General features: G+C 65.9%; 54 protein-coding genes (1 of these 54 cut by a window edge). 31 read left to right on the forward strand and 23 right to left on the reverse strand.

Translation table 11 applies throughout. From position 1 onward, the window contains the following. Positions 1-2,010 precede the first annotated feature (2,010 nt). The 3 genes from F4Y72_08630 to F4Y72_08640 are packed head-to-tail and all read left to right on the forward strand — an operon-like array spanning position 2,011 to position 4,249. Positions 2,011-2,628 carry a TlpA family protein disulfide reductase gene (locus tag F4Y72_08630; GenBank protein ID MXZ28353.1) on the forward strand — a complete coding sequence of 206 codons (618 nt, stop codon included), beginning with the start codon at positions 2,011-2,013 and terminating at the stop codon, positions 2,626-2,628. Next, complete coding sequence (locus tag F4Y72_08635) at positions 2,625-3,353, forward strand: ABC transporter ATP-binding protein (GenBank protein ID MXZ28354.1); 729 nt, start codon at positions 2,625-2,627, stop codon at positions 3,351-3,353. The genes F4Y72_08630 and F4Y72_08635 overlap by 4 nt, the downstream gene beginning before the upstream one ends. Continuing rightward, positions 3,350-4,249: an ABC transporter permease subunit gene (locus F4Y72_08640; protein MXZ28355.1), complete on the forward strand. Its 900-nt coding sequence runs from the start codon at positions 3,350-3,352 to the stop codon at positions 4,247-4,249. Before F4Y72_08635 ends, F4Y72_08640 begins: the two co-directional genes overlap by 4 nt. Positions 4,250-4,252: 3 nt before the next feature. Here F4Y72_08640 and F4Y72_08645 read toward each other — a convergent pair whose 3' ends face one another. The 7 genes from F4Y72_08645 to F4Y72_08675 are packed head-to-tail and all read right to left on the reverse strand — an operon-like array spanning position 4,253 to position 12,574. Next, on the reverse strand, positions 4,253-5,632 hold the full coding sequence (locus tag F4Y72_08645) for a TRAP transporter large permease subunit (protein MXZ28356.1): 1,380 nt from the start codon (positions 5,630-5,632) through the stop codon (positions 4,253-4,255). 3 nt (positions 5,633-5,635) lie between these two features. Beyond that, on the reverse strand, positions 5,636-6,217 hold the full coding sequence (locus F4Y72_08650) for a TRAP transporter small permease subunit (GenBank protein ID MXZ28357.1): 582 nt from the start codon (positions 6,215-6,217) through the stop codon (positions 5,636-5,638). Next, positions 6,214-7,665: a potassium transporter gene (locus tag F4Y72_08655; GenBank protein ID MXZ28358.1), complete on the reverse strand. Its 1,452-nt coding sequence runs from the start codon at positions 7,663-7,665 to the stop codon at positions 6,214-6,216. Before F4Y72_08655 ends, F4Y72_08650 begins: the two co-directional genes overlap by 4 nt. Before the next feature lie 25 nt (positions 7,666-7,690). Beyond that, on the reverse strand, positions 7,691-9,073 hold the full coding sequence (trkA, locus tag F4Y72_08660) for a Trk system potassium transporter TrkA (GenBank protein ID MXZ28359.1): 1,383 nt from the start codon (positions 9,071-9,073) through the stop codon (positions 7,691-7,693). Positions 9,074-9,115: 42 nt separating this feature from the next. Then, positions 9,116-11,269, reverse strand: a complete 2,154-nt coding sequence (gene uvrD / locus F4Y72_08665; protein ID MXZ28360.1) for a DNA helicase II — start codon at positions 11,267-11,269, stop codon at positions 9,116-9,118. A gap of 17 nt (positions 11,270-11,286) precedes the next feature. Continuing rightward, positions 11,287-11,862, reverse strand: coding sequence for a hypothetical protein (locus F4Y72_08670; protein MXZ28361.1), 576 nt, complete (start codon positions 11,860-11,862; stop codon positions 11,287-11,289). Beyond that, a complete protein-coding gene (locus F4Y72_08675; protein MXZ28362.1) occupies positions 11,852-12,574 on the reverse strand; it encodes an SURF1 family protein in 723 nt (240 codons plus the stop codon). Before F4Y72_08675 ends, F4Y72_08670 begins: the two co-directional genes overlap by 11 nt. Before the next feature lie 24 nt (positions 12,575-12,598). On the opposite strand from F4Y72_08675, the gene F4Y72_08680 reads away from it, so the two are divergent. Beyond that, positions 12,599-12,808, forward strand: coding sequence for a twin transmembrane helix small protein (locus F4Y72_08680; GenBank protein ID MXZ28363.1), 210 nt, complete (start codon positions 12,599-12,601; stop codon positions 12,806-12,808). Here the strand turns inward: F4Y72_08680 and F4Y72_08685 are convergent. From F4Y72_08685 to F4Y72_08700, 4 genes are all read right to left on the reverse strand, one after another. Beyond that, positions 12,805-13,185: a type II toxin-antitoxin system VapC family toxin gene (locus tag F4Y72_08685; GenBank protein ID MXZ28364.1), complete on the reverse strand. Its 381-nt coding sequence runs from the start codon at positions 13,183-13,185 to the stop codon at positions 12,805-12,807. The genes F4Y72_08680 and F4Y72_08685 overlap by 4 nt on opposite strands. Next, a complete protein-coding gene (locus F4Y72_08690) occupies positions 13,182-13,457 on the reverse strand; it encodes a hypothetical protein (protein MXZ28365.1) in 276 nt (91 codons plus the stop codon). Before F4Y72_08690 ends, F4Y72_08685 begins: the two co-directional genes overlap by 4 nt. An 84-nt stretch (positions 13,458-13,541) precedes the next feature. After that, entirely contained in the window at positions 13,542-15,047 is a 1,506-nt protein-coding gene (locus F4Y72_08695) for a YifB family Mg chelatase-like AAA ATPase (protein ID MXZ28366.1), read from the reverse strand. A 25-nt stretch (positions 15,048-15,072) separates the two neighbouring features. Continuing rightward, positions 15,073-15,315, reverse strand: a complete 243-nt coding sequence (locus F4Y72_08700) for an accessory factor UbiK family protein (GenBank protein MXZ28367.1) — start codon at positions 15,313-15,315, stop codon at positions 15,073-15,075. Positions 15,316-15,428: 113 nt separating this feature from the next. On the opposite strand from F4Y72_08700, the gene F4Y72_08705 reads away from it, so the two are divergent. From F4Y72_08705 to F4Y72_08725, 5 genes are all read left to right on the forward strand, one after another. Beyond that, positions 15,429-16,544 carry a hypothetical protein gene (locus F4Y72_08705; protein ID MXZ28368.1) on the forward strand — a complete coding sequence of 372 codons (1,116 nt, stop codon included), beginning with the start codon at positions 15,429-15,431 and terminating at the stop codon, positions 16,542-16,544. Next, a complete protein-coding gene (locus F4Y72_08710; protein ID MXZ28369.1) occupies positions 16,414-17,700 on the forward strand; it encodes a hypothetical protein in 1,287 nt (428 codons plus the stop codon). Before F4Y72_08705 ends, F4Y72_08710 begins: the two co-directional genes overlap by 131 nt. 7 nt (positions 17,701-17,707) lie before the next feature. Further along, entirely contained in the window at positions 17,708-20,593 is a 2,886-nt protein-coding gene (locus tag F4Y72_08715; GenBank protein ID MXZ28370.1) for a TonB-dependent receptor, read from the forward strand. A 70-nt stretch (positions 20,594-20,663) separates the two neighbouring features. Then, positions 20,664-20,981, forward strand: a complete 318-nt coding sequence (locus F4Y72_08720; GenBank protein MXZ28371.1) for a hypothetical protein — start codon at positions 20,664-20,666, stop codon at positions 20,979-20,981. Between the two features lie 2 nt (positions 20,982-20,983). After that, positions 20,984-21,247, forward strand: a complete 264-nt coding sequence (locus F4Y72_08725) for a TM2 domain-containing protein (GenBank protein MXZ28372.1) — start codon at positions 20,984-20,986, stop codon at positions 21,245-21,247. On the opposite strand, the gene F4Y72_08730 is transcribed toward F4Y72_08725, so the two are convergent. After that, complete coding sequence (locus tag F4Y72_08730; protein ID MXZ28373.1) at positions 21,231-22,160, reverse strand: M48 family metalloprotease; 930 nt, start codon at positions 22,158-22,160, stop codon at positions 21,231-21,233. The genes F4Y72_08725 and F4Y72_08730 overlap by 17 nt on opposite strands. A gap of 98 nt (positions 22,161-22,258) precedes the next feature. Between F4Y72_08730 and F4Y72_08735 the strand changes: the two genes are divergently transcribed. The 12 genes from F4Y72_08735 to glmS all read left to right on the forward strand — a co-directional run bounded on the left by F4Y72_08735 (position 22,259) and on the right by glmS (position 33,921). Further along, a complete protein-coding gene (locus F4Y72_08735; GenBank protein ID MXZ28374.1) occupies positions 22,259-22,663 on the forward strand; it encodes a hypothetical protein in 405 nt (134 codons plus the stop codon). A gap of 12 nt (positions 22,664-22,675) precedes the next feature. Beyond that, on the forward strand, positions 22,676-23,506 hold the full coding sequence (atpB, locus tag F4Y72_08740; protein MXZ28375.1) for a F0F1 ATP synthase subunit A: 831 nt from the start codon (positions 22,676-22,678) through the stop codon (positions 23,504-23,506). A 54-nt stretch (positions 23,507-23,560) separates the two neighbouring features. Next, on the forward strand, positions 23,561-23,851 hold the full coding sequence (gene atpE, locus F4Y72_08745; protein ID MXZ28376.1) for a F0F1 ATP synthase subunit C: 291 nt from the start codon (positions 23,561-23,563) through the stop codon (positions 23,849-23,851). A gap of 9 nt (positions 23,852-23,860) precedes the next feature. Next, positions 23,861-24,331, forward strand: coding sequence for a F0F1 ATP synthase subunit B (locus tag F4Y72_08750; GenBank protein MXZ28377.1), 471 nt, complete (start codon positions 23,861-23,863; stop codon positions 24,329-24,331). Beyond that, a complete protein-coding gene (locus F4Y72_08755) occupies positions 24,331-24,882 on the forward strand; it encodes a F0F1 ATP synthase subunit delta (protein MXZ28378.1) in 552 nt (183 codons plus the stop codon). Before F4Y72_08750 ends, F4Y72_08755 begins: the two co-directional genes overlap by 1 nt. A 27-nt stretch (positions 24,883-24,909) precedes the next feature. Next, positions 24,910-26,451: a F0F1 ATP synthase subunit alpha gene (locus F4Y72_08760; GenBank protein ID MXZ28379.1), complete on the forward strand. Its 1,542-nt coding sequence runs from the start codon at positions 24,910-24,912 to the stop codon at positions 26,449-26,451. Between the two features lie 36 nt (positions 26,452-26,487). Continuing rightward, complete coding sequence (gene atpG / locus F4Y72_08765; GenBank protein MXZ28380.1) at positions 26,488-27,348, forward strand: F0F1 ATP synthase subunit gamma; 861 nt, start codon at positions 26,488-26,490, stop codon at positions 27,346-27,348. A 22-nt stretch (positions 27,349-27,370) separates the two neighbouring features. Continuing rightward, positions 27,371-28,759 carry a F0F1 ATP synthase subunit beta gene (gene atpD, locus F4Y72_08770; GenBank protein ID MXZ28381.1) on the forward strand — a complete coding sequence of 463 codons (1,389 nt, stop codon included), beginning with the start codon at positions 27,371-27,373 and terminating at the stop codon, positions 28,757-28,759. Between the two features lie 2 nt (positions 28,760-28,761). Continuing rightward, positions 28,762-29,178 (forward strand): F0F1 ATP synthase subunit epsilon, encoded by a 417-nt coding sequence (locus tag F4Y72_08775; protein ID MXZ28382.1) that lies wholly within the window; start codon positions 28,762-28,764, stop codon positions 29,176-29,178. 88 nt (positions 29,179-29,266) lie between these two features. After that, on the forward strand, positions 29,267-30,727 hold the full coding sequence (locus F4Y72_08780; protein MXZ28383.1) for an amidase: 1,461 nt from the start codon (positions 29,267-29,269) through the stop codon (positions 30,725-30,727). Further along, complete coding sequence (gene glmU, locus F4Y72_08785) at positions 30,727-32,076, forward strand: UDP-N-acetylglucosamine diphosphorylase/glucosamine-1-phosphate N-acetyltransferase (GenBank protein ID MXZ28384.1); 1,350 nt, start codon at positions 30,727-30,729, stop codon at positions 32,074-32,076. Before F4Y72_08780 ends, glmU begins: the two co-directional genes overlap by 1 nt. A gap of 12 nt (positions 32,077-32,088) precedes the next feature. After that, a complete protein-coding gene (gene glmS / locus F4Y72_08790; protein ID MXZ28385.1) occupies positions 32,089-33,921 on the forward strand; it encodes a glutamine--fructose-6-phosphate transaminase (isomerizing) in 1,833 nt (610 codons plus the stop codon). On the opposite strand, the gene xth is transcribed toward glmS, so the two are convergent. Both xth and F4Y72_08800 read right to left on the reverse strand, forming a co-directional pair. Continuing rightward, on the reverse strand, positions 33,908-34,678 hold the full coding sequence (gene xth, locus F4Y72_08795; protein MXZ28386.1) for an exodeoxyribonuclease III: 771 nt from the start codon (positions 34,676-34,678) through the stop codon (positions 33,908-33,910). The two genes, glmS and xth, sit on opposite strands and share 14 nt — an antisense overlap. Positions 34,679-34,703: 25 nt before the next feature. After that, positions 34,704-35,396, reverse strand: coding sequence for a fumarylacetoacetate hydrolase family protein (locus tag F4Y72_08800; GenBank protein MXZ28387.1), 693 nt, complete (start codon positions 35,394-35,396; stop codon positions 34,704-34,706). A 110-nt stretch (positions 35,397-35,506) separates the two neighbouring features. Here F4Y72_08800 and gorA point away from each other — a divergent pair, with 110 nt between their 5' ends. Then, a complete protein-coding gene (gorA, locus tag F4Y72_08805) occupies positions 35,507-36,850 on the forward strand; it encodes a glutathione-disulfide reductase (GenBank protein MXZ28388.1) in 1,344 nt (447 codons plus the stop codon). A 32-nt stretch (positions 36,851-36,882) separates the two neighbouring features. On the opposite strand, the gene aroE is transcribed toward gorA, so the two are convergent. Continuing rightward, positions 36,883-37,686 (reverse strand): shikimate dehydrogenase, encoded by an 804-nt coding sequence (gene aroE / locus F4Y72_08810; protein MXZ28389.1) that lies wholly within the window; start codon positions 37,684-37,686, stop codon positions 36,883-36,885. A gap of 201 nt (positions 37,687-37,887) precedes the next feature. Between aroE and F4Y72_08815 the strand changes: the two genes are divergently transcribed. Together F4Y72_08815 and F4Y72_08820 are read left to right on the forward strand one after the other, a co-directional pair. Then, complete coding sequence (locus F4Y72_08815; GenBank protein ID MXZ28390.1) at positions 37,888-38,115, forward strand: hypothetical protein; 228 nt, start codon at positions 37,888-37,890, stop codon at positions 38,113-38,115. A 197-nt stretch (positions 38,116-38,312) separates the two neighbouring features. After that, positions 38,313-38,906, forward strand: a complete 594-nt coding sequence (locus F4Y72_08820) for a DNA-3-methyladenine glycosylase I (GenBank protein ID MXZ28391.1) — start codon at positions 38,313-38,315, stop codon at positions 38,904-38,906. A 7-nt stretch (positions 38,907-38,913) separates the two neighbouring features. Here the strand turns inward: F4Y72_08820 and F4Y72_08825 are convergent, their stop codons facing one another. The 4 genes from F4Y72_08825 to dprA form a co-directional block, all read right to left on the reverse strand. Next, positions 38,914-39,558 carry a GPP34 family phosphoprotein gene (locus F4Y72_08825; protein ID MXZ28392.1) on the reverse strand — a complete coding sequence of 215 codons (645 nt, stop codon included), beginning with the start codon at positions 39,556-39,558 and terminating at the stop codon, positions 38,914-38,916. Positions 39,559-39,604: 46 nt separating this feature from the next. Further along, complete coding sequence (locus tag F4Y72_08830) at positions 39,605-40,195, reverse strand: tRNA threonylcarbamoyladenosine biosynthesis protein RimN (GenBank protein MXZ28393.1); 591 nt, start codon at positions 40,193-40,195, stop codon at positions 39,605-39,607. Next, positions 40,152-42,863, reverse strand: a complete 2,712-nt coding sequence (topA, locus tag F4Y72_08835) for a type I DNA topoisomerase (protein MXZ28394.1) — start codon at positions 42,861-42,863, stop codon at positions 40,152-40,154. The genes F4Y72_08830 and topA overlap by 44 nt, the downstream gene beginning before the upstream one ends. A gap of 146 nt (positions 42,864-43,009) precedes the next feature. Continuing rightward, a complete protein-coding gene (gene dprA, locus F4Y72_08840) occupies positions 43,010-44,104 on the reverse strand; it encodes a DNA-protecting protein DprA (GenBank protein MXZ28395.1) in 1,095 nt (364 codons plus the stop codon). A 62-nt stretch (positions 44,105-44,166) separates the two neighbouring features. Here dprA and def point away from each other — a divergent pair, with 62 nt between their 5' ends. From def to F4Y72_08860, 4 genes are read left to right on the forward strand one after another with little or no spacing between them, the layout of a single operon-like run. Next, positions 44,167-44,688, forward strand: a complete 522-nt coding sequence (gene def / locus F4Y72_08845; protein ID MXZ28396.1) for a peptide deformylase — start codon at positions 44,167-44,169, stop codon at positions 44,686-44,688. Between the two features lie 24 nt (positions 44,689-44,712). Continuing rightward, positions 44,713-45,648, forward strand: a complete 936-nt coding sequence (locus F4Y72_08850) for a methionyl-tRNA formyltransferase (protein ID MXZ28397.1) — start codon at positions 44,713-44,715, stop codon at positions 45,646-45,648. Continuing rightward, positions 45,645-46,982 carry a 16S rRNA (cytosine(967)-C(5))-methyltransferase RsmB gene (gene rsmB / locus F4Y72_08855; protein ID MXZ28398.1) on the forward strand — a complete coding sequence of 446 codons (1,338 nt, stop codon included), beginning with the start codon at positions 45,645-45,647 and terminating at the stop codon, positions 46,980-46,982. Before F4Y72_08850 ends, rsmB begins: the two co-directional genes overlap by 4 nt. After that, entirely contained in the window at positions 46,948-47,541 is a 594-nt protein-coding gene (locus F4Y72_08860; GenBank protein ID MXZ28399.1) for a DUF4390 domain-containing protein, read from the forward strand. The genes rsmB and F4Y72_08860 overlap by 35 nt, the downstream gene beginning before the upstream one ends. Here F4Y72_08860 and F4Y72_08865 read toward each other — a convergent pair. The 4 genes from F4Y72_08865 to F4Y72_08880 all read right to left on the reverse strand — a co-directional run bounded on the left by F4Y72_08865 (position 47,538) and on the right by F4Y72_08880 (position 51,763). Beyond that, complete coding sequence (locus F4Y72_08865; protein MXZ28400.1) at positions 47,538-48,218, reverse strand: sulfite exporter TauE/SafE family protein; 681 nt, start codon at positions 48,216-48,218, stop codon at positions 47,538-47,540. The two genes, F4Y72_08860 and F4Y72_08865, sit on opposite strands and share 4 nt — an antisense overlap. 100 nt (positions 48,219-48,318) lie before the next feature. After that, positions 48,319-49,419 (reverse strand): pyridoxal-phosphate dependent enzyme, encoded by a 1,101-nt coding sequence (locus tag F4Y72_08870; GenBank protein MXZ28401.1) that lies wholly within the window; start codon positions 49,417-49,419, stop codon positions 48,319-48,321. Continuing rightward, a complete protein-coding gene (locus F4Y72_08875; GenBank protein ID MXZ28402.1) occupies positions 49,386-50,006 on the reverse strand; it encodes a hypothetical protein in 621 nt (206 codons plus the stop codon). The genes F4Y72_08870 and F4Y72_08875 overlap by 34 nt, the downstream gene beginning before the upstream one ends. A 2-nt stretch (positions 50,007-50,008) precedes the next feature. Further along, positions 50,009-51,763 (reverse strand): arginine--tRNA ligase, encoded by a 1,755-nt coding sequence (locus F4Y72_08880; protein MXZ28403.1) that lies wholly within the window; start codon positions 51,761-51,763, stop codon positions 50,009-50,011. On the opposite strand from F4Y72_08880, the gene F4Y72_08885 reads away from it, so the two are divergent. The 3 genes in view from F4Y72_08885 to F4Y72_08895 are tightly spaced (at most 29 nt apart) and all read left to right on the forward strand, a layout consistent with a single transcriptional unit that may run on beyond the window. After that, positions 51,763-52,467 (forward strand): sigma-70 family RNA polymerase sigma factor, encoded by a 705-nt coding sequence (locus tag F4Y72_08885; protein MXZ28404.1) that lies wholly within the window; start codon positions 51,763-51,765, stop codon positions 52,465-52,467. The two genes, F4Y72_08880 and F4Y72_08885, sit on opposite strands and share 1 nt — an antisense overlap. Then, positions 52,461-53,510, forward strand: coding sequence for a DUF4974 domain-containing protein (locus F4Y72_08890; protein MXZ28405.1), 1,050 nt, complete (start codon positions 52,461-52,463; stop codon positions 53,508-53,510). The genes F4Y72_08885 and F4Y72_08890 overlap by 7 nt, the downstream gene beginning before the upstream one ends. Positions 53,511-53,539: 29 nt before the next feature. Further along, positions 53,540-56,485: the 5' portion of a TonB-dependent receptor plug domain-containing protein gene (locus F4Y72_08895; GenBank protein MXZ28406.1), read on the forward strand. The gene runs 372 nt beyond the window's last position; the window shows 2,946 of its 3,318 coding nt (coding positions 1-2,946); it begins with the start codon at positions 53,540-53,542; its stop codon lies beyond the right edge, outside the window.

Genomic DNA, 56,485 nt, shown 5'->3' on the forward strand with positions numbered 1-56,485 from the left:
ATGCTGGAGTTTGACCTCGCACCCGCGCAGGCCGCGGGCACCGGGCTTGAAGGATTGTTGACGGAGCCGGTAACGCTTACGGCCGGCTGCGACCGTTTCCGTCATGCCAACGAGTACGAAGACGAGCGTGTGCAGATCTACGCCGACATCGACTACCTGTTCGGCGATCACCTGCTCAAGGCGGGCCTGGAGGTGGGCCGATTCGATTTGTACAACCTGTTCGTGCCGGGCTCCCGGGGCCGGTTCGTGTTCGACGGCCTTCAGGCGGTCCTCGGCGGGGTCGCGCGCGTGGACTACGTAAACGCGGTCTCCAACGATCCGCGCGACGCGGCCGCGGACTGGGGTTATCGCAGGCGCGCGTTTTTCGTGCAGGATGCGTGGACCGTCTCGCCCGAGCTGGAGCTGACCGCGGGATTGCGCTACGAACGCATCCAGCAGGAAGACTCGCCGGCATACAGCGATGCCGTCTTCGCGGCCTACGGCGTGCGCACCGACGCGAACCTGGACGGCGCCGACGCGTGGATGCCCCGGCTGGGGCTGCGCTATACGGGCCTTGGGCGCACGGTGATATCCGGCGGCGTGGGGCTTTTCGCCGGCGGCGAACCGCAGGTGTGGATTTCCAACGCGTTTCAGCCGCCGGTCGTGTTCGCGCGACTCGCCGGGGCCGGCGGCGTCACGCCGTTCTCGGTGCCGGAGGCGCTGCTGCGGCAGGTGGCCGCCGGCGCCGCCCTTCCCGTGGACGCCATCGCGGAGGATTTCGATATGCCCGCGGACTGGAAGGCGTCGGTTCGGGTGCAGCGCGAATTCGACCTCCCCGGCCTGGGGCGGGACTTCCTCGGCACGGTCCAGTACCTGCACACGAGCGCGCATCGAAGCTTCGTCTGGCGAAACCTGGCCCACACCCATCTGGCGGGCGCGCAGCCCACGGGCGAGGCGCCGGACGGAAGAAGGATCTATGCGGACCTCGACGCGCTCGGTTATCTCAATCTGACCGCGCTGGGCAATCACGGCGGCGGCCGCGCGCATGTCTGGTCGGTTGCCGTTTCGAAAAGCTACGACTTCGGCGTGGACTTCTCGGCAAGCTACGCCCGGCAGGACGTGGAAGCCGTCGCGGAGGGCACCTCGGCCAGGGGCATCTCCAATTGGCGCGCGCTCACCGTGGCGGACCGCAACGATCCCCAGGCCCGCCGCTCGCCCCATGAGACCACGCATTCGTGGAAGCTGCGCCTTGGCTACGAACGCGCGATCGGACAGTTGAACACGCGGATCGACGTATTCGGGCGGGTGTTCTCCGGGCGTCTGTTCACCTACACCTTCGATGTCGATCGCGGCAACGCGCTGTTCGGCCGGGCCGGCGCCGGGGAAAGCCCCTTCGACGCGGACCCGCTGTACATCCCGGCGGTGGACGATCCGGCCGTCGTGTACGCCTCGACTTTCGACCGCAGCCGCTTCGAGAACTACGTGCAAGCGGTGCCGGGCGGCATTCACGCGCCGTACTCCGAAGTCAGCGGCTGGAACCGGATCTGGGATCTGCGTCTTCAGGTCGAATTGCCGGGAGCGGCGGGGCTGGCCCGGTGGGTCGGCGAGAACCGGGTCCGGCTGGTGCTCGACGTCGAGAATTTCCCCAATCTGCTGAACTCGAAATGGGGACGCTTCGATTTCGGCCCGAGCAACGGTCAGGCCGCGGTCGTGCGCGCCGACCTCGTGCGCGCCGCCGACGTCGCGGACCTGGGAGTCGACGCCGCGCCCGCCCTGACCGGCGACGCCCCGCGCATGGCCTGCCGGAACCGCACCGACTGCGCGTACCGCTTCAACTCCTTCGATGCCGAACCCAGGGCGATCGCGAGCCGCTCCCGATCCGTGTACCGGATACGCCTGGGGATACGATTCGAGTTTTGATGGAGGCGAAACGGGCGGGCGCCGTGCAATTCGCTGTCCTTCAAATCCCGGACTGCCGCAAGCTTGCGAAATACCTGGATCGCCCGCTGTGTAGAATGACGCGCCTGTTCTATTGAGGTATGCCGTATCGTGAGCGCGCGAAAGCTGGTCCTGATTTTGGCGTGCATTGTCCTGGCGGCGGTCACGGTTTGGGTCCACTACGAGGTCAAGGTCAATCTTCAGCAGCCCACGGAGCTGGCCTCGGGAGGTTCAGTCGAACAATCCGGCAACCTTCAGGTGGGTGAGGAGATTCCCGACTTTTCCGGCGTTGACCTCGACGGCGCCGACATAACGCTCTCGGAATTCCGCAACCGCGAGGTGGTGGTGCTGGACTTCTGGGCCAGCTGGTGCCAGCCCTGCATCCGAAGCATGCCTTCCCTTGAGGCGCTGAACGAGGCGTTCGAGCATCGCGACGTGGAGTTTCTGGCCGTCAACGTCGGCGAAGGCCCGGAACTGGTAAGGGAGTTCGTGGAAGATACGGAATTCACGGTTCGGGTGGTCATGGATGAAGGGGAGGACATCAGCGGCGCATACGGCGTGCGCGGGATTCCTCAACTCGTCGTCGTTGGCAGGGATGGCAAGGTCGCGCACATCGAGCTTGGTTATCCGCCGTTAACCAGGCTTTCCGAGATGCGGGAGGATCGGCTGTGGGATCTGCTGGAGGAACTGACCGGGCGGGACGGCGTATGAGCGTTATCCGCACGGACAGGCTCTCCAAGACCTACAAAGGCGGCGCCGAGGCCCTGAAGGGACTGGACCTGGAAGTCGAGGCCGCCGAGGTGTTCGGTTTCATCGGCCCGAACGGCGCCGGCAAATCCACGACTATCCAGTTGCTGCTCAACTTCATACGGCCGGATACGGGTTCCGCCCTTCTGTTCGGCCAGGCGGTCGAGGCGACGGACCACCGCAAGCGCCTCGGTTATCTGCCCGAGAGCGTCAACCTGCACACCTATTACACCGGCAGACGCCTGCTGGAGTTCTACGCCGCGCTCTCCGGTGTTACGGCCGCAAAACGGGCGCAGCGCGCCGAGGAAATGCTGGACCTGGTTAGCCTCCAGGATGCTGCGGACCGCAGGATCTCGAAATACTCGAAAGGGATGGTGCAGCGCCTGGGTCTTGCGCAGGCACTGATGAACGATCCCGAACTGCTGATCCTGGACGAACCCACGTCCAACCTCGATCCCGTGGGGAGGCGCGACTTCCGCGACATCGTTCTCAAACTCAAGGAACGGGGCAAGACGGTGTTTATCTCGTCGCACATCCTTTCCGAAGTGGGATCGGTTTGCGATCGGGTAGCCATCCTGCATAACGGAGAGTTGAAACGGCTTGAGGATCTCCGGAGTTGGGAGGAAGTGTCCACACGGGCGCTGGAAGACCTCTTCTTCGACGTGATCGGCAAGGGGAGTGCGCAATGACCAGCATACTGATGATCGCAAGGGACAGTGTCCGCGCGCTCCTGCACCGGCGGCTCCTGCTTGCGTTGATGGTGGTCATGCTGATTCTCACGGTGATTTTTTCGATCGTGCTCAGCCAGATCAACAGCCGGATTTTCGACAGCGCATCCGCGCCTCCGCCGCCCGCGGCCGCTGCCGTCGAACAGGAGCCGGCGGCGCCCGGCGAGGATCCTCAGTCGTTTCAGGACGCGCTGAAACGGGCGGCGCCCCCGCCGGAACCGGTGCCCACCGAACCCATGCTCCAGGAAATGCAGGCCGCCGGCGCCCAAATGCTTTCGCAGTTCTATGGTTTTACGGCTTTTGGAGGAATGATCGTTGCACTGTTCATCGGAGCCACCGCCGTATCCAGCGACGTCCGAAGCGGCGCCATAACCATGATTCTCGCAAGGCCCGTCACCCGCTGGCAGTTCCTGGCCGGCAAGTTCGGCGGCGCCATGATGGTTCTGTTCGGCTACTCTCTCCTGACGGCCATAGCCCTGGTCATCTTCACCCAGGTCCACGAACTCGACGTGGTCCCCGCCTTGCGCTATGCCCCCTGGCTCATGTTTTGCCGGAACCTCATCTTTGCTTCGTTTGCCCTGGCGCTTTCGATGCTGATGCCTCCCATACTTGCCGGAATCCTGCCGGTATTCGTTTCCGGCGACCTGTTTTTCGGTCTTCTTTCATCCAGCAATCCCATTCACTACCTGCATTTCCTCCTTCCTACGTACGGGCCTTTCAACGCCACCAATCAATTCACGAGCGGCGTCCTGATGGGTTGGGACGAGGTGGCAATCCTCACCGTCTATGCGCTGGACCTGGCGGTGATCTTCTGCCTGCTGGCGATGTGGCGGTTCCGCTCGAAGGCGGTGGTCTGACGCTCAACCGCCGTAGAGCGCCTTCGGCAGCCAGGTCGCGATCTCCGGCCACAGCGCCAGCAGCGCCAGCGCCGCGAGCTGGATCGCGATAAAGGGCGCAACGCCGCGGTAAATGGCCGTGGTGGGCACTTCAGGCGGCGCCACGCCGCGCAGGTAGAACAGCGCAAAGCCGAACGGCGGCGTCAGGAACGACGTCTGCAGGTTGATCGCGATCATCACGCCCAGCCAGACCGGGTCCAGCCCCATCGACAGCAGCACGGGCCCGACGATCGGCACCACCACGAAGGTGATCTCGATGAAGTCCAGAACGAAGCCCAGCAGGAACATCACGAGCATGACCAGCACTACCGCGCCGAATACGCCGCCGGGAAGCGACATCAGGAACTCGCGCACGACGTCGTCGCCGCCGTAGCCGCGGAATACGAGCGAAAACACGGATGCGCCCACGAGGATCAGAAACACCATGCTGCTGACCCGGGCCGTTGCGCGGCCGATATCGCGAATACGGGACAGGCTCAGTTTTCCGCGAAGGGCGGCCAGCAGCATCGCGCCCACCGCGCCCACTCCTGCCGCCTCCGTGGGCGTGGCGACGCCGAAGATGATGGAACCGAGCACGGCGGCGATCAGCACCAGCGGCGGCGCAAAGGCCCCGACGAACCGCGCCACGCTTACGGCCCCGGCAGCCGGGTCGCCGCCCCGGCGCGCGGGAACGGAAGCCGGGCGAAAAAGGGCAACGGTCAGCATCCAGGCCGCGTAGAGCGCCACCAGCATCAGGCCCGGTACCAATGCACCCATGAACAGGTCGCCGACCGAAACCGTTCGCGGCGCGAAGACGCCCTGTGCCAGCTGCGCTTCCTGGTAAGCGGAAGAAAGCACGTCGCCCAGAAGCACCAGCACGATGGACGGAGGGATGATCTGCCCCAGCGTCCCCGAGGCGCTGATGACGCCGGTGGCCACGGCCGGGTCGTAGCCCCGCTTCAGCATCGTGGGCAGGGCCAGCAGGCCCATCGTGATGACGGTGGCGCCCACGATGCCCGTGCTGGCCGCCAGCAGCATCCCTACGATGATGACGGCGATCCCGAGCCCGCCGGGAAGACCGCCGAACATCCGGCTCAAGGCGTCCAGCAGGTCTTCGGCGATCCGCGCCCGCTCAAGGGTTATGCCCATGAACACGAACAGCGGCACCGCCACCAGCGTTTCGTTGCTCATGATCCCGAACAGGCGGTTCGGCATGGTGCCGAGAAACGAAATGTCGAAGACGCCTGCAAGGGCGCCTCCCAGCGCGAACAGCAACGCCGTGCCGCCCAGCGTGAAGGCCACCGGAAAGCCCGCCAGCAGCACCAGCACGACGCAGACGAACAGTGCGAACGCGGGCCAGTACATGGACTACACGCCGCCGCCGGCAGTACTTCCGGGCGTATGACTGCCTGTTGCGGGATCGGAACCGTCTTCGAGCGGTATCCCCAGCAGCATCGCCGAACTGCGCAAGCAGATTACGAGCGCCTGCAGGCCCACCAGGACGCCGGTGAGCGGTAACAGTGTCTTGAGCAGGGACGGGAACGGATAGATCAGCCCGCCCGCTTCACGGGAAGACTCGTGAATGCGCCAGGAGGTTTCCACATAGTCGAGGCTGCCCAGCACCAGGCCCGCAGTGAGCGGCAACAGGAACAGCGCGCATCCGGACAGGTTCACCACGGCCTGGCGTTTCGGACTCATCTCGCGGTAGAAGATGTCCACGCGCACGTGCTCGTCGCGCGCCAGGGTGTAGCCGGCGGCCAGCAGGAACACAGCGGCGTGCATCCAGGTAATCGTTTCCTGGAGCCAGATCCAGCCCAGGGACAGGCCGTAGCGCAACACCGCGACCAGGCAGGTCACGACGGTCATGACGAACGTGAGCCAGGCAACCGCCTCGCCCGTGCGAATAATCGCGCGCTCGACCGCGCCGGCAACCTTCAGCACGAAACTCATGGGCGCCAGAAGGTCGGTGATATGAGCACCAGGAAGGTGAAGATCTCCAGGCGGCCCAGCAGCATGGCCACGATGCAGGCCCACTTGGCGGTCACGCCGATGCCGCCGTAACCGGTCGCGACCTCACCCAGCCCGGGTCCCAGGTTATTGAGCGTGGCGGCCACGGCCGAGAACGCCGTGAAGGAGTCGAGGCCGGCCGCCTGCAGGCTGATCAGAATCACGATAAACACGGCCACGTAGACCGCGAAATAGCCCCAGACCGAATCGACCACGCGAGTGGAAACCGGCGTGTCGCCGAGCGTCACCGGGATTTCGGCGCTCGGATGCACGAGGCGGCGCACCTCGCGTATGCCCTGCTTGACCAGCAGCAGCACCCGCACGCACTTCATGCCGCCGGCGGTGGAACCGGCGCATCCGCCCATGAAGGCGGCCAATATGAGCAGCATCGGGAGGATGCCCGGCCAGAGCGAGAAATTGGAGGTGGTAAAGCCGGTTGTCGTCATGATGGACACCGACTGGAACAGGCCGTCGATCAGCGCCATGGAAGGATCTTCCTTCCAGCCGTAGAGCAGCAGGCCGCCCACGACCAGTGCGCAGAGCACCAGCAGGCCAAGGGCATAGGCGCGGAATTCCGCGTCGCGGAAATACCCTGCGAGCGTGCGCCGATTGAAGGCGATGAAATGCAGCGCGAAATTGATTCCCGCCAGGAACATGAACACGATCGCGATCAGGCGGATGCTCGTTTGGGGGAAATGCGCGAAGCTGGCGTCGTGGGTCGAAAAACCGCCGATCGCGACGGTGGAAAAGGCGTGGCAGACGGCATCGAACCAGCCCATGCCGGCCACTTTGTAGGCCGCTCCGCAGGCAATGGTCAGCGCCAGGTAGATGTACCAGAGCGCCTTGGCGGTCTCCTTGATGCGCGGGGTAAGCCGGGTGTCCTTCATCGGGCCCGGCGTTTCGGCGCGATACAGTTGCATGCCGCCCACGCCCAGCATGGGCAGCACGGCCACGGCCAGCACCACGATTCCCAGTCCGCCGAGCCACTGGAGCTGTTGCCGGTAGTAGAGGATCGCCTTCGGCGCTTCGTCAAGCCCCGTCAGCACGGTGGCCCCGGTGGTCGTCAGCCCCGATATCGCCTCGAACATGGCGTCGGTGAAGGACAGCTCGGGCACCTGCGTAAAAAGAAGCGGCAGCGCGCCGGAGCTGCCGAGGACCAGCCAGAACGAAGCCACGATCAGGAACCCGTCGCGCAGCTTCAGTTCGCCCCGCGCCCGGCGCGCCGGCAGCCAGATCAGAAACCCGGCCGTGAGGGCGGCGGCGAAACTGAGCGTGAATACCGGCCAGGCGCCGTCGCCGTAATACAGGTCCACGGGCAGCGGCGTCAGCATCGTTACGCTGAACAGCATGAGCAAGCGGCCCAGCACGCTGCCGACTAGCGCTATCTGCATGGCAATACCCTGCCCTGGAAGCGGATCAGGCTTCGTCCTCGAACAGCCGTTCGATCTGCGCCTTGGCCCGCGGGTTGGTCATGAAGAGAATCACGTGATCGTCGTCCTCCACGGTCGTCTCGTCATTGATCGGAAGCACCACGCCGTCGCGTACGATCGCGCTGATCGACGTGCCGTGAGGCAGGTTGATCTCCCCGACCGCGCGGCCCACAAGCGATCGCTGGCCGTCGCCGCTGTGCGCCACGCCCTCGATCGCCTCGGCGCGGCCGAAGCGCAGCGAATGCACCCTGGCGACGTCGCCCTGGCGGATGTGCCGCAGGAGTTCGCTGATCGTGATCTGGGCGGGCGAAATCGACACGTCAATCCCCATCTGCCCGGCCAGCGCGGCATAGGCCTGACGGTTGGCCAGCGCCATGACCCGCTTGCAGCCCGCCCGCTTGGCCAGACCGGCAGCCAGAAGGTTGGCCTCGTCGGCGTTCATCAGCGCCACGAAGGCATCCATGCGCTCGATGTTCTCCTCGATCAGGAGTTCCTCGTGGGTGGCGTCGCCGTGCAGCACGATGACCCGGCCGAGCCGTTCGGCCACCTGCCGGGCGCGTTTGGCCGAGCTCTCGATCAGCTTCACCTGGAAGTGGTTCTGCAGCGACTCGGCCACTCGCGCGCCGATGTTGCCGCCCCCTGCAATCATGATGCTGCGCACGTCCTGAGGCTCGGGCCTCAGCGCCGATAGCAGGGGACGGACCTCGTCGGATCCGGCGATGAAGTACACATCGTCGCCGTTCTCGATGACGGTCCGCCCGTTGACGGTTTGGGCGTGACCGGAGCGGTACACGGCGGCGATCCGGCCCTTGATGCTGCGCTCGCCCAGTTCGGCGGGAGTTCTGCCCACCAGCCAGGAACCGGCCCTGGCCTCGGCGCCCAGCAACAGCGCCCGGCCATCGGAAAACTCCAGTACCTGCGAGGCGCCGGGGAAGCGGACGAGTTGCTCCACGTAACGCGTAATCAGGTCTTCCGGAGCGATGGCGACGTCCACCGGCAATCCGTGAGGGCCGAACAGCGCGGCGATCCCGCTGTATTCGGTGTAACGCAGGCGCGCAATCTTGGTGCGCCGCCTGGCGCCGGCCTCGAACTCGCGGTAGCGCGAATGCACGACCTGGCAGGCCACCATGTTCACTTCGTCGTTGCCGGTAACGGCGATGACCAGGTCCGCGGCCCCAGCCCCGGCGTGGTCCAGAACCCCGGGCCGCGAGGCGTGGCCGGCAACGGTGCGCACGTCCATGCGTTCGTGTATGGCCCGCAGGATGTCGGCGTCGAGATCCACGATCGTGATCTCGTTTTCGGGTTCGCGGGAAAGACGCTCGGCGATCGTGGAGCCCACGACGCCGGCCCCGAGGATCAGTATCTTCATTTGTTCAAGCGCATGGGCTTAGAGCGCAAAGGCTCGGCGGAACTATATCAATTCCAGGCGCGCATAGGCCACGACCAGCCATTTTGATCCGTGTCGCTCGAAATTGACCTGCACCCGCGCATGGTCGCCCGCGCCTTCGCGGTTGAGCACCACCCCGTCGCCGAACTTCGGATGCGAGACCCGCTGGCCCAGCGCCGGTCCCGCCCCCGCGTCGAGTTCATCCGTTCCCGGAGCCGCTCCGCCCATGCGCACCGGCAGCGATACGTTGGGCTGAGGGCGAACTTCCTCGAGTAGTTCCGCAGGAATCTCGGAAAGGAAGCGCGAAGGGCGGTTGCGGTGCTCCTGGCCGCGCAGCCGGCGAACGTCGGCATAGCTGAGGTTGAGTTCCGTCATCGCCCGGGTGATGCCCACGTAGCACAGCCTGCGTTCCTCCTCCAGTTCGGCCTCGCTGTGCATCGAACGGCTGTGCGGGAACAGGCCCTCTTCCATGCCCGTCAGGAACACGACCGGAAACTCCAGGCCCTTGGCGGCGTGCATGGTCATCAGTTGCACCGCGTTTTCGTCGTCAGCGCCGTCCTCGCCGCTCTCCAGGGCAGCGTGCGCGAGGAAGGCATTCAGCGGCGACGCCGGCTGGTCCTGCATGGATTCCTCGATCATTTGCGCGGCGTTGACCAGTTCGTCGAGATTTTCGACCCGCATGCGGTCGGTTTCGCTGCCCGAGGCCACCAGCCTTTCGACCAGTCCGCTGCCGCGTACGACCCGGCTGACCTGTTCGCCGAGTTCCAGGTGCTCGGTGTCCTCGGCCAGCGAATCGATCAGGGCCAGAAACCCCTTGAGCGCGCCGGCCGCCCGGGAGTTGAGGAACTGTTCGGACCGCCCGGCGGCATCCCAGAGCGTCAGCGCGTGGCGCCTGGCGTAACCGCGTACGGCGCGCATCGTGGCCTCGCCGATCCTGCGCGGTGGATTGTTCACGACCCGCTCGAACGAAGGGTCGTCGCCCCGGTTGGCCACGAGGCGCAGATAGGCAAGGGCGTCCTTGATCTCGGCCCGCTCGAAGAACCGAAGTCCCCCGTAGACGCGGTAGGGAATGCCCGCGCCCACCAGCGCTTCCTCGAATACCCGCGACTGGGCGTTGGAGCGGTACAGCACGGCCAGATCGCGCAGCGATCCCGTGTCGTGTTCGCGCGCGCGGCTTACGACCTGGTTGGCCTCGTCCCATTCGTTATAGGCGGCGAACAGGTGCACCGGAGCGCCCCGGTCCCCGCGGGTCCACAGCTTCTTGCCGAACCGTGAGGCGTTGTTCGCGATGACCGCGTTGGCCGCCTTGAGGATGGTTGCCGTGGAGCGGTAGTTGCGCTCCAGCCGCACCATCCGCACGTCGCGGAAATCGCGAGTGTAATGCCGGATGTTCTCGACTTGCGCTCCGCGCCAGCGGTAGATGGACTGGTCGTCGTCGCCCACCGCGAAAGGCACGCCGCTGGTTCCGCACATGAGCTTCAGCCAGTCGTACTGGACACCGTTTGTGTCCTGGAACTCGTCCACCAGCAGCCAGCGAAAGCGTTCCCGGTAGCGGGCCAGCAGTTCGGAAGAGTCCTGCAGGAGTTCCGTGGAGCGCATCAGCAGTTCGCCGAAATCCACCAGCCCATACGACTCGCAGCGCTTCTGGTAAAGGGCGTAAAGCTGCTTCCTCTCTTCGCCGTAGGGCGCGGAGCCGGCGGGCGCCTGCTTGGGCCGCAGGCCCGCCTCCTTGGCGCCGGATATGAAGTACTGAAGCGACCGCGGCGTGATCATCCGCTCGTCGATGCGCTCGTCGTTCAGCAGCCGCTTGATCAGCCGAAGCTGATCGGAGGCGTCGAGAATCTGGAAGTCCTGCCGCAGTCCCGCTTCGCTCCAGTGCCGCCTCAGGAGACGGTGCGCCAAACCGTGGAAGGTGCCGATCCAGAGCTGGCGGGTGGGTGTTTCGAGCAGCGTTTCGATGCGCGTGCGCATCTCGTTGGCGGCCTTGTTGGTGAAGGTGACGGCGTAGAGGTTCCAGGGCGACGCGCCGTGGGCGGCGACCAGCCAGGCGGCGCGATGCACGAGCACGCGCGTCTTGCCGCTGCCCGCGCCGGCCAGCACCAGGACCGGCTGTTCGCCGGCCGTTACCGCCTCGCGCTGGGCGGTGTTCAGCGGATCCAGGATGTGGGTAACGTCCATGCGGGAACCCCGCTGCGTCAGCCGATCTTCGACAGCCTCAGCAGGTGCTTCGCGTCGCGGAACAGGCCGTCGGGATCAAGGCCGGGCGGATAGCTCAGAATCAGGTTGCCGAGCGGGTCCACCAGCAGGACCTCTCCCGGCTGGCGGGCTCCGATGCGTTCGATCAACTCGCTGCGCCCGGGTGCGCCGGCGGGCAGTACCACCATGCCCGGGAAGGCTTGCGCCGCCAGTTCGTAATCCGGGTCTCCGACCAGGGGCAGGAACACGCGCTGCACCCGGTTCGCGTCCTTGCCCAGCGCCAGCCGGACCTGGCGCATGCGGATCAGCGCTTCCTCGCAGGCGGTCCCGCATTCGTCCCGCTCGAGGTAGAGGAAAGTCCAGCGCCCGGTCAGGCGGCCCTCGGCGCCGGCGTCGCCTCCCGGCGGCAGTTCGATGTCGCCGAGCTCAACCGGCGGGTCGGCCAGCACGCCATGAGCGTCCGGACCCGGATCAAGTCCAGCCCGGCCCGAGTACAGGAACCAGGCGACGACCACCGGCACCAGGAACAGTGCGGCAATCGCAATGATCTGGAGTTGTTTTGCGTTAATGCGCATTTCGCGCTCTCCTGCGTTTCAAGGTTACCGCCAGCCAGATGCCGGCGGCGGCCGCGGCCAGGCCGTACCACTGCACGGCGTACGCCAGGTGCCGCTCCGGCGCCATGCCGTAGGGTCGCCAGGCCCGCACGTAACCGTCCGGCTCTTCGCCGTCCAGCAGGACCTGGTAATCGGGCAGCGGCGAATCGAACAGGCCGCGCAACTGATCGGCGGTCGGATAGACCATCCGTTGCGGCCATGGGGCCTTCGCGGCCTCTTCCTCAAGGCGAAGTCCGCGCCGGAAGTACGGGACCGCAATACCGACTACTTCGCGCTCGCCGCCGCTTACCGCCAGTTCCGGCAGTTCCGAACGGTCCGGCCCGCCGGCCACAAAACCGCGATTCACCATTACCAGGCTGCCGGCCGTTTCGAGCGGCGTCAGAACGTGGTAGCCCCGCATGCCCTCGTGGGTCATGTTGTCGAGCAGCACCTGCCGGTCCGCCAGGTAGCGTCCGGTCAGGCGCACCCGCGTGTTGTCTCCGCCGGCCGGCACCGACGCCAGGCCGCTAACCGGCAGCGACCCCTCGGCGCTTTCGAACGCGTCCAGCACCGCCCGCCTTTCCGCGGAGCGGTTCAGCTGCCAGGTCCCCAGCGAGCCGAACACCGCCAGGCCCAGAAGCATGAGCAGGAGGTTGCGGACGCCGGAGCGCCGGTGGGAAGGCGGAGTTATCATGCGGTTTCGCGCCGGAACAGGAAGATGATTCGAGCACTCATCGTCGTGCTGCTGCTGGCTATTATCGCCAGCCTGGGGTCGGGTTTGTACCACATGGTGTCCGCAAAGGGCGATCCGGGCCGAATGGTGCGCTCGCTCGCGTGGCGCGTAGCGCTTTCCGCGGCTCTCTTCCTGTTGATCATCCTGTTCTGGTGGCTCGGCCTGATCGAGCCCGGCGGCATCTATCGGCGCTAGACGCGAACGGCGCCGAGCGCCCGATCGAAAGTCTTGATTTCGCGGACGCCGCGCCGGCGGCAGCAGGCGAGATGACACAGGTCGCGCGCCGTCAGTGCGGGCAGTTGTTCCTGGAGTTGCCGCGCCAGCGTAACGTCCTCCAGTTCCAGCGGCCAAACCTCGGTGCGCGTCCTCTCGATCAGGGCAAGGGCGGCATCCAGCGTCCTGATGCGGCCGACCGGAAGGTAGTAGTGCAACATTTCCTGGACCACCTCCGCCGAGGTGCATAGACGGGACTGCTCGTTCAGTGCCTCGGCAAAGAACGCCCGGGCGTTTTCCCGAAGCGGGTGGGGTCGCCCCACCACGTACATGAAGACATTGGAATCGACGAAGATCATGTTCCGGAGGAGCCGCGTCCGCGAGATTGTTCGATCACCCGCAGGTGCTGGTCCCAGTCGGGTTCCTTTTCGGGTCCTTCCAGCTCATCGCACTGGCGGAAGAACGCCTGCAGGTCGCCTGCATTGCGAAAGAGACGGGATTCCTGCTGACTTCCAAGCCTCTGATGCGCTGCCGCCCGGAGCCAGGCGCTCAGGGTCATGCCTTCGCGCCGCGCCTGGTGAACGAAGCGGTCCCGGTCCTTGTCGGGCATGATCAGTTGAACGCGGGCCATGCGAAATAACTCATAAAAGATGCGGATGTGTATGAATCTTACACATTTCGATACGAGCGTCAATCGGGTTGCGGCCGGTCGCATTCAGGTAAAACCGCTTCCGCGCAGGGCCAGAGCTTCGGCGATGTGGCGCTCGGCCACGCGGACGGCCGATTCCAGGTCGGCGATCGTGCGGGCCACCTTGAGGATTCGTGCGCATGCGCGAGGCGAGAGCGCAAGTTTCCGGGCTGCGTGCTCAAGCAGGACTCGTCCGTCCTGCCGTGGGCGGCAGTGGACCCGGAGTTCGACGTCCTCCAGTTCGGCATTACATTTCGTGCTTCGGTCCATCTGTATTTCCCGGGCTTCCACGACCCTCGTGCGGACCTGGGCGCTTGAAATTCCGTTTCCGTCGCGGGGATGGTCGGCGAGGATGGGGCGCTCCGGCCGGCAGACTTGCACCCGCAAGTCGACGCGGTCGAGAAACGGTCCGGAAATCCGTCCCTGGTAGCGGCGCACCGCCTCCGGAGTGCAACGGCACTCGCGCTGTGGATCGCCGACGAAACCGCAAGGACAGGGATTCATTGCCGCCAGCAACTGGAAGCGCGCCGGAAAGGTGACCGTGTAACGGGCCCTGGACACCACGATGTTGCGGGTTTCCAGCGGTTCCCGAAGGGATTCCAGGGCGTCGCGGCGGAACTGCGGCAATTCGTCGAGGAACAGCACCCCGTTGTGGGCGAGGGAGATTTCGCCCGGAGTGGGCCGCGCGCCGCCGCCGACGAGCGCGGCGACCGAGCAGGTGTGATGCGGGTTGCGGAAGGGACGCCGCCGCCAGTTTTCCTCCAGCGCGATGCCCTTGAGCGAATGCAGGGTCGCGGTTTCCAGCGCTTCCTCCTCGCTCATGGGCGGAAGGAGGCCGGGGAAGCGCTTGGCCAGCATGCTCTTGCCCGCGCCCGGCGGTCCGCTCAACAGCAGGTTATGCCCCCCGGCGGCGGCGATCTCCATTGCCCGCTTGGCCTGCGCCATTTCGATCACGTCGTTCAGTTCGGGGTATGCGGCCGCTCGGACACGGTCGCCGCTATAGGCGACGCGCTCGGGTTCGCCATGCGCGTAAAGGCAGTCCACAAGCTGCCTGAGGTCGGTCACCGCTACCGCGCGCGCCGCCTTCACCAGCCCCGCTTCGGCGGAATTGGCCTCGGGAAGAAACAGCGTCCTGCCGCGCCGCGAGGCGGCGAGCAAGGAAGGCAGGACGCCCGGGACGGGCCGCAGCGCTCCGGTGAGCGCCAACTCGCCCAGGAACTCGACCCCCGCCAGTATCGCCGGGTCGATCTGCTTGCTTGCAGCCAGGATACCCAGGGCAATGGGGATGTCGTAGCGCCCGCCGCTCTTGGGCAACTCCACGGGCGCCAGGTTTACCGTGATGCTGCTCAGCGGCATCTCGAATCTCGAACTCCGCAGCGCGTGGCGCACCCGCGATGCGCTTTCCCGCACTTCCTTTTTTGCCAGGCCCACGATGGTGATGCCCGGCAGGCCGTTGGTGATGCCCACTTCCACCGTAACGCTTGGAGCCTCGACGCCGTTGAGCGCGCTCGTGTGGATCGTTGATGGATTCACTGCCTTCCCTGGCCCGCCGTCCTGGTCAGTCTCGTTGCGGTTCGATCTCCGCCAGGGCCTGCCCCAGCGCCTCGACTTTCCTGCGCGTGCGCTCAAGCACGCGCTTTTGCGCCTCGAATTCCTCGAAGGTCACGTAGTCGCCCCGGCCCAGGGCGGACTGGAGCAGGGCCCGGAAATTGGTTTCCAGGTCTTTCGCCGCTCCCTGGGCCGAGGGCGGAACCAGCTTGCGCAGGCGCCGGGCCAGATCGGAAATGAATTCGTCGTTCATGGTGGGCAAGGTTGCGTTATCGGCCGCCCGTTTGTCCAGTATCGAATTGTCCGCATAAGCGGAGAAATATCGCGCCGAGTTGATAGACTAGCCGGATTGCACCGGAGGACCGTATGGCGGGAGCAAAATCCAATCCCCCCGGCAAGGCGGCGAAGCCGAAGGCTGGCGCTGCGAAGAAGGCCGCGTCGGCCGGCAGCCCTCCCGCGAAGGCCGATTCGTCGAAGACCGAAAAAGCGGCTCCGCGCAGGCGCCTGTGGTGGTTGTGGCTGATCCCGCTGATCGTGTTCGCGGCGGGCTTCTGGCTCTGGTATGACTACCTGGCCGGTCTGCCGTCTCGCGTTGCGGAACTCGAGCAACAAGTTGCCGAAATCGGGCAATTCGAGGCAAGGCTGGGAGAGCTTGAGAGCCGCCGCGACGCGGACGCCGCGCGGCAGGCTGCCGATGCCGAGGCCGCGCGGCGGGCGTCCGAGCGGGTGCGCGACGCGCTGGAAGTGCGACTGGCAGCGGCCGAACGGGCGCTGGAGTCGCTGGGAAGCCGCCCCGCGGGCCAGCAGGTGCGCTGGCGCCTCGATGCGGCCGACAACCTGCTGGCCCTGGCCGACCGCCAGAACCGGTTTGCGCGCGACTATGAAGGCGCCGCGCTGGCCGTCCGCGAAGCGCTGGATTTGCTGGCCCAGGTGGGCGATCCCCGCTACGGCGCCGTGCGGGCGGAATTGCAGGAGCAGGCGCGGGCGCTGGAAAGGATGCCGGCCCGCGACATCCAGGGCGTGGTGGTCCGGCTTGGCGCCCTTCTTTCCAGGGTCGAGGGTCTGAAGCCGGACCTCCGGCCGTCGGCCGGAGAAACGCCGGGCGCGGAAGAACTTCCGGAGCGGGGCTGGCAGCGCGCGCTGGCCAGCACCCGGCGCGCATTGCGCTCGCTGATCACGGTCCGGCGCACCGAGGGCAGCGTCGATACGCTCCTGACCGATACCGATACGGAAATGCTGCAGCGTTTGCTGACGGCGGAACTGCACCTGGCGCGCCTGGCCTACATCCAGGGCGATCTGCAGTCGTACTCCGCGGCCCTGGTTGCCGCCCGCGGTCGGCTGGCGCGCCTCTATGCGGGGGACGATCCGGACGTTTCCGATACGCTGGCCGACATCGACGAGTTGCTGGAGTTGGCGCAGGGACGGGAAGGGCCCGATATCGCTTCTTCGCTGCAGCGCCTGCGGAACATCCGCGCCGATTGACATGCGCGCCGGGCTGATCGTGGTCCTGGTGCTGCTGCTGGTGGCGGTAGCGGCCCAGTTCCTTGCCGCGGACGCGGGCTACGTGCTCATTTCTTTCCAGGGTTGGGCGGTGGAGATGACCGTTCCCATACTCATCGTCCTGCTGGCCCTGCTGCTGTTCGTGGCCGGACTGTTGCGCAGGATCCGCCAGGCGCCGCGGCTGGTGGCCGAACGCGCGGCGAAAGCGAGCGCGAGGCGCACCGGCCGCCGCGTCGCGCGTGGCCTTACGGCGCTGGCCGCCGGCCGGCTCGCGCGCGCCGAGCGGCTGCTGGCCAAGTCCGCGGACCGAAGCCAGGCGCCGGTGCTGCAATACCTGGCGTCCGCCCGCCTGGCGCATGGCTCCGGCGATGCGGAACGCCGGGATCACTGGTTTTCGCTTGCCGAGAAGGCCCAACCGGAGGCGCGCGACGCGGTCGCGCTGGAGCGGGCGGAACTGCACCTGGGCGCCGGGGAGCGGGCCGCGGCCATGAGCCATCTGGCCGGGATACTCGAGCGCGAGCCGCGGCACCTGCAAGCCCTGCGCCTGTTCATTCCGCTGCAATTGCAGCGGGAGGAATGGGGGGAGGCGGCCCGTCGCCTCAAGGCGCTGCGCAAGCACGGACAGATGGCCGCCGGCGACGCGGCCCTCTGGACCGTCAAGGCCTATACCGGCCTGCTGGGCGAAGCGAGCGATGCGCGTCGCGTGCAGCGCCTTTGGGGGGAGATCCCGCGCGACTTGCGCGGCAACGACAAGCTGGCGCTGGCCCATGCCCGCGCGCTGATGCGGAACGGCGCCCACGAGCTGGCCGAACAGGGCCTGCGGCGCCGTCTCGACGCGCAATGGAACTCGGAGCTGGCCGTTGCCTACGGCGAACTCGAACTCCGGGACATCCCCGCGGCCATCCGTCATGCCGAGCGCTGGCTGGCGGAGAATCCGCAGGACGCCGCGCTGCTGCTGGCGCTTGGGCGTTTGTGCCGCAAGGCGAAGCTGTGGGGCAAGGCACGTTCCTATATCGAGACCTCGCTCGGCCTCGAGGAGTCACGCGTCGGCTGGCGTGAACTGGCCGAGATGCTCGAGGAGCTGGACGACAGCGACGCGGCGGGCGAGGCCTACCGCAAGGGCTTGCGCTTGGGCTAGTGTTGTGGTGCGGGGGGTAAGGGCGGCAATCGCCGCCATCTGTTTGCTGGGTGGGACATCCACGCCTGCCCAGATTCCGGGCGATGGGCCGGATGCGGTTATCGAGGAAGTGGTGGTGACGGGTTCGCGCATTCGGCGCGATCCGATCAACGATGCCACCGGAGTCCTGCGAATCGGCATGGAGCAGTTGGAGAATACGGGCCTTACCAACCTGGCCGACGCATTGCAGAACCTGCCCATTGCCGGTTCAGCCCTGAATTCGCAGTTCAACGTGCCGGGCAATCTGGGCTTTCCCCAGGACGGATCCGGAATCGGCGCCGGATCGGCGCAGATCGCGCTCCGCAACGTCGGCGCCAAGCGCACCCTGGTGCTGGTGGACGGCCGCCGCTGGATTGCGGGCGCCTCGGCTTCGGGCGTGCCCGGAACGGTGGACCTCAACACCCTTCCCGACAATGCGATACGGCGCATAGAGATCCTGCAGGACGGTGCATCGGCGGTGTACGGGTCCGATGCCATAGGAGGCGTGGTCAACATCATTACCGACCGGGACTTCGACGGCTTCCGCTTGAACGTGCAGTCCGGCGCCCACCTCAGCGAGGGGGACGGCGAGTCCACGGCGCTCGACCTCAAATGGGGCGGAGGCGAGCGCACCCGTTTTTTCCTTAGCGCGAGCTGGCGCAGCGAGGGCGGCGTGAACACGGCCAGCCGCGCACGTTCGGCGTTTCCCAATCCGGACGCCACGAGTTGCGACGTGGTCCAGTCCCTGTGTTCCTCGTTCACTCCGCAGGGCCGCTTCGTGTTCGGTCCCAATTTCGCTTCCGGCGCCAGCATCACGCTCAACGATGGCGTGCTGAACGACGGCGGCGCGAACATACCGCGCTTCGATCCTGCCAACCCGGCGTCCGGAGATTTCCACGCCTTCACGGGCGCGGACCGCTTCAACTACAACGGCTCCGACTTCAATTATCTGCGCACGCCCAACGAGCGCTTGAACCTGTTCGCGAGCGCGCACGGCGAGCTGGGCGCGGGCCTGGAGTTCTTCGCCACGGCTTCCTGGACTCGGCGTTCATCGGCCACCAAGGCCGCCCCCGAACCGCTGTGCCTGGGCAGCGGCTGCGGCAGCCGCATCGCCGAGAACTTCTTCATTTCGGCTCGGAACCCGTACAACCCCTTTGGCGTGGACCTTTCCCCGGCCGACGGGACGCTGCGTTTCTTCGGCCGCCGGCCGCTGGAGTCCGGCCGCCGCTTGTTCTACCAGCGGGTCCATACCGGGTTCGCCACAGCCGGGCTGAACGGCGAATTCGGGTTCCTGGATCGCGGCTTCTTCTGGGAGTTCCACGCCAGCTACGGCGAGAATGACGGCGAGCAGACCAAGTACAACTCCCACAACGCCGCCAGATTGCAGATTGCGATGGGCGACCCGGACGTGTGCGCCGCCACCCCGGGCTGCGTTCCTTTCAATTTCTTCGGCGGCCAGGGGCCCGACGGCGCAGGCTCCATCACCCGCGAGATGCTCGATTTCGTCGGCTATACGCAACGCGATTACAGCCGCCAGACGCTTAAGAATGCGGCCGTCAACGTAACGGGCGATGTCTTCAGCCTGCCGGCCGGGGAAGCCGGGTTTTCCGCCGGCGTGGAGTGGAGGGACCACGCCGGCTGGTTCCGTCCCGACCCGGTCGCCGAGCGCGGCGAGACCGCCGGGGTTCCGGCGGGCCGGACGAACGGCGGATTCAGCGCCGCGGAGTACTACGCCGAATTGAGCATGCCCCTGCTCGATTCCGGCGCCCGATACTGGGAACTGAACCTGGCCGCGCGCGCGTCCGACTACAGCACCTTCGGAACGGAAACCACCTACAAGGCCGGCATGCTGTTCCGGCCCCTCGAGGACCTGTCGCTGCGGGCGTCGGCCTCGACCGGCTTCCGGGCGCCCGGCATCGGCGAACTGTTCGGGGGCGCGGCACAGGAGCATTTCACTTTCGTGGATCCGTGCTCGGACGTGCTTGGACAGTTCGGCTCCGCCAATGGAGGCCGCGACGCGCCCCAGCCGCAGTCCATCGTCTCCAACTGCGCGGCCCTCGGCGTGCCGCAGTCTTTCGTGCAGACCAACCCGCAACTGACCGCGATTTCCGCCGGCAACCGCTCGCTGGATCCGGAGGAGTCCCATGGCCTGACCCTGGGCGCTGTGTGGAGCCGGCAGTTCGGCGCCGGCGGGGGACTCACGGCTTCGATCGACTACTACCGCCTCGAGATCGACGAGGCCGTGCAGGGCAGGAACCCCGGCGATGTCCTGGCCGCCTGCGTCGGCACACTCGATCCGTTTTTCTGCGACCTGACGCCCCGCGCCGCGGGCGGCACGCTGGAGGTCATCGACAACCGGCTGCAGAACATCGGCGCCATCGAGGCTTCCGGCTGGGACGTGCAACTGGCCTACAACAGTCCGGAGTGGCGCATCGGCCGGTTCAGGGCCGTCATCAATGCGACGGTGCTGAGCGAGTACGTCGAGCGGACCGCGAACGCCGACGGCACGCAAACGCGGACCGACCGGACCGGAACGCACACCGACGAGACCTTTCAACGGGCTTTTCCGGAATTGCGCTGGGTGGCGGACATCGAATGGATGAAGAACCGATGGACCGGCGCGCTCGGTTTCCGCTGGACCGATGAGATGGAACTGGAGAGCGGAAGCTCGGTGGAATCCGTTCTCTACACCGACCTCAGGATCGGCTACACCCCGCGGATTATGGGCGACCGCTGGACCATTTCACTGGGGTTCAACAACCTGTTCGACGTGGACCCTCCGCTGTGCTTCCCCTGCGGAGTGATCGGCATGAGCCTCGTCGCGCACGATCTTCCCGGCCGCGTCGGCTACCTGCGTTTCAGCTACCAGCGCTAGCGTTCGCAACCGCTTGCGCTTTCACAACATATCCGATAGCGTTGCGCAAGTACGATCCGTATCGCGAATAGTGGTGAAGAAGTTGAGTCATCCGCAGGTTTCGAACAAGAGTTATGCCATCGCCGTGTGCCTGTCGGCCATTTTCGGCGTAGTGGGAATTCAGCATTTCTACCTGGAGCGCTGGGTCGAAGCGATCCTCGACTTTTCCCTTTGCATTGCAACCCTGTATCTGCTTTTCACCGGGCAGTGGCTATGGGCTTTGCTTGTGGGCGCCGTGGATGCGCTGCACACGCTGATCGTGACCATCCTGTTGCTTACCGGATCGTTCAATGACGGCCACGGCAAGCGCGTCTGCTATCCCGGACAGAAACTCGCAGTAGGAGCCTAGGAATGAATGACTTGAACCAGGCAAGCGCCGGCGGGACCGGCACTCAGGCCACGGTAAGCGAAAAGGGTTTTGTGCCTGCCTTGCTGCTCGCCATCCTGCTCGGCGGTCTTGGCGTGCATCGGTTCTACGTGGGCAAGATCGGAACCGGAATCCTCATGATTCTGACCCTGGGCGGCCTGGGCATCTGGACTCTGGTGGACATCATCATGATCGCCGTAGGTTCTTTTACCGACAAGCAGGGCTTGCCGATCAAGGTATCGCACTAGGGTCCACAGACCCCAGTGCCGCGCCGACCTCATCCGGGTACGGCCGCGTTTCAAATTCCGGCCACCCGTTGTCGGCCGCCGAGGTCCGGATCGCCTCGATTCGCCGGTTGATGGCCGGATGCATTGACAGCATCTCACGCACCGTGCCCTTGGCGTCCGGGAGGGATTTGGCGTCGAATGGGCGAAGCACCTCAAACAGGCGCGTCGCGCCACCGACGTGGCCGTAGTGTGCATGTAAGGCCAGCAGCGCATCCCGATCCGCGACCGCTTCCTGCTCCCTGCTGTAGCGTCTGATCAGCAGTTGGCTGCCCGCCAGGCCTCCGCTTCCGGCTGAGGAAAGCGCGATGTCCAGCAACAGGCCCCGCCCGACGCTTCGCAACGGGTCTCGATTGATGCAGTGGGCCAGTTCGTGCGCAAGCACCATGGCCAGGCTGTTCTCGCTGTCGAGCGCGTGCAGCAGCCCTTCAAGCACGAATATGTGCCCGCCCAGGGTCGCGGCGGCGTTCGGAGGCCCCTTCACCACGTGAACGCGAATGTTCAGTCCGTGCGGCGGATGCATATCTGCTGCGATCCGGCGCGTCAGGTCTTCGACGTAGTCCTGCAGCACCGGATCGCTGGGCTCAAGGAAACGGTCTTTCACCAGCATCACGTACCGGTCCACGAAGCGCCGTTCGCTCTCGTGGCTGATCAGCAGCAGCCAGCGGTCGGCCGTCAGAAAAGCAGCGATCAGAATCAAAGCAAATGCGGTCGTGCCGGCTGCGACAACGTAGAGGAATCGCTGTATGCGCCGGGATTCGTCCGCGCCGATTTCGTGGCGGTACCGAGTCATCGGGAATTGTCGGGCCTGTGCTGTCCTGTCAAGGAAAGGTACCACGACTTCGAACGGCCCATTTCGCGCCCGTACGCCTCGCATGGCGCCTGCAACTCGGAGTACAATTGCGGTTCGTCGAAGCGAATCCGGCGATGGCCGGCGAGTGCCACCCGAGCCGATAGAGGGCAGGTGGCGTTTTTATGTTTGAATCCATGCGAAAGTCGGCCATGCGTCTGGTGTTGGTGCAGGCTGCGGCCGGTGCCATTGCGGGTGCGATTGCCTGGCCGGCATTCGGCCGCGCGGCCGGCATGGCGACACTGGCCGGCGCGTTCATCGGTCTGTTCGGCAGCCTGTTCATGGTTGCCGGCCTGCTGCGGGTGCGCAGCGGCGCCACCCCCGGCCAGATGCTCGCCATGTTGCTGGCGGGCGAAGCGGCAAAACTGCTCGTGTGCGCGGTGGGTTTCGCCTTGTGCATCATCGTCTTCGACCTGGTTTTCCTGGGGTTGCTGGCCGGATTCGTGGCCACGATGCTGGGATACTGGGCCGGGCTGCTGCCGGCGGTACTCGGGGAAGGCACGCCGCCCGCCGCACCGGCCGGGCGATAGGGGAGTTCAGGCATGGCGGCTGAATCCGGTGACGGCGGCAGCGCCGGCTACATCGAGCACCACCTGACCAACCTCACGTGGCCTCCGGGCGACGGCGGCTTCTGGACGTTGCACGTTGACAGCCTGTTCTACTCGGTCCTGCTCGGCGTGCTGTTCGCGGGGTCCTTCTACTTCGCCGCGCGGCGCGCCACCGCCGGCGTGCCCGGGCGCTGGCAGAGCTTTGTCGAGATGCTCGTCGATTTCGTCAATACGCAGGTGAAGGACGCCTACCACGGCCCGTCGAAACTGCTGGCGCCGCTGGCGCTGACCATTTTCTGCTGGGTGTTCCTGATGAACTTCATGGACCTGGTGCCCGTCGACCTGTTGCCCGAAATCGGCCTGCTGATAGGCATCGACTACATGAAGGTGGTGCCGAGCACCGATCTCAACATCACCTTCGGCCTTTCGCTCACGGTCTTCGTGCTGATCATCGTGTTCAGCATCCGCGCCAAGGGCCTGGGCGGTTTCGGACGCGAGATCTTCTTCAAGCCCTTCGGCAAGTGGCTGTTGCCCTTCAACGTCACGCTGAAGGTCGTCGAGGAACTGGCCAAGCCCATGTCGCTGGCCCTGCGGCTGTTCGGCAACCTCTACGCCGGCGAGTTGATATTCATCCTCATCGCGCTGTTTACCCTGGGCAATACGCTCACGTCCCTGGTTACGTCGGCCGCGGCATTCAGTTTCGTGGTTCAGTTCGTGCTGGGCCTGGCCTGGGCGTTGTTCCACATCCTGGTCATCACGCTGCAGGCATTCATCTTCATGATGCTCACCATCGTCTATCTGAGCATGGCGAGCGAGGAACATTAGAAAACCAAGCACTTCCGCTTAACAGGAGACCTCATGGAAAACCAAGCTGGAGAAATGATCCAACTGGCCGCGTCCCAGGCCCAGGTTCTGGGCGTTACGGCCGTGGCGGTCGCGATCATCATCGGGATGGCCGCGATGGGCACCGCGCTGGGCTTCGGCCTTTTGGGCGGGCGCTTTCTGGAGAGCACCGCCAGGCAGCCGGAACTGGCGCCGATGCTGCTGATCCGGATGTTCATCATTGCCGGACTGCTCGACGCGGTGTCGATGATCGGCGTGGGCGTGGCCCTGCTGTTCACCTTCGCCAATCCGTTCCTGGGCGAGTTGAACAGCTTCATTGCCGGATAAGCATCGCTTATGAGCATCAACGCGACACTGCTGGCGCAATGCCTGGTATTCCTGGCGCTCGTCTGGTTCACGATGAAGTTCATCTGGCCGCAGGTGCTCGAGGCCATCGACCAGCGCAACAAGGAGATCGCCGACGGCCTGGAGGCCGCGGCCCAGGGGCGAAGCGAACTGGACGCGGCGCAGGGCCGGATCGAGCAACTCGTTTCGGAGGCGCGCAGCCAGGCCTCGGAGATCATCGAGCAGGCCAACGGACGAGCGTCGCGCATCGTGGATGAAGCGCGAGAGGAGGGCGAACGCGAGCGCCTGCGGCTGGTCGAATCGGCCCACTCGGAGATCGAACGCGAAACCATGCAGGCCCGCGACGAACTCCGCGAGCAGGTGGCGGAGCTGGCGATTGCCGGCGCCGAGAAAATCCTCCAGCGCGAAATCGACGCGGGCGTGCACGGCGCCATGCTGCAGCGCTTCGCCAACCGGATCTGATGGACTCGCCCGGCGCCATTGCCAGGCCCTACGCGCGGGCGGCCTTCGCCCATGCGAAGGACCGCGGCGGCGTGGCCCAGTGGTCGGCGGCGCTGAAGACGGCCGCGTCCGCGGCCGCGGATCCGCAGTTGCGCGCGGCGCTGGAATCCTCCGATACGAGCAGGGCGGCGACCGAACTGCTATGCCAACTGCTGGAAGACGCGGCCGCATGGGAAATCGACGGAGTACGCAACCTGATGCGGCTGCTTCGGGAAAACCGCCGTATGGGCGCGCTCGGCGCGATCGCGGAGCAGTTCGAGCAATTGTGGCGCGAAGACTCCCGGCGGGTCGAAGCGGTGCTGGTCTCCGCGGCGCCGCTCGACGTGGAGCAGCAGGAGGCGATCGCCGGAGCGCTCAAGGCGCGCCTTGGACGCGAAGTGGATTTTCGCTTCGAACTGGATGAAAACCTTCTGGGCGGGGTCCGCGTGCAGGTGGGCGACCAGGTCCTCGACGGTTCGGCTCGGGCCGGCCTGAACACTCTGGCCGCCGCACTTGGCCGGCCCGGAAACTAGGCCCAAAAAAGGAAAACGGGTATTGGAATGACATTGAAAGCGAACGAAATCAGTGACCTGATCCGCCAGCGCATCGAGAACTTCGATGCCGCCGCCGAGCAGGTCGAAGTGGGAACGGTGGTGTCCGTGACCGACGGCATCTGCCGCATCCACGGCCTTTCCGGGGCGCAATACGGCGAGATGCTGGAGTTTCCCGGCGACACCTACGGCCTGGCCCTGAACCTGGAGCAGGACTCGGTGGGCGCGGTGATCCTGAGCGAATACCGGCACATCACCGAAGGCGACGTGGTCAAGGCCACCGGGCGGATTCTGGAAGTGCCGGTGGGCGAGGCCCTGCTCGGCCGCGTGGTCGATGCGCTGGGCAACCCGGTGGACGGCAAGGGCCCGGTGGAAACCAGCGAGTACTCGCCGATCGAGAAAGTCGCTCCGGGCGTGATCACCCGCCAGTCGGTGGGTCAGCCGGTGCAGACCGGTCTGAAGTCGGTGGACTCGATGATCCCGATCGGCCGCGGCCAGCGCGAGCTGATCATCGGCGACCGCCAGACCGGCAAGACCGCGGTCGCCGTGGACACGATCATCAACCAGCGCGGCACCGGCATCAAGTGCATCTACGTGGCCATCGGCCAGAAGAACTCGTCCGTGGCCAACGTGGTGCGCAAGCTCGAGGAGTTCGGCGCGATGGAGCACACCATCGTGGTGTCGGCCCCGGCCGCCGATACGGCCGCCATGCAGTACATCGCCCCGTATGCGGGCTGCGCCATGGGCGAATACTTCCGCGACCGGGGAGAGGACGCGCTGGTGGTGTACGACGACCTCACCAAGCAGGCCTGGGCCTACCGCCAGGTGTCGCTGCTGCTGAGGCGTCCGCCGGGCCGCGAGGCCTATCCGGGCGACGTCTTCTATCTGCACTCGCGTCTGCTGGAGCGCGCCGCGCGGGTGAACGCCGAATACGTCGAGGAAATCACGGACGGCGAGGTCAAGGGCCGGACCGGTTCCCTCACCGCCCTGCCGATCATCGAAACGCAGGCGGGCGACGTGTCGGCGTTCGTTCCCACCAACGTCATCTCCATTACCGACGGCCAGATCTACCTGGTGACCGACCTCTTCAACGCCGGCATCCGACCCGCCATCGACCCCGGCATTTCGGTATCACGGGTTGGGGGCGCCGCCCAGACCACGATCATCAAGAAGCTCGGCGGCGGCATCCGCCTGGCGCTGGCCCAGTACCGCGACCTCGCCGCGTTCGCCCAGTTCGCCTCGGACCTCGACGCGGCAACGCGCCGGCAGCTGGAGCGCGGCCAGCGGGTCACCGAGATGATGAAGCAGAACCAGTACGAGCCGCTGACCGTCGCCGAGATCGCGGTGTCGCTCTACGCCGTGCAGGAGGGCCACATGGACGACATGGAGGTGGACCAGCTGCTCGCGTTCGAGAAGGCCCTGCACGCGCACGCGCGCGACAACCACGCGGAGTTGCTCGAACGCATCAACGAAACCGGCGACTACGACGACGAGATCGAAGCCGGCCTCAAGGCCCTGGTCGAGGAGTTCAAGAGCAGCGGCGCCTACTAGGCGGGGCGGCCGGGAGCAACAGCAGGTATCTGACGAATGCCGGGCGCAAAGGAAATCCGCGGCAAGATCGGCAGCGTCAAGAACACGCAGAAGATCACGCGCGCGATGGAAATGGTCGCGGCCAGCAAGATACGCCGCACCCAGCAACGGATGACCGCGGCCCGCCCCTACGCCGACGGCATAAGCAAGATCGCGAGCCATCTGTACCATGCCCGGCCGGACTACACGCCGCCATACCTGGCCGAGCGCGAGGAGAAGTCGGCCGGCTACATCCTCATTTCCACCGACCGCGGCCTGTGCGGCGGCCTGAACGTCAACCTGTTCCGGCACTTTCTCGGCGAATTGAGGCGGCAGGCGGACGCAGGCGTGTCCACGCAGATCGTCCTGATCGGCGCCAAGGCGGTGCAGTTCTTCCGTAATCTCGACGTGAACATCACCGGCGTGGCCTCGCACCTCGGAGAGAAGCCGCATATCGTGGACCTGGTCAGCTCCGTTCGGGTGCTGCTGCAGGAGTATCGGGAGGAGCGGATCGACCGGATGTACCTGGCCCGCAACCTGTTCGTCAACACGATGCGCCAGCAGCCGGTGATCCAGCAATTGCTGCCGGTGGCGCTGGAGAAGGACGACACCCTTGCGGCGCACTGGGACTATATCTACGAACCGTCGGCGGGCGAGCTGCTGGACGGAGTGCTGGAGCGCTATATCGAGACGCAGGTGTTCCGCGCGGCCATGGAGAACGTGGCCTGCGAGATGGCGGCCAAGATGGTGGCGATGAAATCGGCCACCGACAATGCCGGCAAGCTGATCGACGCGCTGCAGTTGCAGTACAACAAGGCCAGGCAGGCTGCGATTACCGCGGAGATCGCGGAGATCATCGGCGGCGCCGAAGCCGTATGAATTACTTTCCCAGGAGAAAAGAATGACCGCAAACGCCAACGGCGCCATCGTGCAGATCATCGGCGCCGTGATCGACGTGGAGTTCCCGCGCGAATCCATGCCCCAGGTGTATGACGCCCTGGTGGTGGAAGATCGCAATCTGACCCTGGAGGTGCAGCAGCAGCTCGGCGACGGCGTGGTCCGCACCATCGCCATGGGGTCCAGCGAAGGCCTGAGCCGCGGCCTGCCGGTAAACAATACGGGCGGGCCGATCACGGTCCCGGTGGGACACAAGACGCTGGGCAGGATCATGGACGTGCTCGGCGACCCGGTGGACGGCAAGGGCGATATCGGCGAGGACGAGCGCTGGCCCATCCACCGCCCGCCGCCCAGCTTCGAGGACCAGGCCGGCAGCACCGAGTTGCTGGAAACCGGCATCAAGGTCATCGACCTGCTTTGCCCGTTCGCCAAGGGCGGCAAGATCGGCCTGTTCGGCGGCGCCGGCGTGGGCAAGACCGTGAACATGATGGAGCTGATCCGCAATATCGCGGTCGAGGCTTCGGGCTACTCGGTGTTCGCCGGGGTGGGCGAACGCACTCGCGAGGGCAATGACTTCTACAACGAGATGAAGGAGTCGGACGTGCTCGACAAGGTGGCGCTGGTCTATGGCCAGATGAACGAGCCGCCCGGAAACCGCCTGCGCGTCGGACTGACGGGGCTGACCATCGCCGAGTTTTTCCGCGACGAAGGCCGCGAGATCCTGATGTTCATCGACAATATCTACCGCTATACGCTGGCCGGCGTGGAATGCTCCGCGCTGCTGGGGCGCATGCCCTCGGCCGTGGGCTACCAGCCAACGCTGGCGGAGGAGATGGGCGCGCTGCAGGAGCGGATCACTTCCACCCGCACCGGCTCGATCACGTCGGTGCAGGCGATTTACGTGCCGGCCGACGACCTGACCGATCCTTCGCCCGCGACGACTTTCGCGCACCTGGACGCGACGGTCGTGTTGTCGCGTTCGATTGCCGAGCTCGGCATCTACCCCGCGGTGGATCCGCTGGACTCCACCTCGCGCCAGCTCGATCCGCTGGTGGTGGGCCGCGAGCACTACGACACCGCGCGCGGCGTGCAGCGCGTCCTGCAGCGCTACAAGGAGCTGCAGGACATCATCGCGATCCTGGGCATGGACGAGCTGTCCGAGGAGGACAAGCTGACGGTGCAGCGGGCGCGCAAGATCCAGCGCTTCCTGTCGCAGCCGTTCTTCGTGGCCGAAGTGTTCACCGGCACCCCCGGCCAGTTCGTCACCCTGAAGGAGACGATACGCAGTTTCAGCGCCATCCTCAGCGGCGATTGCGACCACCTGCCCGAGCAGGCCTTCTACATGGCGGGCGGCATTGCGGAAGTCGAGGAGAAGGCGAAGCAGTTGCAGTAACCATGGCTTCCATTCACATAGACATCGTCAGCGCCGAGGGCGCAATCTACTCCGGCGACGCGGATTTCGTCGTTGCGCCCGCTTCGCAGGGCGACGTCGGCATCGCGCCGCGGCATGCTCCGCTCCTGACCGAACTGCGTCCCGGGCCGGTGCGGGTGCAATGCGAGGGCGAGGACGAGCGGCTCTTCTACGTGACCGGAGGCTTGCTCGAGATTCAGCCCGACGCCGTGATCGTGCTGGCCGATTCGGCGCTCCGGCCGGACCAGCTGGACGTGAACGCCGCCGAGGAAGCCCGCAGGCAGGCCGAGGAAGCCCTGGAGGGCGCCACCGAGAAATCCGACATCGAAAAGGCCCAGCGCGACCTCGCCGAGGCCGCCGCGCGCCACCGTGCGCTGAAGAAACTTCGCGGGCAGGACTGAATTTTTCACCAAAGTCCGGAAAGTGTTACAACGGCGCGCTTTTCGGGCTTGATTTCGGCAGTTCCCCACAAGTTTTTCCACAGAAAATGTGGATACTTGTATCCCGCGCGTGAGCATTTTTCCCGAATACGAATCGTATGATGCCGTCGGCCTGGCCGAGCTGGTGCGCTCCGGTCAGGTCGATGCCGCGGAGCTGCTGGCGGCGGCCATCGAGCGTTGTGAACGGCGCAACCCCTCCGTCAACGCGGTGGTCCATGCCTTTTATGATCGCGCCCGCGGAACCCTGGCCGAAAAGGGGCGCAGTGGTCCGCTTGCCGGCGTGCCCTTCCTGTTGAAGGATGTCGGCGCCCACTACGGGGGAGAGCCCACCGGCTACGCCTGCCGCTTGTTTGACGGGTTCGTGGCCGAGCGGGACACCACTCTGGTTCGCCGCTACCGGCAGGCGGGGCTGGTGATTTTCGGGAAGACCAATACGCCGGAACTGGCGCTGGCGGTCACAACCGAACCGGAGCTGACCGGGCCGACATTGAACCCCTGGAATCCCGAATACTCGCCGGGCGGCTCCAGCGGCGGCGCGGCGGCGGCGGTGGCGGCCGGCATTGTCCCGGCAGCGCATGGCAGCGATGGCGGAGGTTCCATCCGCATACCGGCCTCCCTTTGCGGTCTGGTCGGCCTCAAGCCCACCCGCGGCCGTATCCCCACCGGCCCGGACCGGGCCGAGGGCTGGGCCGGCATGGCTCAGAATCACGTGATTACACGTAGCGTGCGCGATTCCGCGGCCTTCCTCGACGCGGTGGAAGGCGCGGAACCCGGGGACCCCTATCATCCGCCGGCCCATCGCGGGACGTGGATGGAAACGCTGGAAAAACCGGCTGGCGCATTGCGCGTGGCGCTTGTTCAGGACTCGTTCAATGGAGCGCCCGTCGACCCCGACGTCATCGAAGTGGTCAGGGACACGGCCCGCATGTGCGAAGTGCTCGGACATCAGGTGGAGGAGGCGCGCTGCCCGCTGTCGCCCGAGCAACTCCACAACTGCGCCACTCTGATTCTGAGCTCACACGTCAACGCCGACATACAGGCGCGCTGCGAGGCGCTGGGCCGCGAATTCCGCCGGGAGGACGTGTCGTACGTGACCTGGCGGATGGCGCGGGCCGGGGCGGAAGCCAGCGCGTCGGAATATGCTGCGGCGATGAGCCATATCCATTACATTGGGCGCCGGATGGGAGAATTCTGCGACCGATATGACGTCATACTCTCCCCGACCACGGCGGCTCCGGCGCCCCGCCTGGGTGAGATCGACATGGACACCGAGGACCTGAAGGGCTATATGCAAGTCACCAACCGCTACACGGCCTTTACGCAATTGCTCAACGTGACCGGTCAGCCCGCCGTCTCCCTGCCGCTCGGCCGGTCGGCCAAGGGCCTGCCGATCGGCGTGCAGCTGGCCGCCCCGCAGGGCGGCGAAGGCCTGTTGTTCGGCCTGGCGGCGCAACTTGAACAAGCGCGGCCCTGGACCGGCCTGTGTCCCGGGTATGGAGGTCCTTCCTGATGGCCGGAGAATTGAACGTGGTCATTTTGGCCGCCGGCCAAGGCACCCGGATGCGCTCCGCCATACCCAAGCCGCTGCACCTGCTGGCAGGCAAACCTCTGCTGGCGCACGTCATCGACAGCGCGGCCGTCCTCGATCCCGATCGCATCGTGGTGGTTTGCGGGCACGGCGCCGAGCCGGTGCGCGCGGCTTTCTCCGGGGCGCCGATCGACTGGGTCGAGCAGGAGGAGCAACTGGGGTCGGGACACGCCGTAATTCAGGCGCTGCCGTCGATCGATCCCGGCGCGCGCGTCCTGGTGCTGTATTCGGACGTCGCGCTGGTCACCGGCGAAACGCTTCGGCGGCTGGTGGCCGACGACAACGGCGTGTCGCTGTTGACGGCCGAAGTGGAGGATCCATCGGGTTACGGACGCATCGTCCGGAATCCGGACGGCGCGGTGGCGGGCATTGTCGAACATGCGGACGCCACGCCCGAACAGCGGCTTGTGCGCGAAATCAACGTCGGGCCGATGGCGGCGCCCGGCGATTGGCTGGGCAAGGCTTGCCGGGCGCTCAAGCCTGCGGGGGGAAAACAGGAAATCTACCTTACCCACACAGTTGACATCGCACTTGCCGAGGGCACGCCCGTGCGCGCGGTCGGGACCGGTGGGCCGGACGAGGCAATGGGCGTCAACAGCCCCGCGCAACTCGCCGAAGCCGAACGCCTGCTTCGGCGCCGGCGAACCGGCGAATTGATGGAGGCAGGCGTGCGGATTGCGGATCCCCAGCGTATCGAGATCCGGGCCGACGTGCAGGCGGGCCGGGACGTGTTCCTCGACGTGGGCGTGGTCCTCGAAGGGGAAATCGTCCTGGGCGACGGCGCCAGCATCGGCGCCTACAGCGTGGTGTCGGACACCCGGATCGACGAGGGCGCGCGCATTGAACCGCATTGCGTGGTGGACGGCGCCCACATCGGAGCGCGGGCCCGCGTGGGTCCCTTCGCCCGGCTGCGGCCGCAGGCCAGTCTGGGGGAGGAAGCGCGGGTCGGCAACTTCGTTGAGGTCAAGAACAGCGAGCTTGGCGACGGCGCCAAGGCATCGCACCTCAGTTACGTCGGCGATTCCGAGGTCGGCAGGGAGGTCAATATCGGCGCCGGAGTGATTACCTGCAATTACGACGGGAAGCGAAAGCACCGCACGGTGATCGGCGAAGGCGCGTTTATCGGTTCGGGCGTGGAACTGGTGGCCCCGGTGGAAGTCGGCGCCGGAGCCATGATCGGCGCCGGTTCCACAATCACCAAGCCGGCTCCGGCGGACCAGCTAACCGTGGCCCGGTCACGGCAGAAAACGCTGCCGTTGAAGAAGCGCTAGCCCCGCAGGGCCATGTGTGGAATTGTCGGAGTCGCGGCCGAGCGGGACATCGCCCCGCTGTTGCTGGACGGGCTGCGCCGCCTGGAGTACCGCGGCTACGACTCCGCCGGATTGGCGCTGCTCGACAACGGCGGTCTGAAACGCCTTCGCCGGCCCGGGGAGGTGGCCCGGCTGGTCGAGGAATTCGAAAGGCAGCCCCTTGAGGGCGAGGTGGGTATCGCCCACACGCGCTGGGCTACGCACGGCGCGCCCACGGAACAAAACGCTCATCCCATATTCGCGGGCGAGCGGGTGGCGGTTGCGCACAACGGCATCGTCGAGAACTACGAAGCGATCAAGGAGGAGCTCACGGCCGGGGGCGTGGTTTTCTCGAGCGAAACGGACACCGAATGCATCGCCCACCTCATCGACGCGGAACTGAGTGCAGGCAAGGACCTTGCCGCGGCTGCGCGCGATGCGCTGGCGCGATTGAAAGGCAGTTACTCCGTGGTCGTCCTGGCGGCCGCGGAGCCGGACGCGATCCTGGCCGCCCATCGCGGCGCGCCCATGGTGGTCGGCCTGGGCGAGTCGGAGAACTATGCCGCTTCCGACATTGCCGCGCTGCTCCCGGTAACGCGCCGCTACCGATTTCTGCGCGATGGAGACCTGGCGCTGCTGACCCGCGGCAGCGTGGAGATCACCGGCGCCGGCGGCGAAGCCGTGGAAAGGCCGATGGTGGAGAGTGAGTTCGGCCCCGAGTCGGTTGAGCGGGGCGCGTACAGGCACTACATGCAAAAGGAGATCTTCGAGCAGGCCCGGGCGGTCCGCGACACGCTGCTGCCGCTGATTTCCGGCGGCCTGCCGGATGCGTCCATGTTCGGCCCCGAAGTGGGCGCGAAGCTGGGTGAAATTACGGCCGTGCATATCGCCGCCTGCGGCAGCGCCTTCAACGCTGGCCTGGTCGCGCGTCAGTGGATACAGGACTACGCCAAACTGCCCTGCACCGTCGAGATCGCCAGCGAATACCGCTATCGGCCTCCACCCTGCCCGCCGAACTGCCTTTTCCTTGCCATTTCCCAGTCGGGCGAGACGGCGGACACGTTGGCGGCAACCCGGGCTGCGCGCGAACGGGGCTACCGGGCCGTGCTGGCCCTGAGCAACGTCGCCACCAGCAGCCTGGTCCGCAATGTCGAGCACAGCCTGCTGACGCGCGCCGGCCTGGAAGTGGGCGTGGCGTCCACCAAGGCCCTGCTCACCCAGCTGGCGGCGCTGGCGATGATGGCCCTGGCGCTGGCCCGCGCCCGGGGCAGCAGCGAGGAGGAGATACGCAGCCTGACGCAGGAGGCCGCGGCGCTGCCCGGCCTGATCGAACAGTTGCTGGAAATGGACGGTCGGCTTGCGGAACTGGCCGGGAATTTCCGGGGTCGCGAGCATGTGCTGTTCCTGGGACGCGGTCCTATGTGGCCGGTGGCCATGGAAGGCGCGCTCAAGCTGAAGGAGCTTTCATACATCCATGCCGAGGCTTATGCCGCGGGCGAACTGAAGCACGGCCCGCTGGCGCTCGTGGACGACCGGATGATGATCGTGGCGCTGGCCCCGAACGACGGCTTGCTGCACAAGCTCCGGTCCAATCTCGAAGAAGTCCGCGCGCGCGGCGGACAACTCTTCGTGGTGTCGGACCCCGACGCCAACCTGGGCCACGAAGACGGCATGATCGCGCTCCGCCTGCCGGCGCCGGCCACAGCGCTGCAGGCGCCCGTGCTATACACCGTGCCGCTGCAGCTGCTCGCGTACCACGTGGCGGTGCAGAAGGGCCACAACGTGGACCGCCCCCGCAACCTCGCCAAATCCGTCACCGTCGACTGAGGCGGGCGAAGACGGGGGTGTGGTCGGATGGGCGTTCGAGTCTGCGCGGTGACTTGTCGATGCCGGCCTCCGTGCACGCGGGCGCCAGCGCTTCGGAGAGCAGCACCAGGTCGATGCGCAGACCGCGGTTGCGCCGGAACGCGGCGGCACGGTAGTCCCACCAGCTGAACGTCTCTTCGGGCTGATCGAACAGGCGGAAGCTGTCCGTCAGGCCGAGATCCTCGAGCGCCCGGAGTCGGGCCCGCTCGGGTACGCTGCACAGAATCTTGTCGCGCCACTCCTCCGGGTCGTGCACATCGCGATCGTCCGGCGCGATATTAAAGTCGCCCATTACCGCCAGCCTCGGCCAGCGCTGCAGCTCGGCGCGGACCCATTCGGTCAGCGCATCCAGCCAGCGCAGCTTGTAATGGTAGTGGTCGTGCCCGACCTCCTTGCCGTTGGGCACGTACAGATTGATCACGCGAACGCCGCCCACCGTAGCGGCGACCGCCCGTGCCTGCGGGTCGTCCAGTCCCGGAATTCCGACAACCGGCTCCGATGCTTCATCGCGGGTCAGCAGGGCCACGCCGTTGTAGGTCTTCTGCCCGTGTATCAGGCACCGGTAACCGAGGTCTTCAAAGCCCTCCAGTGGGAAATCCTCGTCGCGGCACTTCAGTTCCTGCAGGCCCAGCGCATCCGGGGCCTGCGACCGGAGCCAGTCCGCCACATGCTCCTTGCGCACGCGCACCGAGTTGACGTTCCAGCTTGCAATCATCATGGCCGGGAATTCGGCGGGAAGCCGGTCAGGCGCGCAGGCGGCCCATGCGAATGTGGACGTCCCCCACCCGGTCTATGCCGGCCGTGACGTGGTCGCCGGGCTTGAGCCGGCTCACTCCGGCCGGCGTGCCGGTAAAGATCAGGTCGCCGGGCTTGAGTTCAAAGAAAGTGGAAATCTGCGCGATCAGGTTCATCGGCTTGTGGATCATGTGGCTTATGTCGGCCTCCTGCCGGACCGCGCCGTTGACGGCCAGCCAGATGCGGCCCTTGGCGGGATGCCCGATGCTGGAAGCGCGCCGCAGCGTGCTCACCGGGGCGGAGTAGTCGAAGCTCTTGCTGATTTCCCAGGGGGCGCCTGCTTCGCGGACCTCACTTTGCAGGTCGCGGCGGGTCAGGTCGATCCCGACACCGTAGCCGTATACGTGTCCCATCGCCTCGTCCGCGGAGATGTTGAGCCCGCCCCCCTGCAGGGCCACCACCAGTTCCACTTCGTGCTGCAGGTCCCTGGTGCGCGGCGGGAAGGGCACCTCGCCGCCGCCCGGCAGCAGCGCGTCCGCGGGTTTCATGAATACCGGCGGCTCCGGGACATTCTCACGGTTCATTTCCTTGATGTGGTCCGCGTAGTTCCAGCCCACGCAAAAGACCCGCCGCGCCGGAAACCGGCGCTCGATCCCCCGTACCGTCAGGCTCGGACGGTAATAGTCAAACAGTTCAATCATCCGCTTCGACGGCGCGTATCAGTTTTTCGCTCCGCCAACCCCGCACTTTCGCGAATTTTTGTTGCCGGGTCAAGGCAAGGCGCGGGCGCGAAGGCGTTATGCTGCCGCGCATGGACAAGTTCGACCTGATCGTGGTGGGCGCGGGCAGCGGCGGACTGGCCGCGGCTCAGCGGGCGGCCGAATACGGAGCGCGGGTGGCGCTGCTGGAATCCGGACGTCTCGGCGGCACCTGCGTCAATCGCGGCTGCGTGCCCAAGAAGATCATGTGGCATGCCGCCGAACTGGCCAGGGAGCTGGGGCATGGTGGCGATTACGGATTCGATCTCGCCGTGAACGGTCACGACTTCGCGGAACTGGTCAGTCGGCGCGAACGCTATATCCGCCGGCTGAACGGCATCTATGCGAGCAACCTCGAGCGCCGCGGCGTGCACAGCGTATCCGGACACGGCGCTTTTTCCGCGCCGCGCGTGCTTTGCGTGAACGGCGAGGACTACTCCGCCGAACGGATTCTGATTGCCACCGGCGGCGCTCCGATCGTCCCTGCGATTCCTGGGGCCGAACTCGGAATCACTTCCGACGGGTTCTTCGAACTTGAGCGCCGGCCGGCGAGCGCAGCGGTTGTGGGCGCCGGCTACATCGCCGTGGAGCTGGCGGGGATTCTCCGGGGTCTCGGCACGGAAGTGACCCTGCACCTGCGGCACGATTCGGTGCTGCGCAGCTTCGACGAGATCCTGCAGCAGGCCTGCATGGAGGGGCTCGCCGGGTCGGGGGTGCGGATCGCCACGGGTTTCGTGCCCGCTGCCGTCGAGAGGGATGCCGAGAGTCTGTGCCTGACCGCCGTTTCGGGAGAACGCAGCGGGCCGTTCGACGCCCTCGTGTGGGCTGTGGGCAGGCGTCCGCTCACCGCCGGCCTGAATCTCGATATTGCCGGCGTGCAATGCGACGGGCGCGGCGCCATCGAGGTGGACGAATGGCAGGAAACCACGGCGCCCGGCGTGTTCGCATTGGGCGACGTCACCGGACATCATGAACTCACTCCGGTAGCGATCGCCGCCGGGCGCCGCTGGGGGGACCGTCAATTCGGCGGAATGTCCGAGCGGCGCATGGACTACCGCAATATCCCGACCGTGGTGTTCGCCCACCCGCCGCTGGGCGCCGTCGGGCTTACCGAGGAAGAGGCGCGCGAGGCATACGGGGATGCGGTGCGTTGTTACCGGGTCGAATTCGTTCCCCTGTTCTACGGTATTTCCGAAAACAAGCCGAAGGCGCGCATGAAACTGGTAACGGCCGGGGAAGAGGAAAGAGTCGTGGGTTGCCACCTGGCCGGGCCCGGCGCCGACGAGATGCTTCAGGGGTTCGCGGTGGCGATAAGGATGGGCGCTTGTAAGTCCGACCTGGACGACACCGTGGCCATCCATCCCACGGCGGCCGAAGAACTCGTGACTATGCGGTGATCGGCCCGCCGCCGGCGCGGCCGGCTCCGGGATCAGGGTTGAAGCAGTTCCGTCGTGTCCGGGCGCGTGCCGTGCCAGATTCTGAAGCTCTCGGCCGCCTGTTCCACCAGCATTCCCAAACCGTCGTGAGCGGCGCGCGCGGCGCCCTCTTGTGCCCAGGCAACAAACGGCTCGGCGGCCCGTCCGTACGCCAGGTCCATGCACAGCGCGCCTCTCGCCGTTACCGGGTCCAGGCCGGGCGGCTCGCCCGAGATCCCCGCTGAACTGGCGTTGATGACCAGGTCCACCGCCGGAAGCTCCGGATTGGCGGAATCCGCGACACGTATGGTTCCGAGCGAATCGAAACGCCGCGCCAGTTCCCGGGCGCGTTCCCGCGTGCGGTTGAAGACGATGGTCTCTCCGACGCCCTCGGCCAGCAGCGCCGGAAGTACTCCGCGAACGGCTCCGCCGGCGCCGATGATCAGCACTCTGGCGCCTGCAAGTTCTACCCCCAGGTTGGTGCGCAAATGCCGAATCAGGCCCGTTCCGTCGGTGTTGTCCCCCCGCATCCGGCCACCCGCGCCGGCGGTCAGCGTATTCACCGCTCCTGCCTGCCCGGCTTGGGGGCCGAGCTCGTCGCTCAACTCCGCGGCCTCTTCCTTAAGCGGCACCGTGACGTTGCAACCCCGTCCACCGTCCGCCCTGAAGTTCTCCACCGCGGAGGCCAGGGATCCCGGGCGCACCTCGATGCGCCGATACTCGACATGCAAACCCAGTTGCGCGGCAAAGCGGGCATGGATTTCGGGCGAACGGCTATGGCCGATCGGGTGCCCCATTACGGCGTAGAGTGCTGACATTTTCCTGGGACCTGTCTGAATCCGGAGCGCCTTTCGGAGCGAAGCGTACCGCAGAAGTACGGTCATCGGTAGCTCGGCTACCGTGTGCTAGACTTCGACGCGGGAGAAACTATTCCCGCGTCGGCTGCGTGTTCGTATACGGGCGCGCGGCCTTATATGTCCCTGAACAGGGAAACAACGCTACAAACTGGAGGCATTTCCATGACCAGTCCTGAACGCAAACTACTCGCCCTTGCCCTTAGTGCAGCCCTCGCCGCCGGCGTTGCCGGCCCGGCCGCTGCAGCCGTAGACGGCTCCCAAGCGCCCGAGCTTCCGTCACTCATGGACGGCCATGGTGATGACGACGACGGCGACGACGATGACGACGGCGACGACGACGAAGGCAGCTGCGGCGAAGGCAGTTGCGGCGACGACAGCGAAGAAGAATAACTTCGCCGCTACTTCGGTAGCCATTTCAGGACGACAGCCGGCGGGCTCGCGGGCTCGCCGGCTGTATCGTCCAATTCCGCCGGCGTAATTGCGCCGGCAGCCATGCGGGGGGCGTAGCGCCTGGTATAGGTCCGTGGGTTCTCCGCGGGTTCCATGCTCAGTGCAGACGGCCTGGCTGCGCTGTTTCGTTTGTACAAATGCGGGAAAGGTGCCCCTGGTCGCTCGGCGTAAGCGACGAATATCAGGCCTATCACGACGAAGAATGGGGTCTGCCCGTTCTTGATGACGCCACCCACTTTGAGTTTCTGGTCCTTGAATCCGCGCAGGCGGGCCTGTCCTGGAGGACGGTGCTGCATAAGCGGGAAGGCTATCGGCGGGCCTTCGCCGGCTTTGATCCGGTGCGGGTAGCAAGGTTTGGCGATCGGGAAATCGAGACGCTGGTTTCCGATCCGGGCATTGTCCGCAATCGGCAGAAGATCGCCGCCGCGGTCAACAACGCCGCCCGCTTTCTTGGGGTCCACGAGGAATTCGGATCGTTCGCGCGCTATATCTGGGGTTTCGTGGATGGCAAACCGGTCGTCAATCACTGGCGCGAGCAGCACGAAGTGCCCGCCACCTCACCGCTTTCCGATCGCCTGTCGACCGACCTCAAGGCCCGCGGTTTCAAGTTCGTGGGCTCTACCATCATCTATTCCCACCTGCAGGCCTGCGGCCTGATCAACGATCACCTGGTGAGCTGTTTTCGGCACCGCGAGTGCCGGGAAGCCTGGTCCGGCCTCCCCTGGAACTGACTCCGGCTCAGATTCGCGTTATGGTGCCGGACCAGCGCCAGACGGAAAGCTGGGTGATCAGTTCCCGGCCGATCAGGTCCATCTTGCGCAGCTGATCGAGGCGCGGCGCGATCTCGTCCAGTTCCTTGTCGCCGAATACGGTCTTGAGCACGCCGCAGGCGTCGGCGATGCAGATCAGGGCGATGTCGCGGGGATCGGGAATGTCGCCCGAGAACAGCACGCCCACCACGCGCTGCCGGGCCTCGCGCTGAATCTTGCCGTCCATCATCGGATAACGCCGGGAACGGAACACCCAAAGGAACTTTTCTTCCCGGCGCTCCAGCACGCCCCGCTCGATCAGGCTTTCGATGGCCTGTTCCTGTATCGATTCGCCCTGCTCCTCGGAAATGATTTCCAGCCAGGCGGCGGTGTCCCGGGTTTCACTGCTTTCACTGATGCGTTTCAGCACCCGGTCCAGCATGGGGTTGCCCGTGGGCGTCGCATCGATCAGGATCAATTGCTCGGGATCGGTGTCTATGCGATCGGCGAATGCCAGGTCCATCAGGATGCCGCCCACCAGCGCGTGCTCCAGCGCGTACTTGCCGATCGGCAGGAAGGTGCCGGTCTTGTCGTCGAGAAGAAGCGCCAGAGTCTCTTCGGCAAATGTAATCATGGGCGTCGCCCCCGCTGCGAGCAAAACTCTCCTGCAATCGGCGCCATTATGCCGGTCGCAGCACCGCTCCGGTGGCGGCGTCGCGGATTTCGCTCGGTCCTTCGAGCGGACCGCATTCGCCGGGCATCACCCAGTCGACCCCGGCCTCGAAATAACTCCGGGCCTGGGCCTCGGTTCGGGCGGGCGGGCTGCCGTGCGGGTTGCAACTCGTGGATACCACCGGAGAGTCCAGCGCCAGGCTCAGGGCCGCGGCCAGGGGGTGCAGGCTCCGGCGAACGGCCACGGTGTCGCGGCCGCCGGTGATCCATTCCGGCGTGTCTGAAGAGGCAGGCACTATCCAGGTAATTCCCTTGCTTTCCCGCAACTCCCGGAAGTCCGGCGACGTGGAGAGTTCCCCCGCCCAATCGTCGAACTGCTGCCATTCGGCGGCGATCAGGATCAGGCCCAGCGACCGGTCGCGGCCCTTGAGCCTGAGCACGCGTTCGACAGCCTGCTCGTTGCCCGGCAGGCAACCGAGACCGTAAACCGAATCGTTCGGATAGGCGATTACTCCGCCGCCGCGAAGGATGCGGGCGCCGCGGTCGATGTGCGCGTCAGCGGCGCGCCGGCCTTTTTCGCGATCCTTTTTTCCGCGCATTCTTCAGAAGTTCCCGGCACTGCTCCAGCGACAGGGCGGCCGGGTCCTGTTCGCGCGGCACCGAAGCGTTGCGTGACCCGTCGGTGACGTACGGGCCGTAGCGGCCATCCAGTATCCTGATTCCGCCGTCCTCGAATTCCCGGATCGCCGGCCGCCTGGCTCGCCGGGCGGGCTGCACCTCGAGGGCTTCCTCCAGCGTCAGCGTGAACACCGAATGGGGCTTCGGCAAGCGAATGTACCGGGGCCGCGCCTTGCCGCCACGTTTCCCGATCTGCACATACGGTCCCTTGACCCCGCAGCCGACGTAAACGGGCCGGCCGTTGTCCGGGTGCTTTCCGAGTTCGCGGGGCAGGCGAAGCAGGCCGACCGCCTCGTCCAGCGTGACGGTGTAAGGGGAGATTTCGGGCGGCAGCGAGGCGTATTTCGGCTTTTCCTTGCCGCGCTCGCCGAGTTGCACGTACGGTCCGAATCGCCCCCGCCCGGCATAGACCGTGTCGTCGGTCTCCGGGTGCGGCCCCAGCTCCCGCGGCAGGGAAAGCAGCTTCAGGGCCTCCTCCAGCGTCACCGACTCCTCGCTCAGGCCGTCGGTCAGCGAGGCATATTTCGGTTTCTCCTCGCCGCCCCTCTCGCCGAGTTGCACGTAGGGGCCGTTGCGCCCGCTGCCGGCATAGACCGGTTGGCCGGTGGCCGTGTCCGTTCCGAGCAGACGCGGTCCGCGCAACAATTCCAGCGCCTGTTCAAGCGTGATGTCTTCGTAATTGAGGCCTTCGCGCAGGGTGGCGACCGGCGGCCGATGGTCCTCCGTGCGCTCGCCGAGCTGCACGAAGTACCCGTAGGGCCCCAGCCGTGCGTAAACGGGTTCGCCGCTTTCCGGGTGCTCGCCGAGCAGACGGCGCGGGCGTTCCTCGATGCCCTTCAGCGTGCGCTTTTTCTCCGTGAGCTGCTCCGAATAGTGGCTCCAGAACTCGTCCATGACCGGCACCCAGTGCTTCTCTCCGTTGGCCACGGCATCCAGGGACTCCTCCATTCCGGCGGTGAAGTCGTAATCGACGTAGTCATTGAAATGACGGGTAAGGAAGTCGGCCACCATCCTGCCCTTCTGGGTAGGCGCGAAATTGCGTTTTTCCATGACCGCATATTCGCGGTCGCGGATCTTGCGCAGGGTCTCGGCGTAAGTGGAAGGCCGTCCGATGCCGTGGTCTTCCAGCGCCTTTACCAGGCTTGCCTCGGTGTAGCGCGGCGGCGGCTCGGTGAAGTGCTGTTCGGTCGCGAGTTCGCGCACGTCCAGCGTTTCTCCAGTGGCCAGCGGCGGCAGCGCCTTGTCCCTGCTGTCCGCCGAACGCGCCAGGACCTTGAGGAAGCCCGGATGCGCGAGCGTGTTGCCGGTGGCCCGGAAGCGGCCCGCCGGGGTTGTTTCCGCGGCGCCCGGCGCTGTCTTGCCCGGAGTGAACTCCGCGCTCACGCGGTCGTAGACGGCGTCGCTCATCTGGCTGGCCACGGCGCGCCGCCAGATGATGTCGTAGAGGCGGTACTGGTCGGAATCCAGATGACTCTTGAGCGTTTCCGGCGCGCGCGCGATGCTGGTGGGCCGGATCGCTTCATGCGCCTCCTGTGCGTTGCGGGTCTTGGTGCGGTACCGGCGCGGCGAACCGGGAACGAAACCGGCGCCCAGTTTCTCGGCGACGTATTCACGGATCTCCTGCACCGCTTCGCGCGCCATCTGCACGGAATCGGTCCGCATGTAGGTGATCAGTCCGACCGCACCGCTGCCGGTATCGACGCCCTCGTACAGCGACTGGGCCACCCGCATCGTGCGTTGCGCCTGCATGCCGAGCTGGCGGGAAGCGGCCTGCTGCATGGTCGAGGTCGTGAACGGAGGGGGCGGGCCGCGTTTGGCCCGCGTGGGCTTGACGTTCGCGACGGTCAACACTCCGGGCCCGTCGTCCGATGCGCCCTCCTTCATCGCCGCAAGGAGCGTGTCGCGGGCTTGTGCGGTGGCCTCGGCGTCCCCCAGCGAGAACTTCTTCAGCTTCTCGCCTTTCAACTCCACAAGGGCGGCCTCGAATTCCTGGCCGTCCTTGCCGAGGTGCGCGGTGAGGGTCCAGTATTCGCGCGGCCTGAACGCCTCGATTTCCTTTTCCCGCTCCACGATCAGCTTGAGGGCGGGGCTCTGCACCCGGCCCGCCGAAAGGCCGCGCGTGAGTATCCGCGACAGCAGTGGCGAAAGGGTGAAACCGAGCAGCCGGTCCATGCAGCGCCGGGCCTTCTGGGCCTCCACCAGTGGCATCGACACGTCGCGGGGATCCTCGACCGCATTGTTGACCGCGCTGCGCGTGATCTGGTTGAAGGCCACCCGGTGAACCTGCTTGTTCTCGAGCGCCCCCGCATCGGACAACATCTCCAGCAGGTGCCAGGCGATGGCCTCGCCCTCGCGGTCCGGATCGGTGGCGAGATACAGCGCCGGCATCCTGGCCAGTGCGCTGCGGATCCGCGCTACCGCCGCTTTCGAACTCTCCACCGCCTCGAACTCCATCGCGAAGCCCTTCTTCGTGTCGATCGACAGCCCGCCACTCTTCAGATCCCGCACGTGCCCGTTGCAGGCCAGCACGCGATAGTCCTTGCCGAGATAGCGTTGCAGCGTCCGCGCCTTGGCGGGAGATTCGACCACGATAAGGCCCCCCGCGGCCTTTCCGGTCGCGGCGCGCGTCACGCGGGGAGCACCTGCATGGGCCGGTTTGTTCTGGATGGAATCATCTGGCGATTGCGCTTTACTACACGGAGTCTACTGAAATCGAGCGCGCATCCTAGCACTGTTCAGCGGCCGTATTGAAACCGGCCGCCCGGCAGCGAATGCACGCGGCCCTCGAGCTCCATGCGCGTGAGCGCGGCGGCAAGCTCGGACGCGTCCAGCCCGGTCTGGCGCACGAGTTCGTCCATGCCCAGGGGTCCCTGGCGCAGCAGCCCGCCCACCAGCGGCAGTTCTCCGGGAGCCGGTTCGAGCGCCGCCTGCTCCGGCGCTTCCGCGCCGCCGATCTGCAGCAGGGCCGGCAGCTCTTCCAGCACGTCCCCGGGCCGCTCAACCAGCTTGGCGCCGGCGCGGATCAGGGCGTGGCAGCCCCGTGACTGCGGGCTGTGAATCGAGCCGGGCACGGCGAATACCTCCCGGCCCTGCTCGGCCGCGGCGCGGGCCGTAATGCGCGCTCCCGAGCGTGCGGCCGCTTCGACGACCAGGACGCCCGCCGACATGCCGCTGATGATCCGGTTGCGGCGCGGAAACATCCATTGCTGCAGTTCGATGCCCGGCGGATTTTCCGAGATCAATGCGCCCGCTGCGGTAATGCGCCGCGCCAGCTCCTTGTTGCGCCTTGGATATATGCGGTCCAGACCCGTGGCACAGACGCCGACGGTGATGCCGCCGCAATCCAGGGCCGCTTCGTGCGCGGCCGCATCGATGCCCTCGGCCAGCCCGCTGACGATGGCAAGGCCGCGGCGGGCCAGCGCGCGGGAAAAGTCCATCGCGGTCGATCGTCCCAGGGGCGTGGCCGCGCGGCTGCCCACGATCGCCAACTGCGGCTCGGCCAGCGCGGCAACCTGTCCGAGTACGAACAGCGCCGCCGGCGGATCGTCAATCTCGCGCAATAGCGGGGGAAAGCGTTCGTCGGTGAACGGCACCAGGTGAGCGCCCTCGCCGGCGATCCAGTCGATACAGGGGGCGATCACGGCCGGGTCCGGCTGCCGAAGCCAGTTCAGAACGGCGGGCGTCAGGCCGGCTTCGAGCAGTTCGGCGCCCGGCGCGGCAATGACGGCGTGCGCCTCGCCGTAGCGCTCGAGCAGCCTGCGCCGCAGCAGCGGCGACAGCGCGGGACACAATTGGAGGGTAATCCAGGGTTTTGCTTCCATGCGGGACATCCTTTGGTGACTGTGGGAAAATACCACAACTGCGGAATCCCTGGAGCCCTGACGTCCTGCCCATGGCGGAACTGCGAGTACTGACCTTTCCGGACCGCCGGCTGCGCCGCAAGGCCAGGCCGGTCGCGGTGGCCGGCGAGCGATTGCGGCGCCTGGCCGATGACATGCTGGAGACCATGTACGCCTCGAAGGGCGTGGGTCTTGCGGCGATCCAGGTGAACGTCGCCGAGCGCGTGCTGGTCATGGACGTATCGGAGGAACGCGACACGCCCCGCTGCTATGTCAACCCGGAGATTGTTTCCTCCGAAGGCGAGGTGGTGAGCGAGGAGGGTTGTCTGTCGGTGCCCGAATTCACCGCCGAGGTGCCGCGCGCCGAGCGGGTGAAGGTCCGGGCGTACACGACCGAAATGGAACCGGTGGAGGAGGAGCTGGAGGGGCTGGCTTCGATCTGCATTCAGCACGAGATCGATCACCTGGACGGCAAGCTGTTCATCGACTACCTGTCGCCGCTCAAGCGCCGCATGCTGCGCAAACGCCTGGAGAAAGCCGAGCGGACCGGCAAGCCGGCGGTTCTGGAGTTCTAGCGCGGCCGTCACTGTCGCTTCACCATGACCGCGCCTGCCAAGCTTCTATTTGCAGGCACGCCGGATTTTGCGCTGGCAGCGTTGCGCGCCCTGCACGGAGCGGGCCATGCCATTCCGGCCGTGATCACGCGGCCCGATCGCGCCGTCGGCCGCGGGCGCAGGATCGCGGCCTCGCCGGTCAAGAGATGGGCGCGGGAAACCGGGCTGAACCTGCTGCAGCCGGCAAGCTGGAAGGACGCGTCACTGACGCGACAGCTTGAGGACTTCGGCGCCGACCTGCTGGTGGTCGCAGCCTACGGATCGATCCTGCCGGCCGCCGCGCTCGATGCATGCGCGCTCGGCGCGGTCAACATTCACGCGTCGCTGCTGCCCCGCTGGCGCGGCGCCTCGCCGGTCGCGGCGGCGATTCTGGCCGGCGACGGCCACACCGGGGTCACGCTGATGCAAATGGATGCCGGCCTGGACACGGGCCCGCTGCTGGCGGCCCGGCGCACCGCAATCGAGCCGCACGAAACCACTGGGACCCTGGAGCGGAGGCTGGCCCGGCTGGGTGCCGATCTGCTGATCGAGCAGCTTCCCGCGATCCTCGCCGGAGAGCTTGAAGCAGTTCCGCAGGATGCGGTCCTGTCCACCTACGCGCCGCTGATCGCCAAGCGGCAGGGCCGCCTGGACTGGACCCTGTCGGCCGAAGCGCTTGCCCGTCGCGTGCGTGCCTACGATCCCTGGCCGGTCGCGCACGCGATGTGGAGCGACAGGCCGCTGCGCCTTTGGAAAGCGCAGGCGCTGGAGGGCTCTGGAGGCGAGCCGGGTCGCGTCCTTGATATTTCGCGCGCCGGAATGGACGTGGCGACCGTCTCCGGCATGTTGCGGGTGCAGGAGGTCCAGTTGCCTGGCCGCCGCCGCATGCCCGCAAGCAATGCGGCGCGCGGCGCCCCTCTGGCCGAAGCGGTGCTGACGTGAGCGGGACCGGCGCCGGGCCCCGGCGGGTGAGCGCGCTGACCGTCTACGGCGTGCTGCAGGGACGGAGCTACCCGCGCGCGCTCGACGCCGCCGGATATTCGGAGCTGACGCCCGAGCGGCGGGCGCTGGCCGCGGAACTGGCGCTGGGGGCGTTGCGCTGGCATCACCGGCACGCGCAGTTGCTGGAACGGCTGATGGAGCGGCCGCGTCCGTCCGGCAAGCTCGGCGCTCTCCTGTCCGTCGGGCTGTTCCAGCTTGTCCGCACGCGGATCCCGGACCATGCCGCCGTGAGTTCCTGCGTTTCCGCGGGCAAGTCGCTGCTCGGCCCGGCCCCGGCACGCGCGGTCAACGCGGTCCTGCGCCGCTATCTGCGCGAAAGCCCTAGCCTGGAGAAGGCGGCCGATCAAAGCCTTGAGGGGCGCTACTCGCATCCCGAGTGGCTGATACGCCGATTGCAGGCCGCATGGCCGGGTCGCTGGAGTTCGATACTGCGGGCCGGCAACCGCAAGCCGCCGATGTGGCTGCGGGTCAATCGCACGAGGACCGGGCGCAAGGCGTACCGGATGCAGGCAACCTGCGCCGGCCCGTGGCGTTTCGCTCTGCCTGCCGATCTGCCGGACGCGCTGCAGCTCGATCCTCCGGGGCCGGTCCGCGATGTGCCCGGTTTTGCCGAAGGCCTGGTGTCGGTTCAGGACGCCGGGGCACAACTGGCGGCGCAGCTGCTCGGCGTTCGCCCCGGCATGCGGGTCCTGGACGCCTGCGCGGCGCCCGGCGGCAAGACCGCGCAATTGCTCGAGTTGTGCCCGGACCCGGAAGAGCTGGTGGCGCTGGACATCGATGGCGAACGGCTGGCGCGGCTGGAAGAGAATCTTGCCCGGCTCGGCTTGAGCGCCACCGTTCGCCGCGGCGATGCCTTGCGCCCGGAGGAGTGGTTCGACGGCGTCGCTTTCGACCGCATTCTGCTCGACGCGCCCTGCTCGACGATCGGCGTCATTCGCCGCCATCCGGACATCAAGCACCTGCGCCGCGATGACGACATTGCGCCTTTCGCCCGCGTGCAGGGACGGCTGCTTGAAAGCCTCTGGCCGCTGCTCAAGCCCGGCGGGCGCCTACTCTACAGCGTTTGCTCGGTTTTACCGGAAGAAACCGGTGATGTAATCCGGCGCTTTCTGGGCGAAAATAGGGGCCTGGCCCGTGAAGTCAGGAGTTGCGGCGGCGTTACCGGGGGATGGGCGCTGCCCTTGACGCGACACGGCTATCACACACTGCCCGGGAGGCGTTGCGCCGACGGACATTTCAATGCGCTGCTTGAGAAGCCGCTTCAGATTCGCTGATACGCCCGCCCATTTCGGGCTGCTGGCGCTGGTTTGCCTGCTTGGCCTTCCCACGGCGGCCCCGGCATCGGAGGTTGACGTGCGCATGGCCTACGCGCGCGCGGACGGGGAAAGCTGGCTGGTTACCACGCGGGTGGACATTGAGCTGGATGAAGAGGCCGAGCGGCTCTTGCGCGCCGGGCTGAGACTGAGGTTCGAGGTGGAATTCGCCGTGGCCCGGCCAAGGCCCGTGATCCCCGACAGTCAGCTGACCCTGGTGGTGCGCACCGTTTACCTCGAATTCGACCGCGAGGCCGACCGCTTTGTCGTCAGTTCCCCGTCGGCCGACGCCCGCGCGGAATTCGCGACGATGTTCTCCGCCCTGCGCAAGATCGGCTACGTGGCCGATCAGCCCCTGGCCCGCCGGGATGAGCTTCAGCCCGGAGAACCGCATGTTTTCTCCGTGCGGGCGCGGCTGTTTCCGGAGGAATCGACCTGGTGGCGCCGCAACGTAAGCGGCCGCCTGGGATTCGGGCTGGTCCTGCGCAGCGAAACCTACACCTGGTCCGTAACGCCTTAGCCGCGCAGCAGCAGGCTTGCGGCCATCGCGGCAACGGCGATGAGGAAAACGGCGCGAATCAGCGGCTCCCCTCTTGACACCGTCAGCCGCGCGCCCAGCCATCCCCCCGCGGAGTTGCCGATCGCCAGCGCCAGGCCAGCCAGCCACAGGATTTCCGATTGCCAGGCGAAGATCGCCAGCGCCAGGACCGTGTACGGCAGGATGATCACGACCTTGTACATGTTCACGCGCACCAGGTCCATGCCCAGAATGCGATTGAGCGCCGGCATCAGCAGGAACCCCACGCCCACCTGAATAAAGCCGCCCCAGGCGCCGGCAAACACCAGTGCCGCATAGCCCAGCCAGCGGCGGCCGGGACCGAGGGCCGACGTCGGAGCGGCCTTCCCGCGGCGCAGGATCAGCAGCGTGCAGACCACCATGGTCAGAACCACGATCCGGTCAAACCACGGCCCGCTCATCCGCACGCCAAGCGACGCGCCACCCAAGGCGCCGGCGCATGCGAACAGCGACAGGAACAGCGCTTGCTTCAGTTCGCCGAAGCCGTGGCGCCGGAAGGTGCCCAGCGCCACCAGGTTCTGGGCGATGATGGAAACGCGCAGCGTTCCGTTGGCGATCGGCGCCGGGACGCCGGCCAGCAGCAGCACCGGGAGCGTAAGCAGCGATCCTCCGCCCGCCATCACGTTCAGAAAACCCGCCGCGCAGCCCGCCAGCGCCAGCAGCGGCAGAAATTCCGGCGGCAGCGAGTCGCTCACGGCGCGGACGGCTGCAAAAAGCCGGCTAGGTTGGCGGCAGGCTCGCCCGGATGACCTCGGGCAACGCTTCGCGATTCAGGGTCGGCAAGCCGGCGGGCGCCGGCCGCGAGTTGTAGGTGTTCCAGAACAGCAGGTTGCGGTCCTTGTGGCGTCCATTGCGCCCGTCGCTCAGCATGGCCGCCGCGCCCTTCCCGGAGTAGGTGTATTCCAAATGCGTGTTCGTTTCCCGTTTCATGAATTCGATCGCCGCCAGCGCCTCGTCGGTGGGCAGCGCATAGCCCGAACCCAGGAACTCGGTGCGAAACTCCACGCGGCTCAGGGGCTCGTCTTCGGGCAAGGGGCAGATGCCGTCCAGCAGCTGTCTCAATTGCCCCGCCAGCGACCGGATCCTGCTCATCGACATCATGTTGTCGGACACGACGCGGGCCGCCACTATGCGCGTGGACAGTCCGGCCAGCGCAAGTCCCAGGTCGAGCCCCAGCGTGCTCCCGGAAGACCCGCAGGGCAGGTATATCAGGTCCGGCGCCGGACATTCCCCGGCCTTGACCTGCCCGGCCAGTTCGAGCGCGCCGCAGACGTAGCCCAGACAACCCAGCACCGAGGACCCCCCCAGCGGCACCTCGTACCAGGCGCCCTCTTCGGCCAGCAATCGCTCGCGCTCGCGCGCGGTTGCCTCCCGGTCGGCCGCCGCGATCAGCCGGGTACCCAGCAGGAGGTGGCAGCGAAGCGTTTCCTCGACGTAGGGCGTGGGCGGCTGGGGACGGACGATTCCGCAGCACTCGAGGCCGAGACCGCGGGCAGCGTGCGCGGTGGACAGAACGTGGTTGGATCCCACGGCGCCGTAGGTCAATACGCCCCGATAACCGCCCTCCAGCGCGTCGGCCAGCAGGAACTCGAGCTTTCTCAGCTTGTTGCCGCCGTATTTCGCGCCGCTGATGTCGTCGCGCTTGATCCAGGCGGAGCGGGCGCCGAGTTCATCGGCGAGCGAGTCATGGCGGTCCACCGGCGTGGGCGTATCGGCGAGGGCGCGCCAGGGGAAGCCTTGTCGAATGGCCTCGCCGCAGGCGCGGACCCGTGAGGCGGAAATCAACTCTATTGGCTCAGCTTGAGCAAGTAGAAGTCGAATCGATGCTGCTGCAGCCGGGCGCGGTCCGTGTTCAGCTGCGCGAGATCGTCGGTGGGACCGATCCGGACGCGGTAATAGGTCTGCCGGTCCACCATCACCGGCTGAATGCGCGCCGTCATGCCCACCAGCGCCAGCCTGGCCTTCAGCGACTCGGCCTCGGTCTCGCGGACGAACGCGCCCATCTGCAGGACGTACATGCCCGGCGTATCCACCGGACTGGGCGCCGGGGTTGGCGGCTCGGTATCCGGAACCTGTGATGCGGCAGGCTCGGTGGCGGTCGAGGCCACGGTTTCCGGGACGGACTCGGACGCGGGCGCCCCGGTGTCGGGCTCGGCAGCCGCGGGTTCTCCGGCCGGCTCGGGCCTGAAGGCCAGGGTTTCCTCCACGACCTCCTCGCCGCGTTCGAGCATGGTGTAGAAATCGAAGGTTGGGGACGACGACGGATTGTCTGCCGGCGTGCCCGACGAAGGCTGCGCCCACCATTCCGTGAGCATTGGGTAGCCCCAAAGGCCCAGCACCAGGCCCAGCACGACGCCCGTCACGAATTGGCCCCCGCGCCAGCCGCCGGATTTCTTTCGTTTTGCCATGCCTACATGCTCCTCGGGGCGGATACGCCCAGCAATCCCAGTCCGTTGCGCAGGACCTGGCCGCTGGCCTGCGCCAGCAGCAGCCGCGCACGGCGCAGGCCGGGTTCGGCGTCCAGAACCTTGCAGTGGTTGTACCAGCCGTGGAATGCCTGCGCTACGCCGACCAGGTAATGCGCCAGCACCTGCGGGGCCCGCTGCACGGCTGCCTGCTCCACGGTTTCGGGCAGCCGCGCCAGCGCCAGCATCAGGTCGATCTCCCGCGGGTGCTCAAGCAGGCCGGCGTGTTCCTCGCCCTGATCCGGGCTGAAGCCGATCCCCCGCGCGCGCATCTTTTCGAACAGGCTGGCAACGCGCGCGTGGGCGTATTGAACGTAGTAAACCGGATTGTCGTTGGACTGCTTCCTGGCCAGATCGAGGTCGAAATCAAGATGCTGTTCTCCTGCCCGGGATACGTAGAAGAAACGCGCCGCGTCCACGCCGGCTTCCTCGCGCAGGTTCCGCAGGGTCTCGAACTCGCCGCCGCGGGTGGACATCGCCACCCGTTCACCGCCGCGGTAGAGGGCCACGAACTGCACCAGCCGGACCTCCAGGCTCGAGGGCGGTTCGCCCAGCGCCTCAAGGCCGGCCCGCACGCGGCCGACATAGCCGTGATGGTCCGCGCCGAGCACGTCGAGCAGCACGTCCGCGCCACGCTTGCGCTTGCCGTAATGATAGGCGATGTCGGACGCGAAATAGGTGCTGCGGCCATCGGCCCGAACCACCACGCGGTCCTTCTCGTCGCCGTATTTCTCCGCGGGAAACCACAGGGCGCCGTCGCTCCGGTAGGTGACGCCGGCGAGTTTTTCCAGGCAGGCGTCGATTTCTCCGCCCGTCACCATTTCGCGCTCGGACTGCCAGTGATCGAATCGCACGCCGAACTGCTCAAGATCGTCGCGAATATCGTCCAGCACCCATTCGCCGGCCAGGCGCCCGATATCGGCAAACAGTTCGTCGCCCAGCGTCTCGCGCGCGGCGACAATGAGCGCGTCCACGTATGCGTCCGCGTCCTTGCCGTTCGCCGGTTCCCCCTGCTGCCCGGCCGAATCGCCGCTCGCGCTGCGTCTGGCGGCTTCGGCGGCCTCGGGCAGTTCGCGGGTCATGCGGGAGGAGAGTTCGGCAACGTACTCGCCACGATAGGCGCCCGAAGGGAAAGTTTCTTCGCCACCGGCCTGTTGCACCATCCGCAGCCATACCGAAAGGCCCAGCACGGCCAGTTGCCGCCCGGCATCGTTGACGTAGTACTCGCGCCAGACTTCGTGACCGGTCGCCTCAAGGAGGCGCGCCAGGCAGTCGCCGATCGCCGCGTGGCGGCCGTGCCCCACATGCAGGGGCCCGGTGGGATTGGCGGACACGAACTCCACCAGCACCTTCCGGCCCGCGCCGAGATCGCAGGACCCATAGGCATCGCCGTCCGCAACGATGCGGACGAGTTCGGACTGCAGCGCGCCGGGGTCCAGCCATATGTTGATGAACCCGGGCCCGGCGGTCTCGACGCGCCCGATCAGCGAATGCCGCGAAAGCCCGGCAGCAATCTCTTCGGCAATATCGGCGGCCGGCCGCTTGAGCCTGCCGGCAAGCTGCATCGCGGCGCTGGAGGCATAGTGCCCATTGCGCGCGTCCCGGGCCTGCTCCAGTCCGGCGTATCGAAGGCTGTCGGCGTGGTCCCCGGCAACCGAAAGCAGGGCTTGGTCAAGTAGGATGCTAAGAGCTTTCTTCATTGCCGGGCCGCAGTGAATTTTATGCTTTGCCGGAAGCGACGGCAGTGCCAGCGCGGGGTAACAGGCAAGCCTGGCCGTTGATTCTTATAGGGAGGTGTTCCATAAGCACTTTGCCGGGCGGTCGCAGCGACAACATCGTCAACCTGGCTTCACGCGACAGGCCGGGTCGAAGGCGGCTGGTCAAGAATCTGTTCGACCGGCATGCCCGGGCCCTGCGCCTGTTCCTGCTGGGGCGGGCGGTTCCGCAGGACCGGGTCGAGGACCTCTTGCAGGAACTCTTCGCGCGGCTGATGGAAGTCGAGCAACTGGAAGAAAAGATGTCCGACGCAACCGGAAGCAATCGTTCCTATCTCCTGACGATGGCCAACAACCTCATCGTGGACCGGCAGCGCAGGTTGCGAGTGCGCAGCAACTACGCGGCGGCGCAGCGGGCAATCGAAAGCGAACAGATGGATGAGCACACGCCCGAGAGGATCGTCGCGGCGCAATTGGAACTGGAGGCCATCAAGGCCGTCATCAGGAACATGCGCCTGAATTGGAGAGTGGCGCTTGTACTGCAGCGCTATCGCAACATGAGCTATGCGGAAATTGCGCTGCACATGGGGGTGACGGAGAAGCAGGTCGAGAACTACATCGTGCGGGCCATGCGGCGCGTCCGCAAAGCCAGGCGGAAGATCAGGGCCGCGGGAGAAAGATCGTGCTGAAGAGCCTCCAGGAGATTTTGCGCGGCGACGTGGAGCACGCGTTGCTGCACCTTTGGTCCGAACGGTTGTCGGAGGCCAATGCGGCCGCGATTCGCAACCGTGTGCGAAGCGATCCGAAGTACCGGGAAGCGTTCGACGGTTCTCTTGAGGTGCTCGCTTCAATGGAGGGATTGGCGGACGATGACGAGATCGGGGAGATGGTCCTGGAATACCGGCGCCTGATCCAGGAGCGCAGGGCGAAACGCAGTGCGGCCCTGGGAGTGGCCGCCGGCGTGATCGTGGCAATTGGCGCCGCCGTGCTTTATTTCGCGCTTTGGAGCGCGCCGGACGACAGCCACCTCGAGAAGTACTTCACCCGCGTCGGGGAACAGCAGACCATAGAACTGAACGACGGAAGCGTTGTGACGCTGAATACCGGCGGTCAGTTGGTGGTGGACTACAACGAGCGGGAACGGAGAATTCTCCTGGAGCGTGGCGAAGCCTATTTCGAAGTCGAGCGCGACCCCGGCCGTCCTTTTACGGTGGAACTCGGAGTCCGCTCCGTCACCGCGATCGGCACGGCGTTCAATATCCGCAAGCATCCGCAGCAGTACCAGGTGGCCGTGATCGAGGGCGCGGTTTCCCTGCATGAGTTGGCGGATGCCGCGCGCGCTTCGCCTCCGCCCATCTCCGCGGATGGCGAGGCGGTGGTCATACCCGCGCGCTCCGGGCACCTCCTGGAGGAAGGCTGGGTGGCCGAGTTCGATGTAAGCCGGAATGAGATCAGGGCGTTTCGGCCGGAGACCATGGAACGGTACGAGGGTTGGCGCAGCGGAATGCTGAGCTTCTACCGGGAGCCGCTGTTCCAGGTGGTCCAGGAGTTGAACCGCTACTCGCGCAGAAAAATCCTGATTGAAGATTCCGCGGTCATGGACCTGACCGTCTATACGGCCCTGAGCGTGTATGAGATCGATTCCGCGCTCGACGGCCTGGAGAAGCTGCTGCCGATCGAAGTCAGGCGGCACTACGACCGGATCGTGATTACCGGCTCGGAAGGCCGGTAAATCAACAAGACGATCCAAAGGTGGGGACCATGAACAGAACTTTGGGAAACATCAAGACGACGGCGCTGCCGGCAGTGGCCACTGTTGTGCTGGCGCTCGCGGGAGCAGCCACGTCGGCTCAGTCCGAGGAAACGCTGACGCTGGATATCGAGCCGCAAAAGGCCGGCCCGGCGCTGGTAAGCCTGGCCAGATCCTCGGGCGTGCAGATCATGCTTACCGAGGGAGACGGACAAGAGGTTGAAGTCGACGGCTTGAAGGGCGAATACCGGTTTGAGGAAGCCCTGGCCGCCATGTTGACCAACACCGGCCTCGAATACGAGTTCGCCTCCGAAAACGTCGTGCTCGTGCAACAGGCGCAGGAGGGCGAGGACGCCGACTCCGATGCGGCTGCCGAAGAGCCCGCTGTGGAGGAAGAAGAAGAGCCGCTGGAACTGGAGAAACAGGTTGTGACCGGCTCCCGCCTGGTGGGTGGCGACCCGACCGCCAGGATATACAGCTACACGGCCGAGGACATCGCGGCCCGCGGCGTGTCCACGCTGGAGGAGTTCTTCCGCACCCTGCCGTGGACCTATCCGTCCATCACCACGCAGACCAACACCAGTCTGCATTTTGATGGCTCCGATCAGGACGAAGAGTACATCGAGTTGGGGCTGGGCATCTCCACGGTCAACCTGCGGAACATGGGCTCGGCCAATACGCTCGTGCTGATGAACGGCCGGCGAATTGCCGGCGCCGGGCAGGAGGACGACTTCGCCAACGTTCTTAACGTTCCGCTCTCGGCCATCGAGCGCGTGGATATCCAGTTGGACGGCGCTTCGGCGGTATACGGATCCGACGCCATCGGCGGCGTGGTGAACTTCATCACCAAGAGGAACTACTCCGGCCTGTCGCTGGACTACCGCCAAGAATTCAGTTCCACCGATGCGAACCAGAACACAGCCAGCATTACGGGCGGGTATGCATGGGGCAGCGGCAATGTTACCGCCATCGTTTCGCGCGATACCTCCGATCCGATTACCAACGCCAAGACCGGGCTAACCACGCTTGATTTTCGGCCAAGGCTGGGCCCGGAATTCGATCTTCGCAGCTATACGATCGGTCAGCCCGGCGTGGTGTGTGAATTCGAGGCCCCTTCGTGGGCGCCCACGTTTTACCGGTGCGTGCGCAACGGGCCCCGTTATCAGCTTCCCGCAAACCACAGCGGTGCGGGCGCCACGGTGGACGACTTCATCGTTTTCGCTCGCACAGACCCGTCTCCTATCCCCTATGACTCGCTCTTGCCGCAAAATGGCGAGGAATCGACAACGGACTCGTTCACCGTCAATTTCGAACAATACTTGACGGACGATCTACGGGTGTACGCGGATCTTGCCTACTCCAAACGCGAGTCATACCAGGAGCACGCCCCGCGGATTGTGGGCGTTATCCCGGTACCGTCCACCAACGCCTACAACCCCTTTGGTCGCCCCATGCTGGTGCAATACGCGGCGATTCGGGAGTTTCAGGAAGGTCAGCTTCCCCCACATTTCACGGAAGCGGTAAGCGAAAAGCGTGACCTGAACTTCGGAGCGATCTGGCAATTCGCCGACTCGCATGAACTCAGTCTGGACGTCACGCGCACCAAATCGGAACGGGAGGTATACCGGCTGCAGGCACGCGGACGACGCGAGCAATGGGATCCAACGGCCAACGCCTATTACGACGCATTGTCGAGTTCCGACCCGAGCCGTGCCTTCAACTTTTTCGGTAACGGCGAGGCCCAGGTGGCCTCGTTCGATGGGTTTCTGACCACCACCCAAGGCCCCATTACAGGGGACAGCGAAACCCGTCAGTACAACCTCACGCTGCGAGGCAGCCTGTTCGACATGTGGGGCGGGCGGGCTGCGTACTCGGCCGGCGCGGAATATCGCGAGAACATCATCTTCCAGACCCGGACCTTTACCACCTCTTCGTCGGGACGACTCTCTCTGAACATGGAGGACAGCGGATCGAGAATCGGCGTGGACCGGCCGTCCCGCGAGATTTCCGCTTACTATGCCGAACTGGCCCTGCCGCTGATCGGTCGGGAAAACTCACGTCCCGGCGTACATTCCCTGATCCTCAGCCTCCAGGCCCGGCACGACAAGAACGAGTCTACGGGCTCCGCCTACATCGGAACGCGAGGGGCCTACCTGAGTTTTGAGTTCCTGGATCCACTGCCGGTTCCCTACTGGCACCCGGAAGACGGTTGGCTGATATATCAACAGCGCCAGTGGGCCTTCCACTACGCTGACGTGGTGCACGATTTCAACTACACGACCACGAAACAAACCCGGACCAGCCCGAGCGTGGGCCTGCGTTATCAGCCGGTTGAGAGTTTAATAATGCGCACCCGCTGGACGCGCGCCTTCCGCGCGCCGGTGTGGTCCGATCAGTTCCAGACCTGCATTGATCCGCCTCCGGATTCCTTCTGCTCGCCGGATACGCGATTCAGGACCAGCTTCAGTGGCGTGGATCCGTACCATCCGGATGGCCCGACTGAATTCTCCCTGCCTTTTGGAAGTGTCATCCGGCAGGTGTACAACACGGACCTGAAGAACGAGTATTCCGACACGTATTCCGTGGGCTTTGAATGGAATGCGTTGACGATTCCCGGGCTGAAATGGACGGTCGACTGGTCCAAGACCGACTTCTCCAACCGCATCGAAGATGGTGTCGAAGTGGCGTTCATGGCGCAGCTACGCCCCGAATTGATCATGAATCATCCGCAAGTGGTCACCCGCGACGCAAACGGCGAAATCGAGTCGATGCTCTTCCTTCCGATCAATCTCAACGAGAAATACAGCGAACTGATCGACACCAGCCTGCAATACACAATTGACACGAGATTCGGCAGCTTCACGCCGGGAATCGCTTACACGCGCGTCCTGGCGGACCGCGTACAAGTCGGTCCCACGGAGGATAGCCGGCTTGAATTCGAAGGAACGATGAACGGA

Source organism: Gammaproteobacteria bacterium, from assembly GCA_009838035.1.
In the GTDB taxonomy this organism is placed as follows: Bacteria; Pseudomonadota; Gammaproteobacteria; order Steroidobacterales; family Foliamicaceae; genus Foliamicus.

Bases quoted from the DNA above. Each gene is read 5' to 3' on its own strand.
- F4Y72_08710 (MXZ28369.1), top strand. From the start codon at position 16,414: ATGCGGGGGACGATCCGGACGTTTCCGATACGCTGGCCGACATCGACG.
- dprA (MXZ28395.1), bottom strand. From the start codon at position 44,104: ATGTCCCGCATGGAAGCAAAACCCTGGATTACCCTCCAATTGTGTCCC.
- F4Y72_08675 (MXZ28362.1), bottom strand. From the start codon at position 12,574: ATGATAACTCCGCCTTCCCACCGGCGCTCCGGCGTCCGCAACCTCCTG.
- F4Y72_08760 (MXZ28379.1), top strand. From the start codon at position 24,910: ATGACATTGAAAGCGAACGAAATCAGTGACCTGATCCGCCAGCGCATC.
- F4Y72_08690 (MXZ28365.1), bottom strand. From the start codon at position 13,457: ATGGCCCGCGTTCAACTGATCATGCCCGACAAGGACCGGGACCGCTTC.
- F4Y72_08655 (MXZ28358.1), bottom strand. From the start codon at position 7,665: ATGCAGATAGCGCTAGTCGGCAGCGTGCTGGGCCGCTTGCTCATGCTG.
- F4Y72_08700 (MXZ28367.1), bottom strand. From the start codon at position 15,315: ATGAACGACGAATTCATTTCCGATCTGGCCCGGCGCCTGCGCAAGCTG.
- atpD (MXZ28381.1), top strand. From the start codon at position 27,371: ATGACCGCAAACGCCAACGGCGCCATCGTGCAGATCATCGGCGCCGTG.
- F4Y72_08860 (MXZ28399.1), top strand. From the start codon at position 46,948: ATGCGCTGCTTGAGAAGCCGCTTCAGATTCGCTGATACGCCCGCCCAT.
- F4Y72_08755 (MXZ28378.1), top strand. From the start codon at position 24,331: ATGGACTCGCCCGGCGCCATTGCCAGGCCCTACGCGCGGGCGGCCTTC.
- F4Y72_08830 (MXZ28393.1), bottom strand. From the start codon at position 40,195: ATGCGCGGAAAAAAGGATCGCGAAAAAGGCCGGCGCGCCGCTGACGCG.
- F4Y72_08685 (MXZ28364.1), bottom strand. From the start codon at position 13,185: ATGATCTTCGTCGATTCCAATGTCTTCATGTACGTGGTGGGGCGACCC.
- def (MXZ28396.1), top strand. From the start codon at position 44,167: ATGGCGGAACTGCGAGTACTGACCTTTCCGGACCGCCGGCTGCGCCGC.
- F4Y72_08705 (MXZ28368.1), top strand. From the start codon at position 15,429: ATGGCGGGAGCAAAATCCAATCCCCCCGGCAAGGCGGCGAAGCCGAAG.
- atpE (MXZ28376.1), top strand. From the start codon at position 23,561: ATGATCCAACTGGCCGCGTCCCAGGCCCAGGTTCTGGGCGTTACGGCC.
- uvrD (MXZ28360.1), bottom strand. From the start codon at position 11,269: ATGGACGTTACCCACATCCTGGATCCGCTGAACACCGCCCAGCGCGAG.
- F4Y72_08875 (MXZ28402.1), bottom strand. From the start codon at position 50,006: ATGGCAAAACGAAAGAAATCCGGCGGCTGGCGCGGGGGCCAATTCGTG.
- xth (MXZ28386.1), bottom strand. From the start codon at position 34,678: ATGATGATTGCAAGCTGGAACGTCAACTCGGTGCGCGTGCGCAAGGAG.
- atpB (MXZ28375.1), top strand. From the start codon at position 22,676: ATGGCGGCTGAATCCGGTGACGGCGGCAGCGCCGGCTACATCGAGCAC.
- F4Y72_08730 (MXZ28373.1), bottom strand. From the start codon at position 22,160: ATGCGAGGCGTACGGGCGCGAAATGGGCCGTTCGAAGTCGTGGTACCT.
- F4Y72_08635 (MXZ28354.1), top strand. From the start codon at position 2,625: ATGAGCGTTATCCGCACGGACAGGCTCTCCAAGACCTACAAAGGCGGC.
- F4Y72_08850 (MXZ28397.1), top strand. From the start codon at position 44,713: ATGACCGCGCCTGCCAAGCTTCTATTTGCAGGCACGCCGGATTTTGCG.
- F4Y72_08775 (MXZ28382.1), top strand. From the start codon at position 28,762: ATGGCTTCCATTCACATAGACATCGTCAGCGCCGAGGGCGCAATCTAC.
- aroE (MXZ28389.1), bottom strand. From the start codon at position 37,686: ATGTCAGCACTCTACGCCGTAATGGGGCACCCGATCGGCCATAGCCGT.
- F4Y72_08750 (MXZ28377.1), top strand. From the start codon at position 23,861: ATGAGCATCAACGCGACACTGCTGGCGCAATGCCTGGTATTCCTGGCG.
- F4Y72_08650 (MXZ28357.1), bottom strand. From the start codon at position 6,217: ATGAGTTTCGTGCTGAAGGTTGCCGGCGCGGTCGAGCGCGCGATTATT.
- glmS (MXZ28385.1), top strand. From the start codon at position 32,089: ATGTGTGGAATTGTCGGAGTCGCGGCCGAGCGGGACATCGCCCCGCTG.
- F4Y72_08680 (MXZ28363.1), top strand. From the start codon at position 12,599: ATGATTCGAGCACTCATCGTCGTGCTGCTGCTGGCTATTATCGCCAGC.
- gorA (MXZ28388.1), top strand. From the start codon at position 35,507: ATGGACAAGTTCGACCTGATCGTGGTGGGCGCGGGCAGCGGCGGACTG.
- F4Y72_08825 (MXZ28392.1), bottom strand. From the start codon at position 39,558: ATGATTACATTTGCCGAAGAGACTCTGGCGCTTCTTCTCGACGACAAG.
- F4Y72_08865 (MXZ28400.1), bottom strand. From the start codon at position 48,218: ATGGCGGGCGGAGGATCGCTGCTTACGCTCCCGGTGCTGCTGCTGGCC.
- F4Y72_08670 (MXZ28361.1), bottom strand. From the start codon at position 11,862: ATGCGCATTAACGCAAAACAACTCCAGATCATTGCGATTGCCGCACTG.
- atpG (MXZ28380.1), top strand. From the start codon at position 26,488: ATGCCGGGCGCAAAGGAAATCCGCGGCAAGATCGGCAGCGTCAAGAAC.
- F4Y72_08725 (MXZ28372.1), top strand. From the start codon at position 20,984: ATGAATGACTTGAACCAGGCAAGCGCCGGCGGGACCGGCACTCAGGCC.
- F4Y72_08800 (MXZ28387.1), bottom strand. From the start codon at position 35,396: ATGATTGAACTGTTTGACTATTACCGTCCGAGCCTGACGGTACGGGGG.
- F4Y72_08645 (MXZ28356.1), bottom strand. From the start codon at position 5,632: ATGTACTGGCCCGCGTTCGCACTGTTCGTCTGCGTCGTGCTGGTGCTG.
- F4Y72_08820 (MXZ28391.1), top strand. From the start codon at position 38,313: ATGCGGGAAAGGTGCCCCTGGTCGCTCGGCGTAAGCGACGAATATCAG.
- F4Y72_08815 (MXZ28390.1), top strand. From the start codon at position 37,888: ATGACCAGTCCTGAACGCAAACTACTCGCCCTTGCCCTTAGTGCAGCC.
- glmU (MXZ28384.1), top strand. From the start codon at position 30,727: ATGGCCGGAGAATTGAACGTGGTCATTTTGGCCGCCGGCCAAGGCACC.
- F4Y72_08880 (MXZ28403.1), bottom strand. From the start codon at position 51,763: ATGAAGAAAGCTCTTAGCATCCTACTTGACCAAGCCCTGCTTTCGGTT.
- trkA (MXZ28359.1), bottom strand. From the start codon at position 9,073: ATGAAGATACTGATCCTCGGGGCCGGCGTCGTGGGCTCCACGATCGCC.
- F4Y72_08640 (MXZ28355.1), top strand. From the start codon at position 3,350: ATGACCAGCATACTGATGATCGCAAGGGACAGTGTCCGCGCGCTCCTG.
- F4Y72_08735 (MXZ28374.1), top strand. From the start codon at position 22,259: ATGTTTGAATCCATGCGAAAGTCGGCCATGCGTCTGGTGTTGGTGCAG.